This window comes from Sphingobium trunci, from assembly GCF_022664535.1.
GTDB lineage: Bacteria > Pseudomonadota > Alphaproteobacteria > Sphingomonadales > Sphingomonadaceae > Sphingobium.
Window position 1 is genome coordinate 56,157 of sequence record NZ_JAKUJY010000013.1, and the last position, 57,671, is coordinate 113,827.

Sequence of the window (57,671 nt, forward strand, 5' to 3'; positions counted from 1 at the left end):
ACGAGCTGGCCGGTCTTCAGGTCCTGGAGATTGTCGTTCGAGATGGTCGCGACGCCGAAGACGATGGCGGTCACGAACAGGGCATAGGCGATGAGGGCCTGTGATTGTTTTGGGTCGCCGCCCGACCCGTAGATCGCCGCCAGGATCAGCGAGGCGCCCAGCACGGCCAGGATGCCGACGCCGGAAATCGGACTGTTCGATGCGCCGATCAGGCCCGCCATATAACCGCAGACCGAGGCGATGACGATGCCCGCGACGAGGATATAGGCCAGCGTCAGGACGATGATAGGCACCGGATTGGCGGCGATCGGCCCGCCCTGCGCAAAGACCCAGAGCAGGATGGCGATGGGGATGAGCGAGGCCAGGATGGTGCCGCCGACGATGCCGATCGGCAGGTCGCGCTCGGTCAGTTCCAGCAGGCTGCCGTCGCCTGCCTTGCGGACCCTGGCGGCGGCTATGGCGGACCGAATGCCGCCGACGATCGGCCCCAATATCTTGAGCAGGGTCCAGATCGCCGCCACGCCGATGGTGCCCGCGCCGATGAAGCGGGCCTTCATGCGGAAGGTGGTGCCGACGATCTCCGACAGGTCCGCGCCGGAGGGGAGCGGGGCGGTGAGATAAGGGACAAGGCCGACCCAGCTGATGAGCAGGCCGACGAACATGGCGACGCCCACCGACAGGCCGACCAGATGGCCGACGCCGATCAGCGCCATGGAAAAGCTGGTCGAGACGCTGGAGGCGCCCGCGCCGAATTTGAAGAAGGTGGCGGCTTCCTCCGCGATCAGCCTCGTCTTGGCGAGGATCGAGAAGGCGGCCGCCGTCACCGAACTGGCGACGATGGCGGCAAGACCGCGCTTATTCTCTTCAAGCCCTTCGCGCGAGCCGGCGCCGACCTTCAGCACTTCGGCGGCGGCGACCCCCTCCGGATAGGGCAGGTCCGATCCGGTGACGAGCGCGCGGCGCAGCGGCACGGAATACATGACGCCCAATATGCCGCCGAGCGCGATGGTGAAGGCGGACAGCCAATAGGGAAAGCCCTGCCACCAGCCGATGATGACCAGCCCCGGCAGCACGAAGATGATCGCCGAGAGCGTGCCCGCCGCCGAAGCGATGGTCTGGACGATGTTGTTTTCCAGGATCGTGCCGGTGGCGAACAGCCGCAGCACCGCCATGGAAATGACGGCGGCGGGGATGGAGGTGGCGAAGGTCAGGCCGATCTTCAGCCCCAGATAGACGTTCGCCGCCGTGAACAGCAAGGTGATGAGCGCGCCCAATATGACGCCGCGAAGCGTCAGCTCCGCCATGGGGGCCGCCTTGGCCGAATCACTTGTCACTTATCTGTCCCCTTGCCTGCGGCTATTTTATCAATGTCCGGTAATAATGTTGCTTGGGCTTGGATCAATCGGAAAGTGCGTGAGGCGCCCTCAGGAGGGGGAGGCAGGCTTGAGGTCGGCGGCGACGGCCGCGTCCAGCCAGGCGTCGACCAGCCGGGTCCAGAGCGTGTAGCCGCGCGGGTTCATGTGCAGCCCGTCGGGCCGGAACAGCGACGCATCGGGCAGGCCGTCCGCCGCCAGCAACACCCGGCCGACATCCAGATAATCGAAACCCGTCACCCGCGATCGTGCCGCCACCGTCATGTTGACGGCCGCCATTTTCGGCCAGAGCGTCCAGCGGATCGGGCTGGGTTTCAGCGAGAGATAGGCGATATGCGCCTTGGGATAGTCGGTGCGGAGCTGCTTGAGCAGGGAGAGGATGTTGGTGGCCACTTCTCCTGGCGTGGCACCCCCCGCCAGATCATTCTCGCCGACATAGACCAGGATTGAGCGGGGTTTCGCCTTGGGCAGCAGGCGCTTGTAATAATGCAGCACATCGGGCGTGGTGGCGCCGCCAAAGCCGCGATTGACCGTTCCCATGTCCGGAAAGCTGCCGGGAATATCCCATAGCCGGATGCTGGAGCTGCCCAGGAACAGCGTGGCGTCAGCGATCGCCGGTCCGCTCTCGTTGGCCTTGGCAAAGGCCTCGATCTCGCGGGAGAAGGGGAAGGCCGGGTCGGCATTCACCTTGATCGCGGCTGGCGTCGGGGGCGCTGCCGCCTGCAGAGCGCCCGCGGGCGCGAGCAACAGGGCGGCCGCCAAGGGGCAGGCCCGACGGCGCCCCCGTCCAGCCCTAGTGCCGGTGGAGCGGGCGCAGCTGATATTTGCTGTCTGCATAGGTGCCGAACATGCCGGATATGGCGGGATGGTCGACAGGTTCCTCACTGTCGTCCGCGATCAGATTCTGCTGGCTGACATAGGCGACATAGCTGCTTTCGCCATTCTCGGCGAGCAGATGGTAAAAGGGTTGATGCTTGTCCGGCCGCAGCTCCTCCGGGATGGACTGATACCATTCCTCGGTGTTGGCGAAGACCGGATCGATATCGAAGACCACGCCGCGAAAGCCGAAGCGGCGATGCTGCACCACGTCGCCGATGCTGAAGCGCGCATGGACGATGGGCGGCGCGATGATATCCTGTCCGAAAATCTGAATCATGTCGTTCATACGCTGCAATTTAGGATGCTTGAGGCCGGAGACAAGAAAAATGCTTCGCGCCGCTTGGCAAGGGATAAATCATTCGCTAATGGCCGCCGCTCGACCGGGACGGCACGCGCCGGACCTTCTGCGGAGAGGTGGCAGAGTGGTCGAATGCACCGCACTCGAAATGCGGCGTGCCCGCGAGGGTACCGAGGGTTCGAATCCCTCCCTCTCCGCCACCACCCTGTCCTTTCACCTCCGTTCCGAATCATTAAAGCCGAGCTTTTCTGCGGCTTTCAGCGTGATTCGCAACCACGTTCATCCCTGCCGGTCCACCGGTGACCGATTGGAAATGTGGGAAAGAATGTGGGAGATTTGGTGGCATGGGAAAGCTCTCCGCTACCGCTGTGAAGGCAGCAACACGCCCCGGGAGGCTCGGTGATGGCGATGGCCTGTTCCTTGTGGTCCAGCCCGGCGGCGGCAAGAGTTGGGTCTACCCGGGTGCAGAAGAATGGCAATCGGCGCGACTTTGGTCTGGGCAGTGCGTCCAAAGTCTCGCTGGCGACAGCCCGGGAGCGGGCGCGAGAAATCCGCACTTGGGTCGAGCTTGGGCTCGATCCGATCTTCGAACGGCGCAAGGCCAAGGGAATTCCTACCTTCCGGCGGGCTGCGGCCTGGGTGATCGCAGCTCACAGCAAGACATGGCGCAACGAGAAGCATGAGAAGCAATGGCTCCAGACGCTCGATGCCTACATGTTCCCGCATATAGGCCATGTCCAGGTCCATGAGATCACTGGCCCGATGATCCGCAATCTGCTCTCCGACATCTGGCTTGCCAAGCCGGAGACGGCGCGGCGGGTCCGTCAGCGGATCGGCACCGTACTCGATTGGGCCTATGCCTCGGGTTACCGCGAAAGCGAGGCGCCGATGCGGGCGATCATCAAGGGGCTCCTCGCCAACCCAAGAATGAGGGGCATTTTGCGGCCATGCCCTATGCCAAGGTGCCGGCCTTCATGGTAAAGCTGGCCGAGCGGGAATCCTTCAGCCGCCCGGCTCTTCGCTTTGCCATCCTGACCGCCGTGCGATCGGGTGAGGTGCGCGGAGCAAATTACGCGTCTTAAAGAGACGCCGCTAATTTCATGCGAGGTTCGCGCAACGCCTACTATGATGGCTCATCCGCATGCCCACCCGCACAATTGCAAGCTATTGCTACGTTTGAGGAACTTCTGAGTCAGGCACTCAGTAACACAGATATCCGCATGGGATCGCTTGGGGTCACTGGAACGTTGAAGGCGGACCCGCCCCTGAGCCTCTCGGATGCTTCCCAACTCTATAGAAATTCTGTCATCCCTTTGGATTTACTGGACATTACCCCTCTATTTTCGGCAAGGTGGAAATACGGCGGCTAAACAGCCGCTACATACAGGGGTATTATTACAATGATCGACCGACAAACGGCGCAGGTGCGTCGCTGGTCCTTTGTGCTCGGTTCGAGCCTCGCTGCCATGGCCGCTGCATCGGCAACACCGGCTTGGGCGCAGTGCAGCCCAGATCCGACGGTAGCCGACAGCATCACCAACTGCACCGGCACGGATGGCGACGGTCTGCGCGTCACCACGGACGGCAGCACGGTGGAGGTCGCGCCCTCGGCCAGCGTTTCCGGCGCCGGCGCTGCGGCGATCACCGTGGACATCGCCCCGGTTTCCGGCAGCTACTACGCCCGCAAAGCCACGATCACCGTGGGCGGCAATGTGGACGGTGGCACGCAGAGCGGGATTTCGGTCCTGTCCGGATCGGTGCCGGTGAACAGCTACGACTATTACGGCACCAAGGCTCAGGTGACGGTGGAGGCAGGCGCCACGGTGACCGGCGCCACCGGTATCACCGCCGGTCCTTCGACTACGACCAGCTATGCGCCTACTCTCGTCAGCGTCACTAATGCCGGCACGATCTCGGGAACGAACGGCGTCGCTCTGCGTGCCACCGATCCGGCACGCGCCGCTTTCGATGTCATCGAGAACCAGCAAGGCGGCACGATCGGTGCCATCGTCGGCACGATCGGCACGTTGAACAACGCAGGCGTGATCGACGGAGGAGCATTTAGCGCCATCGACCAGACCACCACTTATAACAACAATCCCTATCCCACGGGTTGGACCAACAGCGGCACGATCCGCTCCACCTCCACGGCATCGACGATCGCCAATCTGTCCACGCCGTTCAATCCGCTGACCAACAGCGGTACCATCGCCAACGCCGGAACCGGCACCGCTATTCAGAGCACCGGCGCGCTGGAGATCGACAACCTTGCCGGAGGAACCATCTCCACCGCAGGCAGCACGGCGATTTCGGCAGGATCCCTGACGCTAACCAACAGCGGCAAGATCACCGGCGATATCGCGACCCAGCCTGCCTACGGCTATTATACCTACAGCGTGATCGATTCCACGAAGGGCACGATCGAGGGGGACGTCTCGCTCGGCAGTGGTAACGATCTCGTCTATGGTCGCTACGATGGCACCGAGACGCTGGTGACCGGGATCACCGGCACGCTGGACCCCGGCCTTGGCACCAATTCCCTCGTCCTGGCGGTCGATGCGGACCTGACCGTCTCCAGCGCGATCACGCTGCCTACCGGCTTCCAATATCTGCGCCTTGCTCCTGGCGAGGGCGCCTCGCTCACGCTGGCCGATGGCTTCATCGCTCCCGGCACGATCGAGATGGATGGCAACGGCACGATCGTGAACGAAGCGGCAATCACGACGCAGGGTCAGGCCTTCGTCGCGCCCTATTACGTGCCTGGCCATCCCAACCTCACCAACACCGGTTCCATCGATGCGACCGTGTCCTCGGGCTATTATCCTTACGCCATCGACATGGGATTTTACGGCACGCTGACCAACAGCGGCACGATCACGTCCAGCGGCAACGGCGTGAACACCGACGGCGACGTCATCAATTCCGGCACGATCACCGCCACCGGCACGGCGCTTTCGATGTTCGGCGAAGGGCTGACCAACAGCGGCACGATCCGCTCGACCGGCGGAATCGGCGTCGATCTGCACGGCAACACATACTACATCGCCACCAACAGCGGCACGATCGAAGGTGCGACTTACGGCGCCGTGATTGGCTATGTCCTGAACAACAGCGGCACCATCTCCACCAGCGACACCGGCACCGCAGTAGGTCTCGGCAATTACGGCGTGATCAACAATCTGGCGGGCGGGGTGATCGAAGGCGGCGCCTGGGCGATTACCGGAAAGGATCCTTACGGGTCGACCAGCACGTACAATGCCAAGGTCTTCAATGCGGGCACGATCAACGGAGACGTGACCTTCGTCTCTCCGCGCGACAGCAGCTATTACAGCAACAGCAACACTTACGTCGCGCTCACCGGCGGCGTCCTCGACGGCAATCTGACGCTGGGCAAGGGCGATACGCTGGTGACCGACCTGGTCAATACCGGCCCAGGCCAGTTCGCGGGCATCAACGGCACGGTCACCACCACCGGTGGCTTGCTGCGCTACCGCGCCTCGGGCGAGGCGAGCGCGGTAATCGGCGCCGTCGGCCCCTTCGCCACGACCGGATACGAACTGGTCGACGGTGCGAAGCTGACACTGACCGCAGACGCGCTGCAGACCCTGCCGCTGATCCTTGCCGGTACCGGTACGGTGGATCTGACCGCCAATATCCAGACCACCAATCAGACCGCCTTGAGCGTGGTTTGGGCGGCGAGGCCCGATAACTCGACGCTCGTTAATCCGGACTCACTGACGGTCGTCAACCACGGCACGATTTCGGGAACGATCAACGACTACTGGGGCGGCGGCTTCGGGGTCGTCAGCCTCACCACGAACGACACGCTGCAGAACGACGGCACGATCAACGCCGCCTTCACCGCGACCAACGGCGGAACCTCGTACAATGCCGCCGTCACTTACGGCAGCACGCTGGTCAACAACGGACGTATCACGCTGGATGGCAGCTATGGCGCATACAACGTCCGTACCGTGGTGAACACTGGCACGATCGAGCAGACCGGGCCAGGCGCTTCCTACGGCATTTATAACGCCTACAGCGTGACCAATAGCGGCACAATCCAGACCGCGAACAGCGCGATCTGGGGCAATTATGGGGCCACGGTCGTCAATTCCGGCACGATCGCCAGCACTGCAGGCACCGCGATCACATCGGCCACGCAAGTCACCAATCTGGCCGGCGGCACGATCTCGGGCGGCGCCGGGACAGCGATCTCCATGAGCGGCGGATCGGTAAGCAACGCGGGCCTCATCCTCGGCAATGTCAACCTCGGCTACTGGGGCGGCTACGGCAGCGCCTATTATGCCAATGGCGGAACGTTGATCGGCGACCTGACGCTGGGCAGCGGCAACGACCTGTTCCTCCAGAGCGGAACCGACGCCGGCGTAAGCGGCACGATCGACGCGGGCCTTGGGCGTGACACATATGGCATCGCACTGACCAACAGCGGCTCGGTTGCCGTCGGCGCCGCGCCCGGCTCCGGCTTCGAAGACGCCATGGTTGCGGCGCTGGGAGTCGATACGGTGGCCACGGTCACCGGCCTTGATGCCATGTTCACCGATCTGCACGCCGCCGGCGACGGCACCGTCGTCAACGCGATGGACCTTTCCGGTGCGCTGGTCCTGGGCAGCGATGCCTATACCGGACAGGCCTATATCCTGGGCCAAACGCTCGGCACGCTCGTCAACGACGGGTCCGTGGCGGGCGGCGTGCGCGGTTCCGTGGCCCATCTGGTCAACACCGGCACGATCGGCTCGGCAGAGCTGGCCGATACTCCCCTCATGGTCTGGAACTGGGGCAATATTGCCTTCGAGAACAGCGGCACCGTAACGGCCAGCCAAACCGAAGGTGCCTTCTCGTCGCTGACCGGCTACGCCATCGACGTCGCGAATTCCGGTACGATCGCAGGCGGCCTGCAAGCCTATGCCGCGGCCTCTCAGGAAGGCACGCCGGGCACTATCAGCGTGACTAACAGCGGCACCATCGCCAATGAAGGTGCCGGCGCGGCCCTGCAAATGCTGGGGGGATCGACCGATGCCAGCGTGCCCGCCGATCTGGCGCTCACCAACAGCGGCACCATCAGCGCGCACGGAGAGGGCGCGGTCGCGGTCGGCGTCGGCCTTGCCGTTCCCGGCTACGGCTTCACCTCCGCTCCGCCGCAAGGCGCGGTAACCGCCACGATCGTCAACGCGGAAGGCGCGACGATCACGGCTTCGGGCACGGACGCCATTGCGATTCAGTCGCGGGGCACCACGTTCAACCTCGAAAACCACGGCCGCATCGAGGCAAGCGGCGAGGGTGCTCTGGCCATTCTGGCCGCCGATGCCTTCCCCGCCGTGCTGCGCAACACGGGCACGATCGTGGGCGGCGTGATGTTGAGCGGCGGTGACGACCAGCTCCGCCTCTCGGACGGCACTTTCGTTGGCGCGGTCTATGGCGGCGAGGGTAGCGACAGCATCGAGATCGCCGGCGGCCAGGCTGCATTCTCGACGGTCTCCGACGTCGAAACCCTGCGCATGAGCGCCGGCCTCGCCACCGTAAGCGGCAGCGCCGCGTTCGACAGCATGGCGCTCACCGGCGGACGCGTAATCGGGCTTGCTGGCTCGACGATCACGGCCCCGACGATCACCGTGGGGCGGGGGGCAACCTTCGGTTCCGCGGGCACCGTCAACGGCGATATCGCCGTCGCCGGCACGCTCAGCCCCGGCGCCTCGCCCGGCACGATGACGGTCAACGGAAATGTCACGCTGGCCGGTACTTCGGTCTCGATCTTCGAGATCACGCCCACGGTGTCCGACAAGCTAATCGTCAATGGCAATCTCACGATAGCCTCGGGCGCCACGCTGCAGATCGACGCCAGCGGCATCGTGAACGCCGGCCAGTCACTCGACCTGATCGACGCGGACAGCATCACCGGGAGCTTCACCAACATCGTTCGCTCGGGCTCGCTTTTCGGCGTTCTCGTCCAGGACGGCGACACGGTTTCGCTGCTGGGCGAGTTCATGAACGACACGTCCTTCACGCCGCAGGTTCAGGGCGCGATCGACTATGTGAACGGCCTGATGACCAGCGGCAGGGCTTCGGCCGCGTTCATGGCAGCGGTTCCGGAACTGGCGGCCAGTTCCAGTACCGCCAACCAGACCGCTTTCGCGCAGCTGACACCGGAGGCCTATGCCTCCGCCGGCCAGATCGCCGTGGAGCACGGGCTGGAACTGGCCGATGTCGGCCGCAGCGATGCCTTTGCCCCCCGCCGCGAGACGCCCGGAGGCTTCACCTTTGCAAGCGCGCTCGGCAATACGCGCACGCTTGAAGGCGGCGCACAAGGCGCGGCGCGCGCGCGGATCAACGGTTACGGTTTCCTCGGCGGGATTGGCTGGGGCAGCAGCGACTGGTCGATCGGCGGCTTCGTCGGCTATCTCAACGGCCGGCAGACGCTGTCCTCGCTGGGCGCCCGCACCGGATTCGAAGGCGTGATCGCAGGCGTCCATGGGCGCTGGAGCAACGGCAGGCTCGGCATCAAGGCGACAGTGGCCTACGACGGTGGCAATGCCGATACCCGGCGCAACCTGCTCGGCGCTTCGGCGAAGGGTTCGTATGACCTGACGGGTTGGACCGGCGATCTCAGCCTTACCTACGCGATGCCCCTCAGTCGTGGCTGGACGGTGCAACCGGCTGTCGGTTTGACCGCAATCCGCACGATCCGCGACCAGGTGGCGGAAGGCGGTGACAGCCCCTACGTCCTCGAAGTGGCACGTGAACGCGACCACACGGTCTTCGTCGACGGTGGCCTTACGTTCAAGGGCGGCATGCAGGACGGCGCAGCGATGCGTCCCTACCTCACGGTCGGAATGCGCTATCAGGTGGAGGGCCGCGCTCCCTTCGCGCTTGCCGCTCTTGGCGGTGGGGACCTCGGCCTTGCGGCGACCGGCGCCTCGCGCGCTTCCGTCCTCGCCACGGCGACGATGGGGACGGATGTTGTCGTCTCCTCAAGCCTGACGTTGTTCGGCTCACTGAGCGGTGAAGCCGGTGATGCGGATAGACGCGCCAGCGCGCGCGTGGGCCTGCTTCTGGCATTCTGAAAATGACGCAGCCGGGTCCGATTTTCGTCAGACCCGGGTGCGTGGGGAATCGTGCCGCAAGGCGTGCAAAGCACGCCATTGCGGGCGATGCCAACGAGGAATCGAGGCGCCGGATGAAAGTCAGTAGCGTCAATGCCTTGTGGAACATTACGCATCTCGTCTACGACGGCGGCACAGCTGCACGATAACGCTTTGCCCGGCGATTGTGAACACTGGGCGACGGCGCGGTTTTCCCACTGGCGCGGGGGGTCAGGCTTTAAGGGACCTGCAAAGCCACAAGCCCTATGAGCCATGATGCCATGATAATGGCGGCCTGCGCCGGAATGACCCGTGCAGCAAACGCTTTTGTGCCTGCGGTGGCGGAAAACAGCATCTTCGCTATCGTGCTGGTGGTACAGGCGATCAGGACCGGTACGATAGCCTCGGCGGGTGTGATCGTTCGCTCGCTCACCAGCGTGGCGATAGAAATGACCGCGGCGTGAACATCGAGCACGCCACCGATGGCCGCCGCCGCGGCCATCCCCATTGTACCGAACCACGCCTGCATCGCGGCCACCAGGATCAGCATAACAGCCAACATCGCGGCAAACACCAGCGCGATCATGACATTGAAAGTGCGACTGAACTTGGGCGGCTCTGAGGATGTCTCGCGCCATGCCGCCGCAATGAACCAGCTGCCGGATAAAGCAGCAGCCAGCGCGGCGGCGGCTACCGGTGCGGCCGTCGCCAGAAAAGCGCTGTGATCGGTGACCTCGATAACGACCGCCATTTGCACATAATTGGCCACCGTTGAGAGCACCGCCGCCGCAACCCCCGCCGAGAGAGAGGCGGGATTGGCGCGCACCCACGCCCCCATCGCGCCAATCGTTGCCGAGCTGGAGATAAAGCCCGACACCAGCCCCAGCATCGGCACACCCAATCGCGCGCCAAGCAGCCGCGTGGCCAGTTGCCCCACCGCATTAATGCCCAAGATCATGATCACCACCAGCCAGATGGCGTGGGGATTGAGTGCGGCAAACGGCCCCATGGGGCGATCGGGAAGCATGGGCAAGATGATCAGCGTCGCGCCTGCAATCAGCAGTATATCGGCCACCTCCGTCGCTGTAACCATCTGCCCCACAAAACGGTGCAGCGGTTCGCGGGCGGCCAGAATGATCGTGATGAGCACCGCCGATGCGCCGGCAAGATCGGGCGCGCTGACCGACAGGGCACCCAGCAGCGTGGTGGCGATCAGCGTGATTTCCGTGGTGATGCCGGGGTCGCCCGAAGCGCGGCGTTGCCAATTGCTGAAGAGCGCAAGTGCGGTGATGCAGGCGAGGATAAGGCCGCTCATCCAGGCCCACGGCGTCAGCGCGCTGACGCTACCCAGCAGGCTGGCGATAGTGAAGGAGCGCAGCCCCGCAGAGGCCGGGCGCTCGGCCTTGCGCCGCTCCCGCTCCGCACCGATCAGCAGGCCGATGCCCAGCGCAATCAGCAGATGATGCATCAGCGCGATATCAGCCATGGGCAGCATCCTCACCAAGCGTGGTGGCTGGGTCGATCAACTCCTCCATGAACAGCGCGATCAGGCCAGTCTGGGATGTGGTGCCTGCCTTGGCGTAGATCCGCGTCAGTTGCGCCCGGATGGTTCCCTGTGCCGATCCCCGCAAGGCGGCGATCTCGGCCACATCCAGCCCCTTGATGGCGAACAGTGCCACATCGGCTTCGGCAGCGGTCAACCGCCATTCGGCAAACCGCGCGCGGATCAACGCCCCCATCGCCCCGCGCGCGGCGGTGATCAGGGCCTGATCTTGCCGCGCTCGTTCAATCAGGGATCGGACATGGATGGCTCCCACCATCACGCCAGCGGCCAGCGCCAGCGTGGCACCCAATTCGATCGACAGGTGCCAGCCCAGCCCCGCATCGGCAATGTCACCCGCCACATCGAGCGTGAAGAACATCGCCGCCAGCATTTGGCAGCCCAGCACCAGCGTCAAGATCAGAGCTTTGCGTTCCAGAGATCGGGTAGCAGGTAGCACGGTATCGGTTTACCGCCGACCGGGTAACATGGCCAGCACCAGACCACGCCCAGAACGCCGCGTTTCAAAGATGACCCCGCCCAGATGCAACACGATCAGCACGTAGAGCAGGTTGACGGCAGCCTCGTGCGTTTCGCCTAGCGGGTTTTCCTCGCCTTCGCGCTCTTCGCCCTCATGCGGAGCGGCCTGTTCCACGCCATGATGCTCATGTGTCACCGCCTTGGACGGCAGGCCCGCCATGGCGATGCCACTGGCAACAATGATGCTGAGCGTGCCCCAGATGGCATAAACCATCAGCGCGCCCAGCGGGTTGTGCGAGGGCTGATCGTGGGCCTGCCCGGACTTGATCGCGCGAATATGGGCCATTGCCCGAGGTAAGCTGGGGGGAAAGGCCGAAAAGCGTGCTTCGCGTGGTCCAACAATCCCCCACAGCAGGCGCAGCGCCAGCATTCCGGCCAGGGCATAGCCAACCCAGATATGCGGCCACGAGCCACTTTCGGTGAAAACGCCATTTGCGAGCATCGCCACAACGATGCTCCAGTGCGTCAGTTTGACCACCGGATCCCAGTTGCGCGGCGGTTTGGTAGGGGTAATCGTCATGTGGCTGCTCCTGAACGGGGGCGAATGACCACCGCCATGAACCACTCTCGCCCGGAAGCACCATTGCAGCTGCGCTTATTGAGGGCGCGTAAGCACTTGCTTATCCATCCGCGAATGACCAGTTTCGGCCTTACTTGACGTTCTCGGGCGTGACGGCGATCGGCAGCTAAGTCCCAGCCCTTGCCACAAAGAGATGGCGGTTCAGCGAGGTGCTGAGTGTCGACCTGAGGAAAACTCATCAATGCTTGAACACATGGTCCCGGTGCCAGGCCAGGAAATGCGGATGAGGTCGATCAGCGTGACGCAGTGGCGGCGTCGCGCGGCCTGTCTTGTGGATCATCGCTGTGATGCTGTCGCGGTCATTGGCCTGACGGGAGATCAGAATGTCGAGATCGTCCGACAGGCTGACGAGGCCGCGATCGAACAGCCAGTGGACCGTGCCTGACAGCGCTATGCCGTTCTGGACGCTGTCGGGGCCATTGGCTTCGACCGGCCGGATATGCGCTGCTTCCGCTTCGGCACGGCCGCCACCGTTGATCAGCTTGAGGCCAGTGATGGCGCAGCGGGCGTCATAGGCTCGCAAGATCAGGCGGCGGAAAATGCGGTCGCGGTCCACCCGTGAAACGAGCGTCGGCGTCCGCGTGCGTTCCTGTTCGAACAGGAAGGGGACCGCCTCTTCGCGCAGCGCATTTGGGACTTCCGTCATGCCGACGCGGGGCAGCAGGCTGTTCTGTTCCTCCAGGCCCAGGTCGCTTCCTTCTGCAGGCCGCTCGAAAGCGCAATCTTTCGCAGGCCCAACTGGACTGGAAGCGGAAGATCAATCGTCGCATCCTCGCCCAGACGATCGTGCAACGCCGAACCAAGCGTTAAGCAGTTGAGCTATTCTCGGCATTGAGTGATGAACGTCCGCTTCGTCATCTCTAAAACTTAAACCCGCCTGACCGCTTCCGGCCAACATGGATCAGGCACCGCCATCGTGGCTCGCCCGTTACCCGCCCATATGAAAGGAATAGTCCGGCTTTCCCGTTCCCAAATCGCTTCACTTTCGTGCATATTAATTCGCAGTTTCTGGGCGGGTCGCGGCTTGAACTGTCACCGGCGAACGGAGAAGAAGAGATGTACCGCACGATAAGCCTGATCTTGGCGTTGCTCCTCTCGACATTTTCGGAAATGCCAGCGTCCGCTCAGGAGTTCGCCTTTCCCAAGGGCTTTCGGGCCCAGGAAATCGCAACCAACGGCACAATCCTGCATGTCCGTATCGGCGGATCGGGGCCAGCCGTGCTACTGGTCCACGGCTATGGCGATACCGGCGACATGTGGGTGCCCCTCGCCACACGACTCATGAGCGATCATCTTGTGATTGTGCCCGACCTCCGGGGATTGGGTTTGTCGGCTGTCGCGACCAGCGGCTTTACGAAAAAGAACCAGGCGGAGGATATGGCCGGCGTTCTCGACCATCTCCACGTCGCGCGGACGGATGTCGTTGGCCACGACATAGGGAATATGGTGGCGTTCGCCTTTGCCGAAGCCCATCCCGGTCGCACCACCCGGCTCGTCATGATGGACGCTCCGGTGCCCGGCGTCGGCCCATGGGACGAGATACTCAAGAATCCTCTGCTCTGGCATTTTCGCTTCGGCGGCCCCGACATGGAGAGACTCGTGGCCGGTCGCGAGCGCATCTATCTTGATCGCTTCTGGAATGAGTTCGCCGCGAGCCGCACGGCCTTTCCCGAGAAGGCGCGGGTCCATTACGCCGCGCTCTATGCCGCACCCGGGCGCATGCACGCCGGCTTCTCGCAATTCGCGGCTTTCGATCAGGACGTGATCGACAATCATGCGTTTGTCGCACGCGGCCCGTTGACAATGCCGGTGCTGGCCATCGGCGGCGCCCGCTCACTGGCTGCCACGATGGCAGTGATCATGCGCTCGGCGGCCGGCAACGTAACCGAGTTGGTCGTGCCGAATTCCGGTCACTGGCTGATGGAGGAGCAGCCCGGCCCGACCGTCGATGCCGTCTCCAGGTTTCTGGGCGTCGGCTCGGCACCATGACCATCGCCATCCTGGTCGGGGCTTTCCGACAGCATGGGGTTACCTTGACGACTTTCAGTTGGGCATGGCGGATTTAAAAGGCGGCCTCCAGCGATCCTTCCATGGCGTCGGCATTATAGGGCTTGAGATCGCCGAACCGCCCTTCGCGTACCAGCCTGGCCCAGTCGGGATTGGCGAGCAGGGCCCGGCCGACACCGACCAGGTCGAAGTCGCCGCGCGCAAACATCTCCATCAGCCTGCTCAGATTTTCCACCGATACCGAAATGCGGCTGCCTGCCCCCAGATCGCCCAGCGGGCTTTCCAGGCCGACCGACCCCACCGTCATGACCGTCTTGCCGGTGATCTTCTTCGCCCAGCCGGCGAGATTGAGCGGACTGCCTTCGAATTCGGGCAGCCAGAAGCGCCGCGTCGATGCGTCGAAAATATCGACGCCCGCATCGGCAAGCGGCACCAGCAGACGTTCCAGTTCGGATGGAGTCTGGGCCAGTTTGGCCCGGTAGTCCCAGCCCTTCCACTGTGAAAAGCGGAACATGATGGGATAATCCGGTCCGACGCGCCGCCGCATCTCGCCGACCAGTTCCAGCGAGAAGCGCAGGCGGTTTTCAAGGCTGCCGCCATATCGGTCGGTGCGCCGGTTGCTGCGTTCCCAAAGGAACTGGTCGGGCAGATAACCATGGGCGCCATGGACGGCCGCGCCGTCGAAACCCGCCGCCTTCGCCTGCGCCGCCGCCTCGCCATAGGCCTGGATCACCGCCTCGATGTCGGCGATCTCCATCGCGACGGGCGGTACGCGGCTGGGCTTCGCCACCGCGTTGGGATCGGCCGAATCCGGTCCCAGACGTTCCATGCCGATGCCGGAGGGCGATTGGGAAGCGATGTCGGGATTGTGGGTGCTCTTCCGCCGGCGCGCGACGCCCGTGTGCCAGAGCTGGGGGAAGATGCGGCCGCCCTCCGCATGCACCCGCTCGGCCACCTGCCGCCAGCGCGCGAGCGCGGCCTCGCCGTAGAAATTGGGCACCTTCCGGCTGTAATGGGAAACGATATGATCGATGCTGGTGCCTTCGGTCACGATCAGGCCCGTGCCGCCCGCCGCGCGCCGTCCATAATAATCGTCGACCGGATCGGTCAGCACGCCGTCTTCGGCAAATTCCCGGGTCATGGGCGACATGACGATGCGATTGGCGAGTGTCAGACCCCGCACGGTCAGGGGCTGGAACAGAGGAGAAAGGTCGGGCGATGGCATGGTCATGACGATAATCCTCTCCGGCACCCGGCCGGTTAAGGCCATGATGTGCGGACGGTATAAGAGGGTGGGGTCGATGCCTGTCAATCTTTCCCGGCTGAAGGGATATCTCGATCCGGCGTGTCGTGGACGGCAAGGCGGTCTTCCCGGTGCCGCCGACCGGCCCACCGGTCGCGCCTCCGGAAAGGATGAAAAAATGGCGGTAAAAGGTTGTTGAACCGCCCTATGGCGCGATCATTGCGGCGGCTGGCGGCACATCCCCGGAAGGAGGAATTGGCATTGCGAGGCCTGGCGCGGGGCAGCCTATGCGAAGATGGACGGCGCCATTGGGCAAAAGTCATGAATGGAAGAATTGGGCCGAATGCCGTTCCGATCCAGCTCAGGCAAAGCGGCGCAAAGTCGGGGGAAATGGGTGCCATGAAGCCGGACGGGCACCGATTTTCCTGAACCTTGCATTAACAGGCAATTTAAAGGATAGTTAATAGCATTAGCGAGTCAGTTCATGGAGGATGCCGTGAAGCTGAAAGTTAATGATAAAATTCACGAGATCGACGCTGAACCGGACACGCCATTATTGTGGGTCCTGCGCGATATTGTCGGCCTGACCGGGACGAAATTCGGCTGCGGGGCCGCATTGTGCGGGGCGTGCACCGTGCATGTCGATCATGAACCGCGCCGGTCCTGCGTCTTGCCGGTGTCGGCGGTCGGCAATGCCAATGTCCTGACCATCGAAGGCGTGGGGGCAACCCCGATCGGCAAGGCCGTGCAGGACGCCTGGCTCCAGACCGAGGTGGTCCAGTGCGGCTATTGCCAGACCGGCCAGATCATGCAGGCCGTCGCATTGCTCACGGCGAACCCGGCGCCTGACGATGGCGCGATCGATCGTGCCATGTCCGGCAATATCTGCCGGTGCGGCACCTACCCCCGGATACGCGCGGCGATCCACGCCGCGGCGAAGCAGGGGGTGGCCTGACATGGCGGGGCTGACGATCGACAGGCGCGGCTTCATGGCGGTGTGCCTGGCAGGCTCGGGCGGGCTGGCGCTGGGCTTTCCGCTGTTCGCTCCGGGGGAGGCACTGGCGGCGGGGACCGCTTTCCGGCCCAATGCCATTCTGGCGATCGGCAATGACGGCGCGATCACCGCCACCGTGCCCTATGCCGAAATGGGCCAGGGCGCGATGACGTCGATCGCGATGCTTGTGGCCGAGGAACTGGAAGTGACGCCGGGCGCGGTCAGGACCATGCTCGCGCCAGGCGACAACAGGCTTTACGCCCATCCTGTCCTGGGCGAGCAGATAACCGGCGGTTCGGCCAGCCTGCGTGGCTCCTGGGGGCCGATCCGCAAGGCGGCCGCGGCTGCGCGGGTCATGCTGATCGAGGCGGCGGCGCGCCAATGGCGTGTGAATGCCGGGGATTGCGCGCTCGAAGACGGGCAGGTGGTGCACCTGCCGAGCAAGCGGCGCGCTTCCTTCGGTGCTCTGGCGCTCGCGGCGTCGACCATGCCGGTGCCCTCCGATCCGCCGGTCAGGACCAGCGGTTTCAGGGTGATCGGGACCAGCGCGCCGCGCGTCGATGCCGCGGCGAAGGTGGACGGGTCGGCTTTGTTCGGGCTCGACGTGCGGTTGCCCGGCATGGTCTATGCCGCCGTCCAGGCCTGTCCCGTCATCGGCGGCAAACTGGGTAGCGTGGACGCGAAGCCCGCCTTGGCGGTGAGCGGCGTGACCCAGCTGGTGACGCTCTCCAACGCCGTTGCGGTGGTCGGGCGCCATACCGGCGCTGCCCGCAAGGGCCTGGCGATGATCGAGCCGCATTGGGAAGGCGGCTCGTCCACCCTCTCCACCGCGGACCTCGTCAGCAAGGCCGATGCCGCGCTCGACCGCAAGGGGGCCACCGCCTACGCCAAGGGCGATGTCGCCAAGGCCTTCGCCGAGGCGGCGGGCAGGTTCGAAGCCGATTATCGCATGCCGATGCTGGCGCATGCGGCCATGGAACCGCTCAATTGCACCGTCGAGGTGCGCGACGGCGCCTGCGAGATCTGGGTTGGAAGCCAGGTGCCGGGCCGGGCGAGGATAGAGGTCGCCAAGGCTCTGGGGCTGGGCGAGGACCGGGTGAAGGTCAACAGCTATCTGATCGGCGGCGGCTTCGGGCGGCGGCTGCAATCCGAATGGATCGTGCAGGCGGCGATGATCGCCCGTCAGGTCAAGGGACCGGTCAAGGTGGTGTGGAGCCGCGAGGAGGACACGCGGCAGGACGCCTATCGCTATCACAACCATAGCCGCGTGAAGGTGGCGCTTGACGCACAGGGCCATCCGGTGGCGTTCGACCATCGCATCGTCGCGCCGCCCATCATGCTCTGGTTCCTGCCGTCATTGCTGTGGAAGGACGGCGTCGACATCGACGCCACCAATGCGGCGAGCGGACCTTATGAGTTTCCCAACCTGCTGGTCGATTATGTCCGGGACGATCCGCCCGACGGCCTGCTGGTCGGAAACTGGCGCGGCGTGGGAGAGACGCGCAACGGCTTTGTCGTCGAAACGGTGATGGATCAGCTGGCGGCGAAGGCCGGGGCGGATCCCGTCGATTATCGCCGGCGCCTGTTGCCGCCCCATTCGCGCATCAGGGCGCTGCTGGACCGGCTTGCCGCGGAATCGCGCTGGGGCTCGCCGCTGCCGCCGGGCACGACGCGCGGCATCGCCATCCAGTCCGGCTTCGGCAGCCATATGGGCCTGGTGGCGCAGGTGCGCATGGCTGACGGCAAGGTCCGGGTGGAGCGCATGACGGCGGTGATCGACTGCGGCATCGCGGTCAATCCCAATGTCGTGAAGCAGCAGATTGAGGGCGGCCTGCTGTTCGGCCTGACGGCGACGCTCTATTCGAACATCACGATCAGGGACGGCCGCGTCGTCGAATCCAATTTCCACGACAATCCTGTCGTCCGCATGGTCAACACGCCGAAGATCGACGTGATCATCATCGACAGCAAGGAGGAGCCCGGCGGGGTCGGCGAACCCGGCACGTCGATCGTCGCGCCCGCGATCGTCAACGCGGTGTTCGCGGCGACGGGCAAGCCGCTCCACCAACTCCCGCTCCCTCCATCCATGGTGGAACGTGTATGAGGATATCGTCTTCCATGGCGCTGTGCGCCGCCGCGCTCGTCTTCGCCGCCAGTGCGGCCTGGTCCACCGGGCCGGGCGGAACGGCCGCTCCGGTCACGCCGCTGCGCCCGGTCGCGAGCTTCGAGGGCATTCGCGACCCGGCAAAGCGATCGGCCGCCCTGTTCGCCGAAGCGGGGAAGGTCATCCAGAGCCCGCGCTGTCTCAACTGCCACCCCGCCGCGCGCATCCCCACCCAGGGGGATGAAATGCGCCAGCATGTGCCACTGATGGTCGCCACCGACGGCAATCATGGTCCCAGGGGCCTGCCCTGCGCGACATGCCATGGCGCCGACAATGCGCCGACCTTCGCCGCCGGGATCGCCAGCGTGCCGGGCAATGCGCATTGGCAGCTGGCCCCGGTCGAAATGGCCTGGCAGGGGCTGAACCTGCCCGGGATTTGCGCGCAGTTGAAGGATCCCCGGCGCAACGGATCACGCAGCCTGGACCAGATCGTCACGCATATGAAGACCGATCATCTGGTCGGCTGGGCCTGGAATCCCGGAGCGGGCCGGACCAGCGCGCCCGGCACGCAGGAGGGCTTCGGCGCACTGATCGAGGCATGGGTGAAGACCGGGGCGCACTGCCCCGCCGCGTGACGGATGATCCCGCGTTCCGGGAAAAGGCTCCCGCCCCCAAGGATGCCGGGCGGGGCCGGTTTCCTGCCCCTAACCTGCCTGCCCCAGCCTGTCCGGGACGGCGATGTCGGCCGCGGGCGCCTCCGGCTGCGCCACCTCGGCAACGCAGTTCATGATATGCCTTACCTTGAGCCGCGTGTCGTCGCTCCGGCAGAACAATGCCATGCCGATCGTCAGCCCTTCCTCGATGAAGAGGCATCGCTGTTCGCCCTGGTCGCGTTGCTGATCGCGGCCATAGCTCCAGCGCAGGCAGGGAAGTCCCAACTGCGCCGCGAAGCTTTCGATGACCTGCCGGTTCTCGTCGGGCGCCATCACGAATTTGACGCCCGCCCGCTCGAACGGGGCGAGCGATATGCGCCGCGAACGGGCATTGGCGTGATCGGGCGCGATCACCAGGTCGCGGCCCGCCAGATCGGCGAGCCGGATCGACGGCGCGCTCGCCAACGGATCGCCGCGCGGCAGGAGTGCGTAGGCGAAGCGGCGTTCGAAGCGGGCGATGCGGACATCGCGGAGCGTGTCATAGCCGTTGACGACGGTGAACACGCAATCGATCACGCCCGACCTCAGCCATCGGAAAAGCTCCTGAGGATGGCCGGTCAGAACGTCGATATGGAGATCGGGGCGATGCCGGATCATCTGCGCCAGCAGCCGGTTTCTGTCGGGATCGCCGATCGTGTAATGCGGCGCGCCCAACCGTATCATGCGCTCGCTGGAGGCCCGGCTTTTGGCCAGATGCGCCTGCATCGCGCGATCCGCGTCGAGCAACGCCTGCGCGAAGGGGAGCAGCCGCCGCCCGGCCTCCGTCAGTTCCATATGCCGGGACGACCGGTCGAGCAGCTTTTCGCCCACCAGATGTTCCAGCTTCTTCATCTGCGTCGACATCCAGGGTTGCGGCACATTGGCCATGGCCGCGCCGGCCGTGATCGATCCGGCCTCGACCACGAGCGCGAAATTGATCGCCAGAACCGGATCGATGATACGAGCAGCCATATGATTCTCGAATGATGATCCCCCGTATATCGCATTTGACCGGCAATGCACCCCTTCCCTAGATTTCCTCCATCCGCGCCCGCCGCCGAACGGAATGCGCGGGCGATCGAGGAGAGGAAAAATAATCCTATGGCAAGCAGGGAAGCGGATTGCTGATGCCGCGTGTTCTGGAAGGCATCCGCATACTCGATCTGGGCAGGACGATCGCCGCGCCCTTCTGCACGCAGATGCTGGCGGATTTCGGCGCCGAGGTCATCAAGGTGGAACGGGTCGGCGCCGGGGACGAGATGCGCACCTACGGGCCGCCCTTCATCGTCGGCAAGGACGGACGCGAACTGCCGATCGGCGGCTATTTCATCAGCGTCAATCGCAACAAGGAATCGATCACCGTCGATTTCAAGTCGCCCGAAGGGCAGGAGATCATCCGCGGCCTCGCCCGGATCAGCCATGTCTGCGTCGAAAATTACAAGGTCGGCGACATGGCGCGCCACGGCCTTGACTATGCGAGCCTGAAGGCGATCAATCCGGACCTCATCTATTGCTCGATCACCGGCTTCGGACAGACCGGCCCCTATGCCGACCGCCCCGCCGTCGACAGCGTTTCGCAGTCGATGAGCGGCCTCATGAGCATGACGGGGGAACCGGACGGTCCGCCGCAAAAGGTCGGCGTCGTGATCTGCGACATCCTCACCGGCCTTCACGCCACGATCGGCATATTGGTCGCGCTACGCCACCGGGAGGTCAATGGCGGCGGCGGCCAGCATATCGACATGTCGCTGCTGGATACGGGCATCGCGGCGCTCTCGCACCGCGCGATCGATTATCTCATGAGCGGACGCGTGCCCGCGCGGCTGGGATCGGGCAGCGCCGGATCGGCACCGGCGCAGGTCTACCGGTGCAGGGATGGCGATCTGAATCTGCAGGCCGGCCAGAACAACAAGTTCGTCGACCTGTGCGGCGTGATCGGCCGCGAGGACCTGCTGGCCGATCCGCGCTTCGAAACGCGCGCGAGCCGTTTCGTCTACAACGACGTCCTGACCGCGGAGCTGGAGAAGACCCTGGCGTCCTGGCGGCTCGCCGACATCTATGAGGCGCTGGTCGCCGTCGGCATCATCTGTTCGCCGGTCTACACGCTGGACCAGACGTTCGAGGACCCGCAGGTCATCCATCGCGGCGTGCGGCGCGAGGTCGACACCCGCCATGGCCGGATGCCGATGCTCGCCAATCCGATCCGCCTGTCCGAAACGCCGGTCGATCGCTACGAAGCGCCGCCCGACATCGGGGAGCACACCGATGCGGTGCTGGAGCGCCTGCTCGGCTATGATGCCGACCGGATCGCGCGATTGCGGCGGAGCGGCGTGATCTGATCGCGGGAGACAGGCGCGGCGGACCAGCCCCTTCCGCCGATGGTTTCGGCACGGCAACCGGCATGGGCGCCATTGCCTCGACGAAAAGAATAGGAGATGTGCACATGCCGTTCGGAACGGATTTGAAGGAGATGCTGAAGGTCGATCCGGCCGCGCCGGTGATCGAACATGACCGGAAATGGCTCAACTGGGGGCAACTCGCCGCCATGGTCGAGGCGGTCGATCGGGTGCTGGACGAGGCGGGCGTGCCGCCGGATGCGCGCGTCGGCGTGCTGATCCGCAACCGGCCCTGGCAACTCGCCGCGATGCTGGCGCTGTTTTCCTCCCGCCGCTGCCTGATGGTGCTCAATCCGATGTTGCCGCGCGCCAAGCTGCTGTCGGATCTGGCGAGCGCCCGCATGTCGGCGGTCGTTGCCGAAGCGGACGACTTTGCCGCCGAGGACATTGTCGACGCGGTGCGGCAGGGGGGCGCCGCCGCCATTCGGCTCGATCCCGCCGCGAACATGGTGCTGCCGGTCGAGGGGCTGGAGAAGGCACGCACGGATGCGGAAGCCCGTTCGACGGGCGAGGTCACGCTCGAGATGCTGACGAGCGGCACGACCGGCACGCCCAAGCGCATTCCGCTGGGCCGCCGCGCCTTCGACAAGGCGCTCGAAGGCGCAATGGTCTATGAGAAGGACCGGACGGTCGGAGAGCCGCCGCGCCTGCGCGAGGGCACCGTCCTGCAGGTCGCGCCGATCAGCCATATCGGCGGCATCTTCTCCATCCTGACCGCGCTGTTGAGCGGACGGCGGATCGTCCTGTTCGAGAAATTCTCGGTCCAGCAATGGCGGGACGCCGTGGTCAAGCATCGGCCGAGGGTGACGTCGCTCGTTCCCGCCGCCCTGCGCATGGTGCTGGAGGCAAACCTGCCCAAGGAGGATCTCTCCAGCCTCGTCGCGCTGCGGTCGGGCACCGCCCCGCTCGACGCGGCGACAGTGCGGGCGTTCCTCGACCGCTATGACCTGCCCGTCCTCCAGATCTACGGCGCGACCGAATATATCGGAGGCGTCGCGGGATGGACGCTCAAGGACTTCCGCCGCTATTTCCATGAGAAGCCCGACAGTTGCGGCCGCATCCATGCCGATGTGGAGGCGCGCATCGTCGATCCCGAAACCGGCGCCATCCTGCCGCCGGGCGAAGTCGGCATATTGGAACTCAAGGCCGCGCAACTGGGGGATGCCGACCGCTGGTTCCGGACCACGGATCGCGCCCTGATCGACGAGGATCACTTCATGACCATCGTCGGCCGCGCCGACAATGCGATCATCAGGGGCGGGTTCAAGGTGCATCCCGACGATGTGGTGAAGATGCTCGAACAGCATCCTTCGGTGCGCGAGGCGGCCGTGGTGGGCATTGCCGATCCGCGTCTGGGCCAGGTGCCCGCCGCCGCCGTCATCCTGCGGGCCGATGCCGCACCCGTGACGGAGGAGGGCCTGATCGCCTTCGCGCGCGAGCGGCTGTCGGCCTATCAGGTGCCGACGCGCCTCCTCTTCGTCCCGGACCTGCCGCGCACATCCTCGATGAAACCGGCGACCGACGGGTTGCGCGCGCTGTTCGAGGCTGCACCGGCCTGAGGGAGGAGGGGCCTCACAGGCGCCGCAGGGTCAGGCAGCGCCATGCTGCCGGTGATCCATGCGGCGCAGATGACGTCCCACCACCATCAGCACGATCACCACCAGCGGCGCCACCACGGCCGACACGGTGATGAGCGACGCGCCGAGCTTCGCCTTGTCGACGAACACGCTTTCGGTGAGCCAGGCGGTGAAGGGCGCGCCGATGAACGTCCCCATCATGGTAATGACGGCAATGAACCAGGCCGACATACGCCCCCGCAATTCCGGCGGCGTATGCAGTTGCAGCGCCGCGACCGCATAGCCCAGGAAAGGATAGCAGAGTATGTGATAGACCGAACTCAGCGCCAGGAAGAGCCAGATATTGCCCGACAGCAGCCCCAATATGGTCAGCGGCACCCCGATCAGCACCCCGATCCACTGGTAGCGCACATGGGCGTCCTTCATGCCGCGGGCGTAGAGCCGGTCGACCAGCATCGCGCCGCCGACCTGGCCCAGCGCGGCGGCCGCGATATGCTGCACGCCCCAGGCGAGGCCCACCTCCGCGATGTTCCAGCCATAGCTGCGCACCATGAAGGTCGGCATCCAGCCCAGATAGGCCGACGTGATGATGTTGAGCAGGCCGAAGCCGACCGGCAACCCGAAGAAGAGGAGCGGATTGGTGCGGCAGAAACGCAGGAAGGTGCGCGCCGACACGGCTTCGCGGCCCTGCGCCGAGCTGGCAGGACGGGTCACATTCTCGCGGACCAGAAGCGCCAGCGGCGCCATCAGCATCGTCGGGATGCCGATGATGAGGAAGACCATCTGCCAGGGCTGCATCGTTCCCAGCAGGGGCAGCCGCACCGGCGCGCTTTCGGCCACCAGATGCACGATGGTCCCGCCCAGCGCAGCCGCCAGCCCGCCGCCGACGACGGCGCCGAGCGAGAAGACCGCCAGTGCCGTCGACAGCCGGGCGCGGGGAAACTGCTCGATGATGAGTGAATGGGCCGAGGGCGTCAGCGCGCTTTCCCCTACGCCCACGCCCATCCGCCCCACCAGCATCACGGGATAGCTGCCCGCAAGCCCGCACATGCATGTCGCCGCGCCCCACAGGATGGTCGCGAGCGTCACGATCCAGCGGCGCGAATGGCGGTCGACGATGCCGCCCACCATCAATCCGCACAGGGCGAAGAAGACGCCGAAGCTGGGGCCCATCAACAGGCTGATCTGGAATTCGGTCAGCCCGAGCTGGCTTTGCAGCGGCCCCACCATCATCGTGATGACCTGCCGGTCGATGAAGGCGACGGTGTAGAAGATCAGGAACAGGATGGTCATGGCCCATCCGCGCACGAAGCCGCGCGTGGGACCGGACATTGCCGCAACGGGCGGGACATGGGCTGGCTGCATGATCTACTCGCCGCTGACGGGGTGAAACCTGGATGGACGGCCGGGCAGGACAACCGGCCTCATATCCGCGCTCATCCGCCGAAATCCATGTCGAGCCTTACGCCGAACGTCCGGGGGCGGCCATAAAGGGTGGTGTCGGCGGTGGGACCGGTGAGGATGTAGAGATTATAGGCTTCGTTGAAGAGGTTGCGCGCCCAGGCGCTGACCGTCATCCTGGAATTGGGCAGCCGATAGCCGATCTCTCCGTTCACCAGCGTATAGCCCGGCAGCGTGACGCGATTGTCCGCGTCGCGATATTCCTTCCCCGCATGATAGGCGTTGGCGTTGAAGGTCAGCGCTCCGCCATTGGCGAGTTGGGCGGTGTAGGCGATGCTGCCGTTGATCGTGAACAGCGGCGTGCGGGTGATGGTCTGCCCCGACGCATCGAAGGTGCAGGTGACGTTCCCGCCGACCGGCGTGCCCGGCAGCGTCGGGCACCCGGCCACCTGCGCGTTGGTGGGTGACGGGAAGAGGTTGGTGCGCGCCGTCTGGCCGACCGCATTCTGGTAATCCTTGAAATGGCCCCAGAGTTTCATCGCCCCCAGATGCAGGTTCAGCCCATCGACAGGCTCGAAATTCATCTCCCCTTCGAAGCCGTAGATTTCCGCTCCGCTCGCATTCTGGAGGATGGAGACATTGTTCGGCCTCACGCTGACCTGAATGTCGCTATAGTCGGTGTAGAAGCCGGAAAGATTGGCGCGGATCCGTCGCGCGATGGAGAATTTGGTGCCCAGTTCATATTGCCACACCTTCTCCGGATTGACGGCGTTGCTGACGCCCGTAGCCGGATTGTAGGATGGTGTGCTCGTGGCGAACAACCCGCTCTTGAAACCCTTCCCCACCCGGGCATAGACGTTCGCCGTCGGCGAGACATCATATTTCAGCGTGCCCGACGGACTGAAATCCGTAAAGGTCCGCTCGCCCGTCGTCGTCAGGCCCGACAGATTGTCGCGATAATGATGCTCCTTCTTCTCCCAGGTGTAGCGTCCCGCGAGGATAAGCGACAGGCCGCCGCCGAAATCATAGCTGCCCTGCGCATAGGCGGCGAGCGATCGGGTCACCTGGCTGGCGGTATAGTCGGTGGCCACGGTGGAACCGTTTATCACCTGCACCCTGTAGCTGCCGCTGTCGCGCCAGAAATAGGTTCCGCCCGCGATCCAGCTGAACGGCCCCGAATGGGAGGAGGTCGCGTACAGCTCCTGGATGAAGGAGCGGGAGAAATAGTCGTTCGGCAGGGACGATACGTTGAGGGCGCTCGCATCGACATCGGACCGCGTATAGAGCCAGCTGTCGTCATAGGCGCTGATCGAGGTGATGTCCGCCCAGTCGAGCGAGAGCTTGGCGGTGAGGGACAGGTTCTGGTCCGTCTGGAACAGGCCGCCGCCCGTCCCGGTCTGCTCGTAGGGGCCAGGCTGCACATAGGTCCCGGGCGACAGGCGGCGTGCCGCCGTATTGCCCCTATAGGGCTGCGAAGAGGTCGACAGCGTGTCTTCGTGCCGCATCGTCAGGCCGGACAGGATCAGTTCCAGATTGTCCGCCGGCACGAAGCGCAGCTTTCCATGGACCGACCAGCTTCGCGACCAGCCCAGCTTCGCTTCGCCGATCGGGTTGAGATTGGTGATATAGCCGTCGTCGTAGGAACGCAGCAGCGCCAGGCTCGCCTGCACCGTCTCGGTGCCTGCGGTGACATAGGCCTTGGCATTCACCTCGTTGAACCGGCCATAGCTGATCGAAGCCTTGAATCGCGGCGTTTCGGAAGGCGACAGGGTGATGATATTGATCGCGCCACCGGTCGAATTGCGCCCGTACAGAGCCGTCTGCGGGCCGCGCAGCACCTCGATCCGCTCGATGTCGTAAAGGTCGAACACCGTCGATGCCAGAAAGGGCTGATATACCCCGTCGATATAGACCGGCACCACCGATTCCTCGCTGGCGGTGACGCCGCGCGTGCCGATGCCGCGGATCGTGGGCTGGGGCGAGAAGCTGGACTGGGTGAAGTTGAGGCCCGGCGTCACCAGCGTCAGGTCCCGCGTGGAATTGATGCCCATGCTTTGCAGCGCATCGCCCCGGAAGGCCGAGATGGAGATGGGTATGTCCTGAAGCCGCTGTTCCCGGCGCTGGGCGGTGACGATGATATCCTGATTGCCCCCCGCGCCATTGCCCTGTCCGGCCCTGGGCATATCCGCCTGCGCAAAGGCCGCCACCGGCATCAACAGGACCATCGCCGTTCCAATGGACAAGCGAATCCGAGCAGCTGTTTCCATGGCTGTCCTCCCTCTCCTGATTGGCAATCCCTCCTTGGCAGCGGGGGACGGCCTTGGTCGGAGCTTAGGGAAGGCGCGCCAAGGGGGTCAAATCCGATATGAAGATCATCATCATTCGAAAATCATATGGATGAGCGCGCGATCATGCGCTGAAATCCATGGAGAAGTGGGTGCGCGATCCGATCGCGCACCATCGCCCTTTCCTCGTCTTGATCCTTGCAGGCCCCGCCCTCAATTGCCGGCGGGGAAGCTGATCGCCTTGATCTCGGTATATTCGTTGAAGCCTTCCTCGCCCCATTCGCGGCCCAGGCCCGACTTCTTGTAGCCGCCGAAGGGCGTGTCGGGGTGGAAGCCGCCGGGACCGCCATTGATGCTGATCTGGCCGGTGCGGACCTTCATCGCCATCTTGAGCGCCGTTCCAGCATCGCGCGAGATGATCGCGCCGCCCAGCCCATAGTCGGACTGGTTGGCGAGGCGCACGGCCTCCTCATCGGTGTCGAAGCCCACGACCGCTGCGATCGGGCCGAACACCTCATTCTGGCCGAGATAGCTTTCATTGGTCACATTGTCGAAGATGGTGGGTTCGAAGAAGAAGCCCTTGTCCAGCCCCTCCGGCCGCTTGCCGCCGAGCACCAGCGTCGCGCCTTCCTCCAGCGCGCGGGCGCAGAAACCGGCGGTGCGTTCACGCGCCGTCTCGCGGATCAACGGCCCCATGAACGTATCCTGCGCGAAGGGATCGCCGATCTTGAGCTTGCTCACCGCGTCGGACAGGGCGGCGACGAAATCGCCACGGATGCGGTTGTCGACCAGCATGCGCGTGGTCAGGGAACAGCCCTGGCCCGCCTGATGGACGAAGCCGAAGATGCCGGACATCACCGCCCGTTCCATGTCGGCGTCGTGCCGGATGATGAGCGGCGACTTGCCGCCCAGTTCCAGATGGCATTTCTTGAGCGTCGGCGCGGCCTGGATCATGATCTGCGATCCGATCTTGTCCGACCCGGTAAAGCTGACCATGTCGACGCGCGGATCGGACCCCAGGATCGCCCCGACATCCGCGCCGCCGGTGACGACGTTGAAGACGCCGGGCGGAAGGTCCAGCTCGGCGACCATGTCGGCGACCAGCATGGTCTGCAACGGCGTGAAGGGCGATGGCTTCACGATCACGCTGTTGCCTGCGGCCATGGCCGGAAGCGCCTTGAGCAGCGTCAGCAGGAAGCCCGCATTATAGGGCGTGATCGCCAGTACGACGCCGATGGGATCGCGCGTCACCAGCGCGCCACCCAGCGCATTCGTGCCGTCGGGGCGCGGCGTCACCAGGAAGGGCAGGGTCTTGGTCGGATCCTTGCGCGCAATCTCGATCGCCTTGACGCACTGGGTTTCGCCCAGGCCGAACAGGAAGCCCGCCTGCAGCGCGGTATAGCCCATTTCGAGCATCATCAGCGTCAGCGCCTCTTCCTTGCGCTCGCGCACCTTGTCGAGCAGGCGCTGCATCGCGTCGGCGCGGTCATTGCGGTCGGTCTGGGGCCATGGTCCCTCGTCGAACGCACGGCGGGCGGCGGCCAGCGCCGCCAGCGCCTCTTCCTTGCCGCCCAGGGGCGCCACGCCGAAATTCTCGCCGGTCGCGGGGTTGAGCACCGGCTCGGTGCCCAGCGACGACGCGACGAACCGGCCGTCGATGAACAGCTGGTCGTAATTGGCGCGTATCTTCGAAATTGCGTTCATTCCGATTCTCTCCTGAATATCCCATGGCGGGCGTGACCCGCTTATACCCAATATGGCGCTTTCGTACATATCGGCCCAGTGTCAGCTTGGCAGGCAAAACCGCGCCGGCACCAATGTCTTTGCGGATGAGACTTATTCGGAGAACAGCTTGAACTCGACGAGGCGGGTGGCCTTGCCGTCCGGCTGGCGCAGCAGGATGCGGACCTTGCCGGTGCGGACGGCGGGCCAGCGAAGGCGGGTGATGCCGTTGGCGACCGGCGCATCCGCAGGCGTGGCGATATCCTTCCACATGCCGCCCATCATGGCCTGCAGGCGATAGCGGCGCGGAACGGCAAAGGCCTTGCCGTCCGCGAAGAAGGCGAGTTCGGCGCGGGCAAGGTCAATGGGCCGCCCGAAATCGACCGCATACCATTGGTCGGCGGGCGAGGGCGCGGAGGACCAGCCATTGGGCAGTTCGGGAAAGAACCAGAGGCGGCCGTCTATCGCGTCATGGACATTTTCAGGATCGTCGTTGCTGGAGGCCGACCCCTTGGGAAACTGGCTGCGGACAAGTTGCACGGCACGGTCGACCGGGCGGGCGATGGCCGGGCTGGCGACGGGCTGGACCGTTGCGGTGAGGCGGCCCAGCCTATCCCGGCGCGCGACCTCCCTGCCGTCGACTTCGATGGAAAGGCCCTTCCCCCGCCCATAATGGCTGCCATCCGCGTCCCATGTCACGGCGATGCGATGGCCATGATAGGGCACGTCCTGCACCCGGAACCAGTCCAGAGCCTGCGGATCGCCCGCTTCGGGGAGCAGCGGGTTTACCTCCAGCAGAGTGTCGGCGCGCGGACGGATGCCCACCAGCCCGGTCAGGATCAGGTCATTATAGCCCGAGTGGAAATAATGATGGCTGCGGTCGAGGCCGACGATCGGCCGGCCGGTTTCGGGATGATAATCCTCCTCCAGATCCAGCCGGCCATCCTGGTAGTGAAGCGCGGTATATTGGCGCAGCAGCCGCATATAGTCGCTGCGGCTGACGGGCCCGCGCTGGGCATGATGGTCGAGCAGGTTCGCCATGCCAAGCAGTACCTGAGTCGTCTGATAGGGCCAGGCAGGGCCGTTCCACTGACATTCGGGCGCGGTGCCGAGATAGCGGTACTGCCGCATATAATATTCGTAGTTCGCCTCGACGGTGCGCATCCCCGCCTTTCCGGCAAGCGAGGCGGGGTCGAGCAGATGGCTCCACGCCCGCGCGTAGCGGGCATCGTCGGGAACCAGGTCGAACATCCAGGGCAGATAGCCGACCAGTTCCCGGTTGCGGATCGGGTCCCAGTAACGGACATGCGGATTCTTGCGGCTTTGGTGGCGATCGATGAAATGGGTGAGCGGTTCGCTCCACAGGTCGTCCAGCACATGGCGGCGGATCGCTTCGGCGCGGGCGGCATAATCCTGCGCCATGGCCCTGTCGCCCGCCATTTCCGCCATTTTCGAAAGGGCGCGGGCGTTGGCGAACATGTAGCTGTTGATCGAAGGGCGGAATGCGTCGCCGCCGCGAAAACCGTCCTTGCCGCCCGAGGCATCGATGGAGGAGACGGTATATTCGGTGGCGTCGAGCAACGGCTCGATGAAATAGAGGCCCTTGTCGAAATCGAACTTGTCGTCCCACAGGCGATAGATGTGGCGCATGACGGGCAGATGCCTGAGCAGGCCCTCCCGGTCGCCGTCGACCAGATAGCGGCCCCAGACGCTGTCGGCCATATGATCGGTGAAATGGCGGTCATTGCCGCCGTCCCGGTACATGAAGTCGATATAATCGTCGGCCAGGCGCCTGTCGTTGAGCCAGCGCCCCTCCGCCAGATGGAAGCCCGTGGCATCGTTCAGGCTGGCATAGGGATGCCGCTGCCAGTCGACATCGTCGAGGAACTCGGTGGAGATGAAGCCCGCTTCGCCCAGATCCCGCTGGTGCGCGCGAAACAGGGACCAGCGATAATAATAGACCGCATCGATTTTGGGATCGGCGGATTCGAAGAAGGGGATGCGTTCCTCATACCAGGGCGCGTCATTGCCGAAGCGTTGGACGGCGATGCGGTGCACATCCATTGCCGGAAGGGACGGAGGCGGAGCGGCGGCGGTGCCCGCGAATGCCGCACCCGTCAGCATAATCTTCAACAGGCCATGCATGGTTCAGTCCTTCGTACGAACATGGATGGCGGCCGCCCCGGCCCGGGGGATTGGAGCGGACGGCGATTCCACCCTCCGCCCGCTCCAAAGAGCTTACTGAACCTCCAGCACCACCACCGACTTGGGTGGAAGCGCAACGGTCAGCATGCCATTTGCGATCTGGGCGCCGGTGAAGGGGGCCGGCTTCACCGCCTGCGGATCGTCGAATGTGTTGTGCGCATTGATCGCCGCCGCGGTCAGCACGCGGCCGGAAACGCTGGCGGCGTTGAGGCCATCCAGCTTCACCGCGACCGTGTTGGGCTGGTTGGGGTCGAGGTTGGAGAGGCCGACATGGACCCTGCCGTCCTTCCCCCTGACCGCCGAACCGCTGACGGCGGGCATCACGAACCGGTCCTTGTGATACCAGGGCGTGTCGATGTCGATCGGCAGCACGGTGGCGTCCTGCCAAGGCTTGTACATTTCGAACACATGGTAGGTGGGGGTCAGCACCATCTTCCTGCCGTCGGTCAGGATCATCGCCTGCAGCACATTCACCATCTGCGCGATCGCGCTCATGCGGACGCGGTCGGCATGTCTGGCGAAGATGTCGAGGTGGATCGAAGCGATCAGCGCGTCGCGCAGCGTATTCTGCTGCCTCAGGAAGCCCGGATGCGTGCCCGGGTCCTGCGCATACCAGGCGCCCCATTCGTCGACCGCCAGGAAGACGCGCTTTTGTGGATCATATTTGTCCATGATCGCGCTGTGCCTGGTGATCAGCTCGTCCATATGGACGGCGCCCGCCAGCGCGTCCGCCCAGCCGCTTTCGTCGAAATTGACCGGATCGGCCTTGGGCGGCCAGCCGCCCTGCGGCACGGTGTAATAATGCAGCGACAGGCCATCCAGCTTGTCGGCCGCCAGCCGCATCAGCGTTTCGGTCCAGTCATAATCGTCGACATTGGCGCCCGAGGCGATCTTCAGGATTCTGGTGCCGCGCGGCGCCTTTACGAAGGTCGCGTAGCGGCGGGTCTCGTCCGCCGCGAATTCCGCCCGCATATTGCCGCCGCAACCCCACAGCTCGTTGCCGATGCCGAAATAGGACAGGGCCCAGGGTTCCTTATGCCCGTTTCTGGCGCGCTGTTCGGCGAGGCTCCCGGCCGGGGCGGTGATATATTCGACCCATTCTGCCATTTCCTGCGGACTGCCATTGCCGACATTGCCCGAAATATAGGCCTGGGCGCCGACCTGCCGCAGCAGTTCGAAATATTCATGGGTGCCGACCGAATTGGGTTCGGTCACGCCGCCCCAATGGGTGTTGACCTTGGCCGGGCGATCCTTTCTGGGACCGATGCCCTCGCGCCAATGATATTCGTCCGCGAAGCAGCCGCCGGGCCAGCGGATGACCGGCACCGACAGGTTGCGCAGCGCCCCGACCACATCGTTGCGGAAACCGTTGGTGTTGGGGATCGACCTGTCGTTGCCGACCCACAGGCCGCCATAGATGCCGTTGCCCAGATGCTCGGCGAACTGGGTGAAGATCGCCTTGTCATAGGTCGGGCCGGGCCTGTCGGCATGGATGGTCGCGCTCGTGGGCTTGCCGTCCGTCTGCGCGCTGGCGCCCGAAAGCGCGGTGGCGCAGAGCATGAGCGCGGCAGTCGTGCGGCGCAGGGCCTGGATCATTCTTCTCTCTCCCTGAACTATGATGGTGAAGGCGCCGGGCCTGCCCGCGTCCTAAAGGATGCGCACCGTCACTTCGGCCGGCGCGGCGCGCTTCAACGGGTTGCGCACGGGCAGGGTAAAGGGCGCGGCGACTATCTCGAACACATCGCCCTCCTGCGTCTGCACGCCATCCGTGAAGGACAGGGTGGCGGTGCCGAAGAAATGGACGTGCAGGTCGCCGGGGCGGCGGAACAGGTCATATTTGAAATGATGATGCTCCAGGTTGGCCAGACTGTGCGACATATTGGCCTCGCCCGACAGGAACGGCTTTTCCCAAAGGATTTCGCCGTTGCGCAGGATGCGGCTGCTGCCCTCGATATGGCCAGGCGCGGGGCCGACCAGCAGTTCCGGGCCGAGCGCCGCCTGGCGCAGCTTGGAATGGGCGAGCCAGAGATAATTGTGCCGCTCGGTCACATGGTCGCTGAACTCGTTGGCGAGCGCGAGGCCGAGGCGATAGGGCTGGCCATCCGGACCGATGAGGTAGATGCCCGCGATTTCCGGCTCCTCGCCGCCATCCTGCGCGAAGGCGGGCATGGTCAGCGGATCGGCCGGGCCGACAAGCTGCGAACCGTCGCCCTTGTAGAACCATTCGGGCTGCTGGCCGATGGCGCCGGGCGCGGGCTTGCCGCCTTGCAGCCCTTCCAGGAACATGCGCATGCTGTCCGTGTTGGCTTCGGCGGCGGCAGCTTCGCGGTGCATCTTGTCGCGGCCCTCAGCGGAACCGAGATGGGTGAGGCCGGTGCCGGTCAGCAGGATATGGGCGCTGTCCTCGTGATCGATCGGGGCGAGCAGGCGGCCCACCTCGAACTCGGCCGCGATATCGACGGCTTCACCCCTCGGGGCAGCGGCGACAGCCTCCGCCAGTGAAATCCCCTTGGCAATGGCGTCCAGCGCCAGCGTGCGGATGCTGTCCACCCCGACAAGAAAATGCGCCCCTTCGCTGGTCGCGGCGATGACGGAGCGGGCGCCGCTATCGGCACGGTGCTGCAACAGGCGCAAAGTCATGAAAAATCTCCTCCCGCGCGCCCGGCAGGCGCTGGTCAATATCCGTCAGAAAGTTCAATTGTCAGTCATTTCGCGGACGTGAAGCCGCGCCGTAGTGCCGTCTCCGGGACTTGACTGGAAAGGCAGGGCTTTGTCAGCGATGGGAACCTCCTTATTACTCCGACATATTACAGGCAAGCGGCGATGGCAATGATGTGTTTTATGTCGGTGGATCGACTGCTAAAGGGGTGGGGTCGGAGGAGCATGAATGGCTGAGGAAAAGTACGCCCTTGAGGGGACGGCCGAGGGCAAGTCGGAGACGGCCAGGGGCGCACGCGGCCCCGGACGGCGGTTGCATGGCGCCATTGCGCACAAGCTGGGTACGGCGATCTTGTCCGGCCAATATGCGCCGGGGGATGTCCTGTCCGGCGAAATCGCCTTTGCCGAGGAACTGGAGGTGTCGCGCAGCGCCTATCGCGAGGCGATCCAGGTGCTGACCGCCAAGGGCCTGGTGGAAAGCCGTCCCAAGGCCGGGACGCGCGTATTGCCGCGACAGCGCTGGAACCTGCTCGATCCCGAGGTGCTGGCCTGGGCCTTTGCCGGGGAGCCGGACATTCAGTTCGTGCGCGACCTGTTCGAACTGCGCGCCATCGTCGAACCGGCGGCGGCGCGGCTGGCGGCGCAGCGGCGGACCAGGGACGACCTCAGGTTGATGAAGGACGCGCTCGCCGCGATGCGCCGCCATACGCTGGCGACCGATATCGGACGGGCGGCGGACCGCGACTTTCACAATGCGATCTTGAACGCCACCGGCAATGACGCGCTGCAGACGCTGTCGGCCAGCATCGGCGCGGCGGTCAACTGGACGACCCAGTTCAAGCAGCGCTCGCGGGCTTTGCCGCGCAATCCGATCCCCGACCATGTGCGGGTGTTCGACGCCATTGCGGCGGGCGACGGGGCGGCCGCGGCCGAGGCGATGGGCATTCTCGTCGATCTGGCGCTGGAGGATACGGCAAGCACGATGACGCGGTGAAGGACCGGAGTCCTCCCTACGGGCGGATGGGGAGGGGGACCATGGAGGGCCCGGCAGAAGAATTTTGCGCCATCAAAAAAGGGCCGGAGCGGGTTATCCGCTCCGGCCCTTTTTCATCGTCTCTCCGCTGATGCTCAATCCAGGTGCTTGTCGGGCAGCGCATGGGTCGGCTTCGATCCCCACAGCGCGTAGAACAGGATGTAGAGTTCGCATATCGCCGTCAGCAGGAAGCTGGTCTGCAACCCGAAATGATCGGCCAGATAGCCCTGCACCACCACCAGCGCGCCGCCGGCGATCGCCATGATCAGCAGGCCCGATCCTTCCTCGGTCAGCGGGCCGAGGCCCTTGATGCCGAGGGTGAAGATGGTCGGGAACATGATCGAGTGGAACAGGCCCACCAGGATCAGCGACCACATGGCGACCGGGCCATGGGCGAACACGGTGGTGATCATCACGATGAAGGCGCCGACCGAGAAGGCCGCCAGCACCTTGCCCGCGTCGAAGCGCTGCATGATCGCCGATCCGGCGAAGCGGCCGACCATCATCCCGCCCCACAGGAAGGTCAGGTAACGGCCTGCCTGTTCATGGGTCAGGTTGGCGATGTCCGGCTGGCTGACGAAGTTCACGAACAGGTTGGCGACGCCGATTTCCGCGATCAGATAGATGAAGATCGCCGGGATGCCGAACACCAGATTGCGGTGCGCCCAGAGCGAATGCTGCTTGCGCTCTTCCTTGGCGACGCGCGAGGTGGAGGCGCCCATGTCCGGCAGCGGGAAGCGCGCGATGACGACCGCCAGCACCACCAGCACCACGGCGACCAGCGCATAGGGCAGGACCACCGAATGGGCGTCCGCCAGACGTTCGGCCTGCGTCAGTACCACATCGCCCTGCGCCGTGCCGCCCTTGGACCGGCCAAGGATCAGATAGGCGCCGAACATCGGCGCGAGCATGGTGCCCGCCGAGTTCATCGCCTGCACCAGATTGAGGCGCGAGGACGCCGTCTCCGGCTTGCCGACCACCGCGACATAGGGGTTCGCCGCCACCTGGAGCAGGGTGATGCCGCTGGCGATCACGAACAGCATGACCAGCGTCACGCCATAGGAGGGGATGGACGCGGCCAGCATCATGCCCAGCGCGCCTGCCGCCATGATCAGCAGGCCCGTCACCATCGACTTCTGATATCCGACCCGTTCGATCAGCTTGGCCGAAGGGATGGAGGCGAAGAAATAGGCGATGAACCACACCGATTCGATCAGCGTCGTCTGGGTGTAGCTGAGTTCGAACACGCTGCGCAGATGCGGCAGCAGCGTGTTGTTGATGACCGTGATGAAGCCCCACATGAAGAAGAGGCTGGCAAGCAGCGTCAGGGCAGGGCCGTAGCGCGTGCCGGGATTATAGGCCGCGGCGGGCGCGGCGGTCGAGGAAACGGGTCCTGCCATTCATCCTTCTCCGGAAGAGTCAAAACAGGACGCAGCCGGAAGAGGGTTGCGCCTGATTATTATGTACGAGTATATCCCCATCCATAGCGCGTCAATGGCGCTCGGGAGGAAGTGCATGCGAAAGGCCTTTATGAAAAAAACAGTTTTGGCAACGTTGTCATACGGCGTGCTCCTGGCGCTTGCAAGCACCTCCGCGCAGGCGGCGGAGGCCGATCGCGCACCGGCAGGCAAGCTGGCCGACGGCACCCTGATCGAGGCGATCACGCTCAAAAATGCCGGGGGCGTGTCGGCGACCATCCTGACCTATGGCGCGACGCTCCAGAAATTCTCCGGGCCGGACCGCAACGGCCGGATCGCCGACGTGCTGCTGGGCTATGACGATCTGGCGGGCTATATCGATCGTCCCAATTATTTCGGCGTGACCGTGGGCCGCTATGCCAACCGCATCGCGGGGGGCAAGTTCGTGCTGGATGGCAAGAGCTACCAGTTGCCGCTCAACGACAAGGTCAATTCGCTGCACGGCGGCGACAAGGGCTTCGACAAGCAGGCGTGGAAGCTGGTGTCCCTGAAGGGCGGTCCGGTCGCCACGGCCGTCCTGGCGCTCACCAGCCCCGACGGCGATTCCGGCTATCCGGGCCAGCTTGACGCCACCGTCACCTATACGCTGGACGAGCAGGGCAATCTGGGCATCGCCTTCGACGCCAGGACCAGCAAGCCCACCATCGTCAACATGACCAACCATGCGATCTTCGACCTGGGCGGCGAAGGATCGGCGGAGGGGGCGCAGGGGCACAGGCTGACGATTCCGGCCAGGGCCTATACGCCGGTCGACGCCAATCTGATCCCGACCGGCGAGTTGAAGCCCGTGGCAGGCACGGTATTCGACTTCCGTCAGCCGCGCCGGGTGGCAGACGGCATTCGCGACGGCCGCGATCCGCAGATCGTCGCCGGTCATGGCTACGACCATAATTTCGCGCTGGACAAGGGCGCGACCAAGGCGCCGGAACTGGCCGCACGGCTGGAGGATCCGGCTTCCGGCCGGGTGCTGGACGTGCTGACCACCGAGCCGGGCGTGCAATTCTACACCGGCAATTTCCTCGACGGAACGCTGGTCGGCAAGCAGGGGCATCTCTATCGCATGGGCGACGGCATCGCGCTGGAGCCGCAGAAATTCCCCAACGCGCCCAACCAGCCAGGCTTCCTGTCGGCGCGGGTCGACCCCGGCAAACCCTATCATCACCAGATGATCTACCGCCTGTCGGTCCAGCGCTGAGGGGGAGCGGAGCATGGCCGAATGGCGCAAGGTCGAGCGCGACACGCGCGACACGCTGGGCGAGGGCACCTTGTGGTCGGCGCGGGACAATGCGGTCTATTGGGTGGATATTCTCGCGCCCGCGCTCAACCGGCTGTCGCTGGGCGATGGCGGCCTTGAGCGCTGGGCCATGCCCGAACCGCTTGGCTGGGTGGCCGAGTGGGCCGGGGGCGGGTTCATCGGCGGTTTCCAGAGCGGTTTCAAGCTTTTCACGCTCGATCCGCTGGTGGTGACCGCCATCGGCGACCCCGAACCGCATCTGCCGGGCAGCCGGATGAATGACGGCAAGGCGGATGCTGGCGGCGCCATCTGGTGCGGCACCATGGACATGGCCGAGGAACAGGATGTGGGTGCGCTTTACCGGCTCGATCCCGATGGCAGCTGGGCGATGATCGACAGCGGCTATCGCGTGCCCAACGGCCCGGCCTTTTCTCCCTGCGGCCGGTGGCTCTACCATAGCGATACCGCGCGGCAACAGATGTACCGTTTCGCCCTGACGGCCGATGGCGGCGTGGCGGACCGCCAGCCCTTCATCCGCTTCATGGCTGAGGACGGCTATCCCGACGGCATGACCGTGGATGCGCAAGGGCATCTGTGGGTCGCCCATTGGGGCGGCGGGCGGATCAGCCGCTTCACGCCGGAGGGCAGGCTCGACCGGTCGATTGCCTTGCCAGCGAAGCAGATCACCAACATCTGCTTCGCTGGCGCAAATCTGGACCGGATGTTCGTCAGTTCAGCCGCCATCGGCCTGCCGGAAAGCGAGCATGACGGTGCCCTGTTCGAAGTCTTCCCCGGCGTGAAAGGTTTGCCGACCCACCGATATGCGGGTTAGGCGCGGGGCTGTGGTCGGCCAAAAAGGGGGGCATCTCACTCTCCCGCAATCGGGAGGGGGAGAGCAATGTTGCCCCTAGTCCGGCGCAGGTCCGGTGCTGTCGCGCTGCACCAGTTCGAACGGGAATTCCGGCGCATCGGCGGGTCCATGGGCGAGTGCGTCGACCACGGCGCGGCCCATCGCCTCCAGCGGCTGGCTGACGGTGGTCAGCGGCGGCCAGGCGGTGAGGCCCGCGGGCGTGTTGTCGAAACCGGCGACCGACAGATCCTCCGGCACGCGCAGCCCGATCCGGTGAGCGACGGTCAGCACGCCCAGCGCCATGTCGTCATTGGTGGCAAAGATGGCGGTGGGGCGCGGCGTTTGCGCCAGCAGCCTTTCCCCCGCCGCAATGCCCGACGTGAAATCGAACCTGCCCTCGACGAACAGCGCGTCCCTGGCCACGATGCCTGCCGCCGCCAATCCGTCCCGGAAGCCCTCGACGCGGCGCGCCGCGGCCCTGTGGCCCGATGGCGGGGTGATCACGCCGATATGGCGATGGCCAAGGCCGATGAGATGATCGGCCATCATCCGGCCCGCCGCACGCTCCGGCGTGGGGATGTTGAAGCTTTCCGCCACCACCGACCCCGCGATCCGGGCGCAGGGCAGCTTGAGTTCCGCCAGCCGTTGCAGCAGCCGGGGATCGTCGGACAGCGGCGGCACCAGGAATACGCCGTCGGGGCGCAGTGCCGCGACCAGGCGATCCAGTATCTCCGGGCTTTCCTCGCCCGAAAGCGACACCGGTTCGACCACCAGATGATAGCCCAGGTCGCGGCAGCGATTCGCCGCGCCCGCCTGGATGCCGCCGGTATAGCTGGCGGCCGGATTATTGTAGAGAAAGGCGATCATGAACGACCGTCCGCCCGCCAGCCGCCGCGCCGACTGGTTGGGCCGATAGTCGAGCTGGCGGATCGCCGCCATCACCCGCTCGCGCAGTTCGTCGCTGACATTGGGTGCCTTGTTGACCACGCGGGAAACGGTCTTGATCGATACGCGCGCCAATGCTGCGACGTCGTGAATGCTTGGCATAGGGCGCTCTTGCCATGGAAGATTCCTGGAAACAACGTTTTCCCCATCCCGATGGCGAGGACATAATTCCCTCTTGATCATGAGGGAATGACGCGCTAGAGGCGCGGGACAACGTTGTCATACTCTCCAAGCAAGACAACGGCTGTCATCCCGGGCGGCGGTGGGAAGAACTGCACGCTTCCGCCATCCGCCCGGGATGCGCTTTGTCCCCTCACGGCCGTTTCAGCCTCAACATGATCCGCAGGCCCGGTTCGTTGTCGGACAGCGTGACCGTGCCATGGTGCAGCCGCGCCACCGCCTCCACCAGCGAAAGCCCCAGCCCGGAACCCGGCTTGCCGCGCGCCGGATCGAGCCGGCCGAAGCGCTTGAGCGCCGCCGCATGATTTTCCGCCGGAATGCCGGGTCCATTGTCGGCGACGCTGATCAGCAGGCTGCCGTCCGGCTCCAGCCGCGCGCTCAATTCGATGCAGTCGCCGCCATCGGCATAGTGCAGGGCGTTCTCGATGAGGTTGGCGAGCGACTGGCTGACCAGTTCGCGATGCAGGGAAAAGAGCAGGGAGTCGGGCGCCGCGATGTGGAGGGCGAAGCCGCTGTCCTCGACCAGCGGGCCATAGACTTCGCCGACATCGCGCAACAGCGCGCCGACGTCGGTCTCGCGCCGCTGGTCGCCGCCGAAGCCCGCTTCGGTGCGGCTGATCAGCAGGGCAGTGGTCAGCATGGAGCGGAGCGTCTGCGCCTCCCCATGCACCTTTTCCAGCGCGTCGAGCGCGGTGTCGTCGCGGGTCTGGCTGCTCGCCTGCTCCACCACCGACAGCAGGCGCGTCACGGGGGATTTGAGGTCATGGGCAAGGCCGTCGGTCATCATCCGCAACTGCGTCACCAGCGCGTCGATCCGCTCCAGCATGGCGTTGATCGACTGGCCCAGCCGGTCGAAGGCGTCGCCGCTGCCGTCGGTCGGCACCCGCCGGTCGAGCGCGCCGACGGCCACTTCATTGGCGGTTTCGGCGATGTCGGACACCTGCCGCGCCAGAATGCGCCCCAGCATGATCGATATGCCCAGCGCCAGCACCAGGCTCATGATGAAGGCGATGCTCAACGCCTCCTCATAGATGCGGGCGAGTTGCAGGCTGTTGGAAACGACCATGCCGGTCAGCAGCAGCTCGCCGCCCTTCATCCTCTTGGCGACCACGCCGATCGGTTCCGGCTCGTCGCGCCCGACGCGGTAGAGCGACATGATCTGCCACCGCCCGTCGGCGGCCAGGCTGGCGGGCCAGGCGCCCAGATTGCCGGCGACCGGGCGGCCATCCCGGTCGGTGAGCAGCAGCACCGCGCGCTCGCCCTCCACGCCGCGGAAGCGACGGGCGATTTCCTCGCGCAATGCCTTGGCGCCGCCGCCGCGATAGAGGGCGAGCAGGTCGTCGCGCGTATCCTCCACCGCCTGCTGGTCGGCCGCGACGACGGTGCGCTGGCTGGCCTGCTGCACGAACAGCAACACGCCGCCGGTCACCAGAAACTGGCAGAGAAAGGCAAGGCCGACGAACCGCCCGATGGTCGAACGGGCGAAGCCGAACCAGCGGCTAGCTTTCCGGGCCAAGCCGATACCCCATGCCGCGCACCGTATGCAGCAGCGGCCGGTCGCCGCCCTCGTCCAGCTTGCGGCGCAGGCGGCTGACATGCACGTCGATGACATTGGTGCCGGGGTCGAAATGATAATCCCACACGCCTTCCAGCAACATGGTGCGGGTCACCACCTGGTCGGGGTGGCGCAGGAAGAATTCGAGCAGGCGGAATTCGCGCGGTTGCAGGTCGATGGTTCGCGATCCCCGCTTCACCCGGCGGGAAAGCAGGTCCATCTCCAGATCCTCGTGGCGCAGGCTGGTGACGACCGCGCTGCCGCTGCCGCTCCGGCGCAGCAGCAGTTGGACCCGCGCCAGCAGTTCGGCAAAGGCGAAGGGCTTGACGAGATAGTCGTCGGCGCCGTTGGTCAGGCCCTCCACCCGGTCCTCCGGCGTGCCCAGCGCGGACAGGATGATGACCGGTGTCTCGATCCCCGCCGCGCGCAGGGCCTTGAGCATCGCCATGCCGTCCATCGCGGGCATCATCCGGTCGAGGATGATCGCGCCATAGCTGCCGTCGCTCGCCAGAAACAGGCCGTCCCGGCCATTGTCCGCCTGGTCGACGGTAAAGCCCGCCTCGCCCATGCCCTTGGCGACATAGCCGGCGGTGGCTGCGTCATCCTCCACCACCAGAATCTTATGGCTCATTGTCCCCTTTCCGGCTGGTCCAGCATCACCACGCGCATCTGATCCGCATGTTTCAACCCCAGCGCAATTTTCTGCCGGGGATGGTGTAGCAGATAGCTACTGGCTTGATCCAGCGAGCTTATCGGCGTGCCGTTCAGGCTGACCACGCCGTCGCCGACGCTGACGCCCAGCCGTGCCGCCTCTCCATCCGATTCCATGCTGGTGACGATCACGCCCGATCCCGCCGGTGCGGCATCGGTCATGGTCAGGCCGGGCAGGGCACGGGCCTTGGCGGCGGCGACTTCCATATGATTGTCGATGGCGCGGCGCAGATGCAGGAAGAAGGCGCCGCTCATGAGCAGCGCGCACAGCGCCAGGGCAGCCAGAACCAGTCCGGTCGCTGTCCTGTCGCCATTGCGCTGTCCCATGCCTATCGTTCCGTTGCGTTGGGGGCGGGGAGGAGGGGGCTTCCTCCCCGGCTCCGGGTCAGGAGGGTTTGGTTTCCGCCTTTTTCATGGCGGGCTTGGCGGCGTGGGCCATTCCGTGATGATGCGACGCCCACTTCGCATGATGATGGGCCGCTGCCTTGTGATGCGCCATCGGCGCGGCATGAGAGGAACTCATGCACTCGTCGGTGACCGACTTGGAGCAGGGCGGGTAGCTTTTCGGCGTGCTGTCGGGCGCCTGCGCCATGGCGGCCGTGCCGAAGCCGAGCGCGATGAGAGGGATGAACAGGATTTTCATGGACCTTCTCCTTCAACTTGCCGACGGCATCCGGAACGGGGGATAGTCCTTTGCCGTCGGGCACAGGATGATGCGGGGTGCGGGCCAAGTCATGTTAAGCTTTGTTCATGCCCCGGACGGAATGGAACCGTCGTCCTGCGCGACGTCGACGCGGCCGCTGCGCTCCAGCTTGCCCCAGCCCACGACCCAGCCGCCGATGGCCGAAGCGATGGCGCGCACCACCACCCAATACATGATCTGGCGATAGATGAAGCGCTGCGCCACCAGCAGATGCGGGGGATAGCGCACGTCCCGGTTGTCGAGCGCGTAGGCGACCCAGCCGCAGGCGATGTCGATGCCGGTGAAGGCGAGCCAGTAAAGGCCCATCACCCACACGTCATGGCTGGTCTGCGCCCAGCCATGCTGGTGCACGCGGACGATGGTGCCGACGATCGAGCTGACCAGCGCCAGATCGATCAGCGGGGAGATGGCGGCGAACAATATCTGGAACAGCCAGGCCTGCGGCATGCCGACCAGGGCAAGGCCGGTGGGGCGCCGTTCGCGCAGGATGCGGCGGTGCTTCCACAGGCATTGCAGCGTGCCGAATGCCCAGCGATAGCGCTGCTTGGCGAGCGCCTTGAAGCTTTCGGGCGCTTCGGTCCAGGCAACCGCTTCGGGATCGTAGGTGACGCGCCAGCCTGCCCGCTGGATCGCGATCGTCAGGTCCTGATCCTCCGCCAGCGTGTTTTCGGGATAGCCGCCGACCGCATCCAGCGCCGCCCGGCGCCAGGCGCCGACCGCGCCCGGCACGACCGTGATGGCGTCGAACCCGGCGAGCGCCCGGCGCTCCAGATTCTGCGCCGTGATATATTCGACCGCCTGCCAGCGGGTCACGAGATTGACCCGGTTGCCGACCCGCGCATCGCCCGCGACCGCGCCCAGGGCAGGGTCCGCGAACCAGCGGGCGAGGCGGGCGATGGTCTGCGGTTCGAACTGGGTGTCGGCGTCCAGCGCGATGACGATCTCGCCCGTGGCTTCCCTGAGCGCCCGGTTGAGCGCCGCCGCCTTGCCGCCATTGACCAGGGTCAGCAGCGTGACGCGCGGATCGCCGGAAAAGGCGCGCTCGACGATGGCGCTGGTTTCGTCCTTCGACCCGTCGTCCGCGACGATCAGTTGCAGCGCGGGATAGTCGCTCGCCAGCACGCGGCGCACCGACGCCTCGATCACCCGCGCTTCATTATAGGCGGGGATGATGACCGAGACGGTCGGCTGATGCTCCGGCGGCACGATCCGCTCGCGCCGTTCCTGGAACCAGGCGAGCAGCGTCATCAGCACGGCGCGCGCAAGGCCCAGCGAAATGGCAAGGTAGAAGATCCAGCCGAGCAGGGCGCTGACCGCGGCCAGCACCACGAACACGCCGACATCGACGCGCACGGCGAGCAGGTCGCTGGCCTGGACCGGCGGCATGGCGGCCTTCATCGGCAGGCCCGCCAGCTGCGACACGGGGACGAAGCGATAGCCCTCGGCGCGAAGCTGCGCGATGATGCGGGGCAGCGCCTGGACGGTCTGCGACCGGTCGCCGCCGCCGTCGTGCAGCAGGATGATGTTTTCCGACCGGTCGTCGGCCACGTCATGCACCTGATCGATCACCTGATGGACGATGGCGTCGGTGCCGGGCCGCTGCCAGTCATTGGGATCGACGTGCAGCCCGACGACGGTGTAGCCCAGCTTCTGCGCCGCCAGCGCGGGGCCGAGTTCGTCCGCCGTGGTCGGTTCGGCGTCACCGAAATAGGGTGCGCGGAACAGCCGCATGCCGCGACCGGTATAGGCCTGCACCAGCCGCTGCGTCGCGTTCAGCTGCAACTGGGTGGGCTCATCCCCCCAGGTGGCCAGGTTGGGATGGTCATAGGTGTGGTTGCCGATCTCGTCCCCGTCCGCGACGATCCGCTGCAGCAGCCCGGGATGTTCCAGCGCATTTTCCCCGATGACGAAGAAGGTGGCGGGCGTGTGCATCTGTTCCAGGATGTTGAGGATCTTGGGCGTCCAGCTTGGATCGGGGCCGTCGTCGAAGGTCAGTGCCAGCATCTTGGGATTCTGCCCGCCGGTGCGCTGCACCTGATAGGGCGTGGGCAGCGTGCCGTAGGTCTCATGCTCGATGCTGTTCTGCGCGCCGAACGTGATGGTGCGGTTGCCCTGCGTCGGGGTGGCGGTGATCCGCAGGATTTCGCCCGATCCCTCGACATCGGTGTCGAGCGTGCTCGCCATGTGGCTGAGGTTGGGACGGCCGCCGGAACGCCAGGCGGTCAGGTCGGTCCAGAAGCCGGGATCCTCGCTGCCGAGCCGCCACAGCGCGACGCTCTGGATGCCCAGATGCTTCAGCACCAGCAGTTCGTTCCAGCTCGCGGCAGCGTCCAGCATCCAGACCTGATGGCGCTGCCCGGCCTCGTCATAGGCGAAGGCCGCGTTGCCGCTGGCGGAATCGAACTGCGGCGGCGCGTCGCTGTCATGCGCGTCCAGCCAGGCCTCGTCCAGCGACAGCGCGTCGGTCGCGCCATCGTGCCAGTCATAGGCATAGCTGCCCAGCGCGACGATGATATGGTTGGCGCCGATTTCGCGCAGGGCCGTCTTCGCCTGCCGCGCGAACCAGTCCTGCGCGGCGATCGGGCCGGGCTGGCTGCTCTGCCAATGCTGGTCATAGGCCATCAGGATCACGCGGTCGGTCACGGCCGCGAAGCGGGCGAGCGGCCAGGCCTCGTCTTCCGCCGGCACGGTGACGGCCAGCTTGGCACCCGCGGGAAGCTGGGCGCGCACGGTGCGCAGGAAGCGCAGATAGGCGGGCATGGCGCTGTCCGGCAGCGATTCGAGGTCCATGACCAGTCCCCCCTCATGACGGCGCGCGACATAGGCGGCGAGCTGCCCCGCCAGCGCCCGCGATGCGACGGGATCGCGCAGCACGCGTGCCGCGCCCGTGCCGTTCCAGCTATCCGTCCCCAGATTCTGCACCATCGGCAGGACCTTGGGCGGGCGGGGCATGGCAGCGATCATGCGATCGAACGCCGGGTCGGTGGTGAAGTGGATGGGGCCGCCGCGACCGGCCACATTGACCAGCGCGGGCACCACCCAGTCGAGCTGGCCGACATGGCGCCGCAGCGATGCGATGCTGTTTTCCTCGCCCGGCACATAGAAGCCGACGTTCAGCGGCTTGGCCTGGGCATGGGACTTGCCCCAATGCGGCAGCCATTTGGCGATGTCGCGGCGCAGGTTGGAGATGCCCGACACGCGCGCGGCGTGCGGCTGGGGCAGCGGCAGGGCGAGGTCACGTTCCGACGGCACGGCGACCAGCGTGGTCGCAAAGGCGATCGCCGCCAGCAGGATCGTGATCAGCGCGCCCGCGAGGATACGCCTGGCCCATAGCCCTCGGCGGCCGGTGGGATCGAAGAAAATCGGTCTGCTCATGATCGTCGCATTGCTGCCCCTGTTGGTCGCCACCGCCTCTACGCCTTGCGTCCTGCCGGACGGGTGAGCCGATCATGAAATATTGGTCATGATGGAATGAATCCGCGCCATGGCGCAACGGCGCGCCGTTCCGGCACAGCTCAAGCTTTTCTAGCGGGATGAGCAGCAAAGCTTGCAGGACAAATCTCTACCGATAAAATAGACAGCAACCCGATTCGGCTCAGGAGAAGCGATATGCTGTGGCGCTCGGCGATCGGCCAGACGTGGGAACGGTGGAGCGGCGCCGTGAAGCGCGAATTGCTGCGCGAGCCGGAACGCATCCTGATCGACTGCGGCCCGGACGCCTTGCCGCTGCGCGAGCAAAACCCTCCCCAGCCCGAAACGTCCCGCGAAATGTCTCTCGAACGGGCGTGAGTTTACGCTCTGGCCGGTGGCGCGGGACCTTGCCGATCCCACCGCCCTTTCCGATATTGCGGCAGCTTTGCCGATGGCGCTTCCCGCCATCCGAACCCCTGATGACCTGGGAGATTATATGACTGTTTCCGCCCGCGCCGTGACACGCGCTGTCGAGCCGCTTTTCCTCGATCGCTGGTCGCCGCGCGCCTTCGATTCCTCGTCCATCCCGCAGGAGGATCTGGAGACGATCTTCGACGCCGCGCGCTGGGCGCCCTCGGCCTTCAACTATCAGCCGTGGCGCTTCCTCTATGCCACCCGCGACAGCGCCGACTGGCAGCGCTTCCTGGGCGTGCTGCTGCCCTTCAACCAGAGCTGGGTGCAAAATGCCTCGGCGCTGGTCTACATCCTGTCCGACACGCAGATCGCCGCGCCGGGATCGGAAGAGACGAAGCCTTCCCACAGCCACAGCTTCGATGCGGGCGCGGCCTGGGCGCTGCTGGCCCTTCAGGCGACGCGGCTGGGCTATCACAGCCATGCGATGACCGGCGTCGAATTCGACAAGGCGCGGGCCGAACTGGCCGTTCCCGACCGCTTCCGGATCGAGGCTGCCGTGGCCATCGGCAGGATCGCCGACAAATCGATCCTGCCCGAAACGCTGCAGGCCCGCGAGGTGCCGAGTGGCCGCAAGGATCTCGCCGACTTCGTCACGGCCGGCAATTTCGTTTCCTGACCCTCGGGGCGGGGCCGATGCCCCGCCCGTTCAGGTCCGGGCCAGGGCCTCCGCCGTCTCGTCCATCAGGCCCGGTTCCTGGTCGCCGGTCAGGGCATAGGACATGTCGCCGCGCCGCCAATAGGCGACCGACTGCGCGCCTTCGCGCACGGCATCGGGGCGTTCGGGCGCCCCGGTCCTTTCCCGCACGGCGAAGATGGTCATGCGCTGCCCGTCATCGGTGCGCACCGCCACCATCAGGGCCGGGGCCTTGTCGGTCGGAAACAGCTGCACGTCGGTCACGCGCCAGTCGCCGGGCAGTTGCGGCATGGCGATCCGCGTATTGGCGGCAATCTCCCGCGCGTCGAAGCGGGGCGCCTCGATCTGCGAATTCATGTCGGCGCGCATCATCGCGATCCGGTGCGAGGCGACGGCATAGCTCACATAGGCGGGCGGGTGGTGAACCCCGACGACCCACAGCGTCAGCGCGGCGGCAAGGCTGCCCGTCATCAGGCCCGCGGGCATCAGCCGGCGCCAGCGGCTCTTCTGCGCCGGGATCAGCCGCCTCGCCGCCGCCAGCAGATGCGCGGGGACCGGCCGCCTGTCCTGGCTCAATATCCTGAGCGCACTGCGGGTGCTGAGGTCGCCCATGACCCGCGCCGCCAGTTCCGGCCGCCGGGAAAGATGCGTCTCGACCGCGAAGCGGCGTTCGGGGTCCAGTTCGCCGTCGATATAGGCGTCCATTTCCAGATCGGTGATCTTCAGATCGGTCTCGCGATCAGTCATCGCTTCCTCCTATCAGCCGGAGGCCGCCCGCCCCCCGCTGCCCCTGCTCTCTTTCCCTCAGCGTGGCACGCGCCCGCGACAGCCGCGACATGACGGTGCCGACCGGCACGTCCAGCGTCTCGGCCGCCTGCTGATAGCTCAACCCCTCGACGGCGGTCAGGTGCAGCACCGCGCGATGATGTTCGGGCATGGCCGCGAATTGCCGGGCGATCTCGGCCAGCCGGGCATGCTCCTCCTGCCCCGGCTCAAGCTGATCGGTCAGCGTCTCGGCGAAGCGGCTGTTGCGCCGCGCCTCGGACGCCTCCCGCCGCTTCGCCGAAAAGAAGACATTGTGGACGATGGCCAGCAGCCAGCGGCGGCGATTGCGATCGGGCTGATAGGTTTCCTGCCGCTCGATCGCGCGCAGCAACGCATCCTGCACGACGTCGTCCGCGTCCTGATCGTCCCGCGTCAGCGACCGCGCATAGCGCCGCATCGCGGCCAGATCGTCCCTGATATCCGGGCTGTCGTCCATCATGGCCGTCTCATGCCGCCTGCGCCCGCTGGGTGGCAAGCGGTATCCGAAGGGCGCCGGCATAGCTCAATGCCACATCCTCCAGCACATCGTTCCAACGATAGCGTGCCGCCCTGGCCGCCGCCGCCGTGCCCAGCGCGGCGCGCCGCTCCGCCTGCCGGATCAGCCCGGCGGCGGCGTCCGCATAGGCGGCGATATCCGTCGGCGGCACGAGCAGGCCGGTTCGCCCGGCATCCAGCAGCGTCGCTGCGCTCGGCACATCGGCCGACACGATCGCCAGGCCGGATGCCATCGCTTCCAGATTGACGTTGCCGAATGCCTCGGTGACGGAGGGGTTGATCAATATGTCGGCGCTGGCGACGGCGCGCCCCAGCGCCTCGCCGGACATGTGCCCCAGGAAGGTGGCGTTGGGCAGCCGCTGGGCCAGCCAGTTGCGGGCCGGACCGTCGCCGATGATCATCGGCCTGACGTCCAGACCCTGCGCGCGGACGGCATCGATGGTGTCGGCAAAGACGCCCAGTCCCTTTTCCAGCACCAGCCGCCCGAAGAACAGCGGCACGACATCCTCGGGCGAATAGCCCAGGCTGGCGCGCAGGTCCTCGTCGCGCAGGTCGGGACGGAAGCAGGCCGGATCGATGCCGCGCCCCCAGATCGCCGTCCGCTCCGTTCCGAATCGCTCCGCCATTTCCTGCGCGATCGGCAGGGTGGGGCAGAGGATGCGGTCGCAATCGCCGTAGAAGCGGTCGAGATAGCGTTCGACCGGCCCGCGCAGGAAGGACAGACGGTAATAATCGAGATAGGTTTCGAAGCGGGTGTGCAGGCTGGCGACCACGGGAATGCCGCGCGCGCGGGCATGTTTCTGCGCCTGCCGGCCCAGCAGGTCGGGTGCGGAGAGATGGACGATGTCCGGCGCGAACGCATCGAAATCCCGCTGCGCGGCACGGGTGAAGCCCAACGCCAGACGATATTCGGGCCGGCCCGGGATGCTGACCGACCGTACCGAACGGACGTCGCCGACGGAGGCGAAGGCCTTGCGCGGCGCGGTCGGCGAATAGATGCGCACCTGCGCGCGCACATTCTGCAGCAGATAGGCGACCAGCCGGTTGAGCGCCTGATTGGCGCCGTCGCGCACGCAGTCATAATTGCCGGAGAACAGCGCCACCCGCAGCGGGCGGCCCAGCGCCCGCGACAGGGCCATGCGGGATTCGGGCAGACGGGCGGCTTTGGTACGAAAGTCGGTATCCTTATTCATATGGCATGATACGCCGCTCGCCCGGCCGTTATTCCCTCGCACCGCAATATCCGTAGCCTTGCGTTCAATTATCCGCTTGTAAGAGTCACGCTGGAAATGCGCCGCGGGGCGCGTTTCGCCTTGAGGAGTCCGGCGCGTCCGATGAGCTTTCCTGCCCTCTTGAAACGCAGATCCATGCTGGTCCTGCTGCTGGCCTGCCTTCTGATCGGCGCGGGCGTCTATTGCCGCTATCTCGGTTATCCCCACGGGCGGATCTTCACGCTGGTCCGGGCCCCCGCCGCCGACCGGAACGGCACGGTCGCGGTGTTCTTCTCCGGTGACATGGGCTTCAACGCAGGCATGGGGCCGGTGATCGCGGGGCATATGGCCAGGGGCGGCCTGCCCGTGATCGGCGTCAACTCGCTGACCGCTTTCGCCCGCAGGCGCTCGCCGGAGGAAACCGCCGCTCTGGTCGAACAGGCGGTGCGCCGCGCGCTGGCGTTGCCCGGCGCGCGCAGGCTGATGCTGGTCGGCCAGTCCTTCGGCGCGAACATGCTGCTGGTGGGGCTGGATCGCCTCGCCCCTTCGCTCCGCTCGCGGGTCGCCATGGTTGCGCTGATCGTGCCCGCCGACACGATGCTGTTCCGCGCGACGCCGGGCGGAGTGTTCGATTTCGGCAATGACGGCCCGGCCGGGCCTGCCGCCCGCGCGCTCGACTGGGCGCCGGTGCTCTGCATCCATGGGCTGGAGGAAAGCGGCAGCCTCTGCCCCGGCTGGCGCCAGCACAATGTGCGCGTCGTGGGCCTGCCGGGCGGTCATTTCCTCAATGACGATTCGGCCGGCGTGGCCGCCACGCTGCTGCGCGCCGCGAACATTGCCAAAAGTTCAGACAATGCAGAGCACCCCGCAATGTGACAGGGCCTATTCCATGACCTTTCGATGACAAGGATCGGTCAAATGGCAATGGGGAGGCTTTGGGTCGCAGCGGCGCTTTTATGTTCGGCCATGCCGGCGCTCGCGGCGGCGGCCGTTCCCGTTCGCGCGCCCGAAGGAGTCTGGCTCGGCCCCCACAATAATGTCGCCGTGCGCACCGGCCCCTGTGGCGATCGCCTGTGCGGCTGGGTGGTCTGGGCCGATGGCGAGGCGCAGGCCGATGCCCGCGACGGCGGCGTAGACCGGCTGGTCGGCACGGAATTGCTGGAGGATTACCACCCCGACGGCAGGAACCAATGGCGCGGCACCGTGTTCGTGCCCGACATGGGGCGCCGCTTCAGTTCCCAGATCGATCAGCTTTCGTCCGGCCGGATGCGGGTCAAGGGCTGCATATTGGGCGGCCTGATCTGCAAGTCGCAGATATGGACCCGGATCGAACGGTTGCCGGGAAGCGCATCATGATCCGCCTGCGCCGCCGCCTGCGCTTCTGGCTGATCCCCGGCCTGCTGGCTGGGGCCGGGCTGCTGCTGGCAGGCGTCAATGCGCTCAATCCGGCGCGCGCCGCCGCCGACCCCGCGCAGGGCGACGGCGCGGTTAGCGAAATCAGCTATGATCTCGCGCCCATGGGCAGCATCGCGGTCTACCGCCCGTCCGCCTTGCCCAAGGGCGTGGTGATCGCCCTATCCGGCCGCGAGGGATGGGACGATGCCAGCGCCGGTTTCGCCCGCCGACTTGCCGCGCGCGGCGCGCTGGTGGCGGGGATCTCCACCCCCGACTTTCTGAAGGCGCTCAACGCGTCGAAGCGTTGCATGAATCCCAATTACGGCATCATCGGCCTCGCCCGCGACCTGCAGCATCGGCTCGACATGCCGATGTATCGCAAGCCGGTCCTGCTGGGGCGCGGCGAGGGTGCGGCGCTGGCCTATGCCGCGCTCGCGTCCGGGCCGAACGGCGCCTATGCCGCGGTGCTGTCGGACGATTTCACCCCGATCCTGCCCGGCGCGCGCGCCTGGTGCCGTTCCGGCAGCCTGAAGCTCGCATCGATCCGGCGCCCCTACCGGGGGTGGGCCTTCGCCCCCAGCCATCAGCTCCCCTCGCCCTGGGTCGCGCTGACCGACGGCAGGCACAAGCGGCTCGCGGCCTTCGTGACCCGGACCGGCAGCGGCAAGCTGCTGTCCCGGACGGCGGAGCAGGGTGACGCCGCATTGCTCTCGCAGGTCCAGCCCTGGCTTACCCCGATGATGGGCAGCGTCGCCCTTCCCGCTGACCTGCCCATCACCATCGTCGACGATCCCGCCGCGCCGCGCACCGACCTGATGGCGGTGATCTATTCGGGCGATGGCGGCTGGGTCGGGCTGGACAAGGATGTGGCGGCGCAGCTCGCCCATGCGGGTATTCCGGTCGTCGGCGTGGACAGCCTGTCCTATTTCTGGAGCCAGCGCACCCCGCGGGGAGCCGCCGTCGACCTCTCCGCCATCATCCGGGGCTATTCGCAGCACTGGCAGCGGCGCAAGGTGCTGCTGGTGGGATATAGTTTCGGCGCGGACGTCCTGCCCTATATCGTCGGCAACCTGCCACCGCCGTTGCGCGCGCGGGTGGAGAGGATGTCGATGCTGGGCCTCAGCCCGTCCGCCGATTTCCAGTTCCATCTGTCGAGCTGGTTCGACATGGATTCGACCCGCCAATATCCGACGGTCCCGGCGATCACGCGGCTGCGCGGCCTTTCCATGCTCTGCGTCAAGGGCACCCAGGAAAATGACAGCGCCTGCCCGTCCATCCCCGCCGGACTGGCGGAAGTGGCGGTGGTGCCGGGCGGCCATCATTTCGACCGCAACGCGCCGTTGCTGGTCAACCGGATGCTGCGGGGGCTGGTCATATGAGGGGGGACTGGTGACATGAAGCTACAGGACTGGGCCAGGGCGAACAGGGGTGCGCTGACCCTCGTGGTCATGCTCACCGTCGCGGCGCTGGGGCTGGCGGCGCTGCACGGCCTGCTGGCGCAGGTGCGGCTGCGCGACATCCGCCAGGCGGTCCATGCGATCGCGGGCTGGCGCCTCGCCGTCGCGCTGGCGCTGACGGCCGCAAGCTATGTCGCGCTCACCTTCTACGACTATGTGGCGCTGCGGATCGTCGGCCGTCCCTTGCCCTGGCGGACGGCGGCGCTGGCCTCTTTCTGCAGCTACACGCTCAGCCACAATCTCGGCCTCTCGCTGCTGACGGGCGGGTCGGCCCGCTATCGCATCTATACGGCGGCGGGACTGGAAGGGGGCGACATCGCCCGCATCATCGCCTCGGCGGGCCTGTCCTTCTGGGGCGGGGTGTTCGTGCTCGCGGGCGCGCTGATGCTAGTCCATCCCGCCGACATCGCGATCATGGACGTCAGCCTGGGCCTGCCCGTGCAGCGCGTCGTGGGCGGCATCATCCTGCTGGCGGCGGCGGGCCTGATCGCCGCCACCGGCCGGGAGGGGCGGGCGCCGCGCCTGTTCGGCTGGACGCTTGCCCTGCCCACGCGCGGTCAGGCGCTGGCGCAGATCGGCGTCGCCTCCATCGATCTCGCCGCCGCCAGTGCCGCGTTGTTCATCCTCGTGCCGGGGATCGCGCCTGCCCTCTATCCCACGCTGTTCCTGGCCTATGCGCTGGCGATCATCGTCACGCTGGTCAGCCATGTGCCGGGCGGCATCGGCATCTTCGAGGCGGTGATCGTCGCGACCCTGCCCGATGTCGACCGGCCCAGCCTGCTCGCCGCGCTGATCGCCTATCGCCTGATCTATTATATGATCCCGCTGCTGCTGGGCGTTGTCGCCATCGCACTGCATGAGGGCAATGGCTGGCGCCGCCCCGTCAGCCGCGTGCTCGACGGCGCGCAGTCGGCCGCGTCGGGCATGGCGCCGCTGATGCTGTCCCTACTGGTGGCGGTGGGCGGCATCATCCTGCTGGTTTCCGGCGCGCTGCCGGGCATCCCGCAACGCCTGCACATGGTCACCAGCCTGCTGCCCATGCCCTTCGTCGAGGCCTCCCATTTCGCGGCGAGCGTCGTCGGAACCCTGTTGATCCTGCTCGCTTCCGGTCTCTACCGCCGGCTGGACGCGGCCTTCTGGATGACCCGCTGCCTGCTGCTCGCGGGCGCCGTCTTCTCGCTGATCAAGGGCCTCGATTATGAGGAGGCGACGGCGCTGATCGTCATCGCCGCGCTGCTGCAATGGACGCGCGGCGCCTTCTATCGCCGCACCCGCTTCACCGCCGAGGCGCTGACCCCGGCCTGGGTGGCGACGCTGGCGGTGGCGGTGGGGCTGTCGCTCTGGATCGGCTTCTTCGCCTACAAGCATGTCGAATATCAGAATGACCTGTGGTGGCATTTCGGACCCAAGGCCAACGCCGCCCGCTTCCTGCGCGCCGGACTGGCAAGCGCGATCCTGGTCGTCGCCGCCGCCTTCTGGCGCATGTTCCGCCCTGCAACGCCCCTGCGCCGCACCGACCGGCCCTCCACCATGGCGAGCCCCGATGCGCTCGCGCTGGCGGAGCGGACCGACGCCTTGCTGGCGACGACCGGCGACAAGCTGTTCCTGACCTCGCCCACCGGCCGGGCCTTCCTGATGTATCAGGTTCAGGGGCATAGCTGGATCGTGATGGGCGACCCCGTCGGCGACCGGGAGGAATGGCCCGAGCTGCTCTGGCAGTTGCGCGAAATGGCCGATGCCGAACAGGGCAGGCTGCTGCTCTACCAGCTCAGCCTCGATGCCCTGCCGCTGGCCATCGACATGGGTCTTGCCATCCTCAAATATGGCGAGGAGGCGCGCGTCGACCTTCATCAATTCACGCTGGACGGCCCCGACGCCCGGCCGCTGCGCTATGCCGAGCGCCGCGCGGTGCGGGAAGGGGCGAGCTTCGAGATCGTCCCCGCCGCGCGGGTGCCGCTGCTGCTGGACGAGCTGGAACATATCTCCGACCAGTGGCTCGCCGCCAAGGGCCATGGCGAAAAGGCCTTCAGCGTCGGCCGCTTCGACTCCGCCTATATCGCCGCCTGCGACTGCGCCGTGGTGCGGCAGGAGGGGCGGATCGTCGCCTTCGCCAATATCTGGGCGACCGCCAATCACCGCGAGCTATCGGTCGACCTGATGCGGCATGCATCGGAAACGCCCTATGGCACGATGGATTATCTGTTCATCCACCTGATGCTGTGGGGCCGAAGCCAGGGCTATGACTGGTTCACCCTGGGCCTTGCACCCCTGTCGGGGCTGGAAGCGCGGCGGCTGTCCCCGCTCTGGGCCAAGGCGGGCGCCTTCTTCTTCCGCCATGGCGAGAGCTTCTACGGCTTTGAGGGGCTGCGCGCCTACAAGGAAAAATTCGGGCCGCGCTGGGACCCGCGCTTCATCGCCGGCCCGCGCGGCATTTCCCTGTCCCGCGCGATGATCGACCTGCAGAAGCTGGTGGGCGGCGGGCCGGGCAGCGCGGCGACCCGAACGCGCCGGCGCCACTCGGTCGCAACTCCCGCGCCGGACAAGGCCGGTGAAGACGGGGCGCGGACCAGACTTCTCGACATGGCGGAATGACGAAGAGGGGGAAAGCGGACATTCTCATATCCTCTCCCCTTGTCGGAGAGGGATAGCCGGGTAATCGCCACAACCCGCCTTGATCCGGAAAAGTTGAAGCCCGGTCCCGCTTGCACGGGCCGGGCCTCATTCCCTCTCCAAACTGGTCGGGCCGGATCAGCCGTCGTAATCGCCGCCGATATTCTGGTTACGCGGCGGGGCGGCGGCGGTCAGGCGCAGCGCCTCCGCCGACTGGGCGATCGAACCGATCTCGTCCGGCGTATCGTCGTCATCGATCTGCACCTTCTGCAGCGAGGCGACGAGCGAATCATGCAGATCCACCGGCAGGATGGTTTCTTCCGCGATCTCGCGCAGGGCGACGACCGGATTCTTGTCGCGGTCGCGGTCCAGAGTCAGCTCGGCGCCGCCCGAAATCTCACGGGCGCGCTGCGCGGCAAGCAGAACGAGGTCAAAACGGTTGGTAACCTTGTCGACGCAATCTTCGACGGTAACGCGGGCCAAGCGGGCGCTCCTGAACAACCAATGAAAAGTCGTGAAATGCGCGCCTAACAGCGTGAACGTGGAGAGTCAATGAAAAGCCCATAAAGTCATGGCGAGCCGCCCCGAATGCGGGCATGAACGGAACATGGCGACGATCCGGCAGGCAGAGGCGCATCAGGGCGAGGGCGGGATCGGCCTGTCGCTGCACGGCAACCGACTGCGCGTGATCGAGACGGGTCCGGGGCTGCGCCAGACGCTGGTCGAGCTGATCGACGGCGCGCAGGCCAGCCTGAAGCTTTATTATTATATCTTCGCGGGCGACGGCAGCGGACGGCTGATCCTCGACCGGCTGGTCGCGGCGCGGGCGCGCGGCGTGGCGGTCACGCTGATGATCGACGCCTTCGGATCGGCCGACACGCCGGTCCATTTCTTCGACCCCCTGGTGGCGGCGGGGGGCCATTTCGGCCGTTTCGGGGCGCGGCGTTCCACCCGCTATCTGATCCGCAACCACCAGAAGCTGGCCATCGCAGACGACCGGCGGCTGCTGATGGGCGGCTTCAATGTCGAGGATGATTATTTCGGGGTTCCGCCGGAGGATTGCTGGCATGATCTCGGCCTGCTGGTCGAAGGGCCGCAGGTGCAGGCGATGACCAGCTGGTACGGCCAGCTCTGGCGCTGGGTCTCGACGCGCGGGCAGCGCTTTCGCACGCTGCGCCGGATGGTGCGCAACTGGCGGCAGCCCCACCATGATGCGGACGGGCCGATGCGCTGGGTGATCGGCGGCCCGACCCGCCGCCTCAGCCCCTGGGCGCAGATGGTGAAGCATGATCTGGAACGGGCCGGGCGGCTGGACATGGTGGCGGCCTATTTCTCGCCCGGGCGGGGGATGCTGAAGCGGATCGCGACCGCGGCGCGGCGGCAGGGCGCGCGGCTGATCCTGCCGTCCCGGTCCGACAATGGCGCCACCGTCGCGGCGGCGCGGCTGCTCTATGGCCCCTTGCTCAAGCGCGGGGTCGAGATTTTCGAATATCAGTCCTGCAAGCTGCACATGAAGCTGATCGTGGTGGACGATGCGGTCTATATCGGCTCGGCCAATTTCGACATGCGCAGCCTGTTCCTCAACCTGGAGATCATGTTGCGGGTCGAGGATGCCGGATTTGCGAGCGCGATGCGCGGCTTCATCGACCGGCGGGCAAAGGAAAGCCGGCAGGTCACGCTGGAAACGCATCGCGCCCAGCGCAGCCTGCCGACCCTCGTCAAACAGTGGATCAGCTATTTCCTGGTCGGCTTTCTGGATTACACCGTCACCCGGCGCCTCAACTTCCGCAACCCCGACGCAGACTAGGGCGCCGACTGAGAAGGGGGCCGGACAGGAAAATCACATCTTGATGGCGTTGCGGAACATCACGAAGGCGATGATGACCAGATAGACGCCGAAGACCTTCTTGAGCGGCGCGGCGGGCATGGCGTGCGCCACGGCGACGCCCAGCGGCGCGGTCAGGATCGACATGGAGGCGATGGCGAGCGTCGCGGGCACATTGACATAGCCCAGCGAACCCCAGGGCAGGCCCGTTTCCTTGAGGCCGATCAGGGCGAAGCCGATCGCGCTGGGGATGGCGATCAGCGTACCGATGCCCGAAGCCGTGGCGATGGCGCGGTGGATCGACCGGCCGCACAGCGTCATCACCATGATCGCGATGGTGCCGCCGCCAATGCCCAGCAGCGCGGAGAAGGTGCCAAGCCCCCCGGCAATGCCGACCCGGGCGATGCCCGATGGCATGGTGTCGCTGATCACCTTGCCGCCGACCCGGGGCAGCAGGAAGTTCAGCGACATCAGGAACACGCCGATCGCGAAGATCATGGTCAGGATATGGCCGTCGACATGGCCCGCCAGCAGCACGCCTGCGCCGTCGCCCAGGATGATCCACGGCGCCCATGTCTTGAGCACCTCGAATTCCACCGCCCCGCGCTTGGCATGGGCCAGGAGCGAACGGATCGACGTCACGATGATCGTCGCCGCCGACGTGCCGATCGCGACATGGGCGATGGCATCATGGGTGCCGCCCAGCAGCGGCAGCACCACGAACAGCGCGGGCACGACCACGAAGCCGCCGCCAATGCCGAAGATTCCCGCCGCAAAGCCCGCGAACAGCCCGGCGCCCAGCATGGCGGCCAGGGGAATGAGCCAGCTCATCATGTCGCCCTGCATCAACCCTGTCCCCCTGCCGGTGCCCGAAGGGCCATGCTGGAGGAAATGCCTTGCGGGGGCAAGGCGGCGGAAGCTGTATGATCGACCATGACGGAAACCATGCCTCTCTTCGGCGAAACGAGCGAAAAGGGGCGATCAACGGCCCCCTATCCCGCGAGACGAACGAGTGCGCAGAACCCGCAAGCCCCGCGCAACATTGTGGCGA

At 65.7% G+C, this 57,671-nt stretch carries 45 protein-coding genes and 1 tRNA gene (1 of these 46 only partly in view); 19 read left to right on the plus strand and 27 right to left on the minus strand.

Annotated features, from left to right (window positions below; all coding sequences use genetic code 11):
* The 3 genes from MJ601_RS12875 to hspQ form a co-directional block, all read right to left on the minus strand.
* Positions 1-1,304 carry the 5' portion of an OPT family oligopeptide transporter gene (locus tag MJ601_RS12875; RefSeq protein ID WP_245405782.1) on the minus strand. It extends 634 nt beyond the left edge of the window, so 1,304 of the gene's 1,938 nt are visible here — the first part of the coding sequence; it begins with the start codon at positions 1,302-1,304; its stop codon lies beyond the left edge, outside the window.
* Between the two features lie 120 nt (positions 1,305-1,424).
* Positions 1,425-2,210, minus strand: a complete 786-nt coding sequence (locus tag MJ601_RS12880) for a GDSL-type esterase/lipase family protein (RefSeq protein WP_242127014.1) — start codon at positions 2,208-2,210, stop codon at positions 1,425-1,427.
* The gene (hspQ, locus tag MJ601_RS12885) at positions 2,167-2,538 is read right to left on the minus strand and encodes a heat shock protein HspQ (protein WP_242127016.1); all 372 of its coding nucleotides are present in this window, start codon (positions 2,536-2,538) and stop codon (positions 2,167-2,169) included. The genes MJ601_RS12880 and hspQ overlap by 44 nt, the downstream gene beginning before the upstream one ends.
* A gap of 122 nt (positions 2,539-2,660) precedes the next feature.
* Between hspQ and MJ601_RS12890 the strand changes: the two genes are divergently transcribed.
* The 3 genes from MJ601_RS12890 (at position 2,661) to MJ601_RS12900 (ending at position 9,632) form a co-directional block, all read left to right on the plus strand.
* Positions 2,661-2,750: transfer RNA gene (locus tag MJ601_RS12890), tRNA-Ser, on the plus strand.
* A gap of 202 nt (positions 2,751-2,952) precedes the next feature.
* A complete protein-coding gene (locus tag MJ601_RS12895) occupies positions 2,953-3,531 on the plus strand; it encodes a tyrosine-type recombinase/integrase (RefSeq protein WP_242127018.1) in 579 nt (192 codons plus the stop codon).
* A gap of 419 nt (positions 3,532-3,950) precedes the next feature.
* Positions 3,951-9,632 (plus strand): hypothetical protein, encoded by a 5,682-nt coding sequence (locus tag MJ601_RS12900; protein ID WP_242127020.1) that lies wholly within the window; start codon positions 3,951-3,953, stop codon positions 9,630-9,632.
* Between the two features lie 256 nt (positions 9,633-9,888).
* On the opposite strand, the gene MJ601_RS12905 is transcribed toward MJ601_RS12900, so the two are convergent.
* The 4 genes from MJ601_RS12905 to MJ601_RS12920 form a co-directional block, all read right to left on the minus strand.
* On the minus strand, positions 9,889-11,136 hold the full coding sequence (locus MJ601_RS12905; protein ID WP_242127022.1) for an MgtC/SapB family protein: 1,248 nt from the start codon (positions 11,134-11,136) through the stop codon (positions 9,889-9,891).
* On the minus strand, positions 11,129-11,608 hold the full coding sequence (locus MJ601_RS12910) for a helix-turn-helix transcriptional regulator (protein ID WP_242127024.1): 480 nt from the start codon (positions 11,606-11,608) through the stop codon (positions 11,129-11,131). The genes MJ601_RS12905 and MJ601_RS12910 overlap by 8 nt, the downstream gene beginning before the upstream one ends.
* A gap of 51 nt (positions 11,609-11,659) precedes the next feature.
* Positions 11,660-12,250, minus strand: a complete 591-nt coding sequence (locus tag MJ601_RS12915; RefSeq protein WP_242127026.1) for a cytochrome b/b6 domain-containing protein — start codon at positions 12,248-12,250, stop codon at positions 11,660-11,662.
* A 238-nt stretch (positions 12,251-12,488) separates the two neighbouring features.
* Entirely contained in the window at positions 12,489-12,956 is a 468-nt protein-coding gene (locus MJ601_RS12920) for an HNH endonuclease (RefSeq protein WP_242127028.1), read from the minus strand.
* Positions 12,957-13,366: 410 nt separating this feature from the next.
* On the opposite strand from MJ601_RS12920, the gene MJ601_RS12925 reads away from it, so the two are divergent.
* Positions 13,367-14,299 carry an alpha/beta fold hydrolase gene (locus tag MJ601_RS12925; RefSeq protein WP_242127030.1) on the plus strand — a complete coding sequence of 311 codons (933 nt, stop codon included), beginning with the start codon at positions 13,367-13,369 and terminating at the stop codon, positions 14,297-14,299.
* A 73-nt stretch (positions 14,300-14,372) separates the two neighbouring features.
* On the opposite strand, the gene MJ601_RS12930 is transcribed toward MJ601_RS12925, so the two are convergent.
* Positions 14,373-15,548 carry an NADH:flavin oxidoreductase gene (locus MJ601_RS12930; RefSeq protein ID WP_242127032.1) on the minus strand — a complete coding sequence of 392 codons (1,176 nt, stop codon included), beginning with the start codon at positions 15,546-15,548 and terminating at the stop codon, positions 14,373-14,375.
* A 496-nt stretch (positions 15,549-16,044) separates the two neighbouring features.
* Here MJ601_RS12930 and MJ601_RS12935 point away from each other — a divergent pair, with 496 nt between their 5' ends.
* From MJ601_RS12935 to MJ601_RS12945, 3 genes are read left to right on the plus strand one after another with little or no spacing between them, the layout of a single operon-like run.
* Entirely contained in the window at positions 16,045-16,515 is a 471-nt protein-coding gene (locus MJ601_RS12935) for a (2Fe-2S)-binding protein (protein ID WP_242127034.1), read from the plus strand.
* A 1-nt stretch (position 16,516) separates the two neighbouring features.
* Complete coding sequence (locus MJ601_RS12940; RefSeq protein WP_242127036.1) at positions 16,517-18,658, plus strand: xanthine dehydrogenase family protein molybdopterin-binding subunit; 2,142 nt, start codon at positions 16,517-16,519, stop codon at positions 18,656-18,658.
* Positions 18,659-18,672: 14 nt separating this feature from the next.
* Complete coding sequence (locus MJ601_RS12945) at positions 18,673-19,293, plus strand: Isoquinoline 1-oxidoreductase subunit (RefSeq protein ID WP_242127038.1); 621 nt, start codon at positions 18,673-18,675, stop codon at positions 19,291-19,293.
* Positions 19,294-19,362: 69 nt separating this feature from the next.
* Here MJ601_RS12945 and MJ601_RS12950 read toward each other — a convergent pair whose 3' ends face one another.
* Positions 19,363-20,322, minus strand: a complete 960-nt coding sequence (locus tag MJ601_RS12950; protein WP_242127040.1) for a LysR family transcriptional regulator — start codon at positions 20,320-20,322, stop codon at positions 19,363-19,365.
* Between the two features lie 155 nt (positions 20,323-20,477).
* Between MJ601_RS12950 and MJ601_RS12955 the strand changes: the two genes are divergently transcribed.
* Both MJ601_RS12955 and MJ601_RS12960 read left to right on the plus strand, forming a co-directional pair.
* A complete protein-coding gene (locus MJ601_RS12955; RefSeq protein ID WP_242127043.1) occupies positions 20,478-21,689 on the plus strand; it encodes a CaiB/BaiF CoA transferase family protein in 1,212 nt (403 codons plus the stop codon).
* A gap of 104 nt (positions 21,690-21,793) precedes the next feature.
* A complete protein-coding gene (locus MJ601_RS12960) occupies positions 21,794-23,305 on the plus strand; it encodes a class I adenylate-forming enzyme family protein (RefSeq protein WP_242127045.1) in 1,512 nt (503 codons plus the stop codon).
* A gap of 30 nt (positions 23,306-23,335) precedes the next feature.
* On the opposite strand, the gene MJ601_RS12965 is transcribed toward MJ601_RS12960, so the two are convergent.
* The 6 genes from MJ601_RS12965 to araD1 form a co-directional block, all read right to left on the minus strand.
* A complete protein-coding gene (locus tag MJ601_RS12965) occupies positions 23,336-24,688 on the minus strand; it encodes an MFS transporter (RefSeq protein WP_242127047.1) in 1,353 nt (450 codons plus the stop codon).
* A gap of 71 nt (positions 24,689-24,759) precedes the next feature.
* A complete protein-coding gene (locus MJ601_RS12970) occupies positions 24,760-26,991 on the minus strand; it encodes a TonB-dependent receptor (protein WP_242127048.1) in 2,232 nt (743 codons plus the stop codon).
* Positions 26,992-27,222: 231 nt separating this feature from the next.
* Positions 27,223-28,713: an aldehyde dehydrogenase family protein gene (locus MJ601_RS12975; protein WP_242127050.1), complete on the minus strand. Its 1,491-nt coding sequence runs from the start codon at positions 28,711-28,713 to the stop codon at positions 27,223-27,225.
* Positions 28,714-28,845: 132 nt separating this feature from the next.
* Positions 28,846-30,876, minus strand: a complete 2,031-nt coding sequence (locus MJ601_RS12980) for an MGH1-like glycoside hydrolase domain-containing protein (RefSeq protein ID WP_242127052.1) — start codon at positions 30,874-30,876, stop codon at positions 28,846-28,848.
* Positions 30,877-30,969: 93 nt separating this feature from the next.
* Positions 30,970-32,532: an alpha-N-arabinofuranosidase gene (locus tag MJ601_RS12985; RefSeq protein ID WP_242127054.1), complete on the minus strand. Its 1,563-nt coding sequence runs from the start codon at positions 32,530-32,532 to the stop codon at positions 30,970-30,972.
* A 51-nt stretch (positions 32,533-32,583) separates the two neighbouring features.
* The gene (gene araD1, locus MJ601_RS12990; protein ID WP_242127056.1) at positions 32,584-33,576 is read right to left on the minus strand and encodes an AraD1 family protein; all 993 of its coding nucleotides are present in this window, start codon (positions 33,574-33,576) and stop codon (positions 32,584-32,586) included.
* Between the two features lie 247 nt (positions 33,577-33,823).
* On the opposite strand from araD1, the gene MJ601_RS12995 reads away from it, so the two are divergent.
* Complete coding sequence (locus MJ601_RS12995) at positions 33,824-34,588, plus strand: FadR/GntR family transcriptional regulator (protein ID WP_242127058.1); 765 nt, start codon at positions 33,824-33,826, stop codon at positions 34,586-34,588.
* 134 nt (positions 34,589-34,722) lie between these two features.
* On the opposite strand, the gene MJ601_RS13000 is transcribed toward MJ601_RS12995, so the two are convergent.
* Positions 34,723-36,027, minus strand: a complete 1,305-nt coding sequence (locus MJ601_RS13000; protein WP_242127060.1) for a sugar MFS transporter — start codon at positions 36,025-36,027, stop codon at positions 34,723-34,725.
* A 130-nt stretch (positions 36,028-36,157) separates the two neighbouring features.
* Here MJ601_RS13000 and MJ601_RS13005 point away from each other — a divergent pair, with 130 nt between their 5' ends.
* Complete coding sequence (locus MJ601_RS13005) at positions 36,158-37,300, plus strand: aldose epimerase family protein (RefSeq protein ID WP_242127062.1); 1,143 nt, start codon at positions 36,158-36,160, stop codon at positions 37,298-37,300.
* Positions 37,301-37,313: 13 nt separating this feature from the next.
* Positions 37,314-38,171 (plus strand): SMP-30/gluconolactonase/LRE family protein, encoded by an 858-nt coding sequence (locus MJ601_RS13010; RefSeq protein ID WP_242127064.1) that lies wholly within the window; start codon positions 37,314-37,316, stop codon positions 38,169-38,171.
* 75 nt (positions 38,172-38,246) lie between these two features.
* On the opposite strand, the gene MJ601_RS13015 is transcribed toward MJ601_RS13010, so the two are convergent.
* The 6 genes from MJ601_RS13015 to MJ601_RS13040 all read right to left on the minus strand — a co-directional run bounded on the left by MJ601_RS13015 (position 38,247) and on the right by MJ601_RS13040 (position 45,658).
* Positions 38,247-39,236 (minus strand): LacI family DNA-binding transcriptional regulator, encoded by a 990-nt coding sequence (locus MJ601_RS13015; protein WP_242127066.1) that lies wholly within the window; start codon positions 39,234-39,236, stop codon positions 38,247-38,249.
* Between the two features lie 211 nt (positions 39,237-39,447).
* On the minus strand, positions 39,448-40,743 hold the full coding sequence (locus MJ601_RS13020) for a sensor histidine kinase (RefSeq protein WP_348635580.1): 1,296 nt from the start codon (positions 40,741-40,743) through the stop codon (positions 39,448-39,450).
* A 70-nt stretch (positions 40,744-40,813) separates the two neighbouring features.
* On the minus strand, positions 40,814-41,500 hold the full coding sequence (locus MJ601_RS13025) for a winged helix-turn-helix domain-containing protein (RefSeq protein WP_242127070.1): 687 nt from the start codon (positions 41,498-41,500) through the stop codon (positions 40,814-40,816).
* Positions 41,497-41,907 carry a PDZ domain-containing protein gene (locus tag MJ601_RS13030; protein ID WP_242127073.1) on the minus strand — a complete coding sequence of 137 codons (411 nt, stop codon included), beginning with the start codon at positions 41,905-41,907 and terminating at the stop codon, positions 41,497-41,499. The genes MJ601_RS13025 and MJ601_RS13030 overlap by 4 nt, the downstream gene beginning before the upstream one ends.
* A 58-nt stretch (positions 41,908-41,965) precedes the next feature.
* Complete coding sequence (locus MJ601_RS13035; protein WP_242127075.1) at positions 41,966-42,223, minus strand: hypothetical protein; 258 nt, start codon at positions 42,221-42,223, stop codon at positions 41,966-41,968.
* A 105-nt stretch (positions 42,224-42,328) separates the two neighbouring features.
* A complete protein-coding gene (locus MJ601_RS13040) occupies positions 42,329-45,658 on the minus strand; it encodes a trifunctional glycoside hydrolase family 18/polysaccharide deacetylase/glycosyltransferase family 2 protein (protein ID WP_242127077.1) in 3,330 nt (1,109 codons plus the stop codon).
* Positions 45,659-45,892: 234 nt separating this feature from the next.
* Between MJ601_RS13040 and MJ601_RS13045 the strand changes: the two genes are divergently transcribed.
* Together MJ601_RS13045 and MJ601_RS13050 are read left to right on the plus strand one after the other, a co-directional pair.
* The gene (locus MJ601_RS13045) at positions 45,893-46,072 is read left to right on the plus strand and encodes a hypothetical protein (protein ID WP_242127079.1); all 180 of its coding nucleotides are present in this window, start codon (positions 45,893-45,895) and stop codon (positions 46,070-46,072) included.
* 118 nt (positions 46,073-46,190) lie between these two features.
* Positions 46,191-46,784, plus strand: coding sequence for a nitroreductase family protein (locus tag MJ601_RS13050; RefSeq protein ID WP_242127081.1), 594 nt, complete (start codon positions 46,191-46,193; stop codon positions 46,782-46,784).
* Between the two features lie 30 nt (positions 46,785-46,814).
* On the opposite strand, the gene MJ601_RS13055 is transcribed toward MJ601_RS13050, so the two are convergent.
* Genes MJ601_RS13055 through MJ601_RS13065 form a run of 3 tightly spaced genes read right to left on the minus strand, consistent with a single transcriptional unit; the run spans position 46,815 to position 49,261 of the window.
* Positions 46,815-47,549, minus strand: a complete 735-nt coding sequence (locus tag MJ601_RS13055) for an anti-sigma factor (protein WP_242127083.1) — start codon at positions 47,547-47,549, stop codon at positions 46,815-46,817.
* On the minus strand, positions 47,542-48,066 hold the full coding sequence (locus MJ601_RS13060; protein WP_242127086.1) for a sigma-70 family RNA polymerase sigma factor: 525 nt from the start codon (positions 48,064-48,066) through the stop codon (positions 47,542-47,544). The genes MJ601_RS13055 and MJ601_RS13060 overlap by 8 nt, the downstream gene beginning before the upstream one ends.
* 7 nt (positions 48,067-48,073) lie before the next feature.
* A complete protein-coding gene (locus tag MJ601_RS13065; RefSeq protein WP_491572918.1) occupies positions 48,074-49,261 on the minus strand; it encodes a glycosyltransferase family 4 protein in 1,188 nt (395 codons plus the stop codon).
* A gap of 213 nt (positions 49,262-49,474) precedes the next feature.
* Between MJ601_RS13065 and MJ601_RS13070 the strand changes: the two genes are divergently transcribed.
* Genes MJ601_RS13070 through mprF form a run of 4 tightly spaced genes read left to right on the plus strand, consistent with a single transcriptional unit; the run spans position 49,475 to position 54,777 of the window.
* Positions 49,475-50,209 (plus strand): virulence factor, encoded by a 735-nt coding sequence (locus MJ601_RS13070; protein WP_242127090.1) that lies wholly within the window; start codon positions 49,475-49,477, stop codon positions 50,207-50,209.
* A 42-nt stretch (positions 50,210-50,251) separates the two neighbouring features.
* On the plus strand, positions 50,252-50,689 hold the full coding sequence (locus MJ601_RS13075) for a DUF2147 domain-containing protein (RefSeq protein ID WP_242127091.1): 438 nt from the start codon (positions 50,252-50,254) through the stop codon (positions 50,687-50,689).
* Positions 50,686-52,107 (plus strand): virulence factor family protein, encoded by a 1,422-nt coding sequence (locus MJ601_RS13080; protein WP_242127093.1) that lies wholly within the window; start codon positions 50,686-50,688, stop codon positions 52,105-52,107. The genes MJ601_RS13075 and MJ601_RS13080 overlap by 4 nt, the downstream gene beginning before the upstream one ends.
* A 15-nt stretch (positions 52,108-52,122) precedes the next feature.
* Entirely contained in the window at positions 52,123-54,777 is a 2,655-nt protein-coding gene (mprF, locus tag MJ601_RS13085; RefSeq protein ID WP_242127095.1) for a bifunctional lysylphosphatidylglycerol flippase/synthetase MprF, read from the plus strand.
* A gap of 156 nt (positions 54,778-54,933) precedes the next feature.
* Here the strand turns inward: mprF and rpoZ are convergent, their stop codons facing one another.
* Positions 54,934-55,278, minus strand: a complete 345-nt coding sequence (rpoZ, locus tag MJ601_RS13090) for a DNA-directed RNA polymerase subunit omega (RefSeq protein ID WP_176592107.1) — start codon at positions 55,276-55,278, stop codon at positions 54,934-54,936.
* A 124-nt stretch (positions 55,279-55,402) separates the two neighbouring features.
* On the opposite strand from rpoZ, the gene MJ601_RS13095 reads away from it, so the two are divergent.
* A complete protein-coding gene (locus MJ601_RS13095) occupies positions 55,403-56,602 on the plus strand; it encodes a phospholipase D-like domain-containing protein (protein WP_491572917.1) in 1,200 nt (399 codons plus the stop codon).
* 33 nt (positions 56,603-56,635) lie between these two features.
* Here the strand turns inward: MJ601_RS13095 and MJ601_RS13100 are convergent, their stop codons facing one another.
* Positions 56,636-57,466, minus strand: coding sequence for a sulfite exporter TauE/SafE family protein (locus MJ601_RS13100; RefSeq protein WP_242127099.1), 831 nt, complete (start codon positions 57,464-57,466; stop codon positions 56,636-56,638).
* Between the last annotated feature and the right edge of the window lie 205 nt (positions 57,467-57,671).

Coding starts and splice junctions, on each gene's coding strand:
- MJ601_RS13040 (WP_242127077.1), bottom strand. CDS start 45,658: ATGAGCAGACCGATTTTCTTCGATCCCACCGGCCGCCGAGGGCTATGG.
- MJ601_RS13050 (WP_242127081.1), top strand. CDS start 46,191: ATGACTGTTTCCGCCCGCGCCGTGACACGCGCTGTCGAGCCGCTTTTC.
- MJ601_RS12905 (WP_242127022.1), bottom strand. CDS start 11,136: ATGGCTGATATCGCGCTGATGCATCATCTGCTGATTGCGCTGGGCATC.
- MJ601_RS12895 (WP_242127018.1), top strand. CDS start 2,953: ATGGCGATGGCCTGTTCCTTGTGGTCCAGCCCGGCGGCGGCAAGAGTT.
- MJ601_RS12965 (WP_242127047.1), bottom strand. CDS start 24,688: ATGCAGCCAGCCCATGTCCCGCCCGTTGCGGCAATGTCCGGTCCCACG.
- MJ601_RS12915 (WP_242127026.1), bottom strand. CDS start 12,250: ATGACGATTACCCCTACCAAACCGCCGCGCAACTGGGATCCGGTGGTC.
- araD1 (WP_242127056.1), bottom strand. CDS start 33,576: ATGACTTTGCGCCTGTTGCAGCACCGTGCCGATAGCGGCGCCCGCTCC.
- MJ601_RS12880 (WP_242127014.1), bottom strand. CDS start 2,210: ATGCAGACAGCAAATATCAGCTGCGCCCGCTCCACCGGCACTAGGGCT.
- MJ601_RS12995 (WP_242127058.1), top strand. CDS start 33,824: ATGGCTGAGGAAAAGTACGCCCTTGAGGGGACGGCCGAGGGCAAGTCG.
- hspQ (WP_242127016.1), bottom strand. CDS start 2,538: ATGAACGACATGATTCAGATTTTCGGACAGGATATCATCGCGCCGCCC.
- MJ601_RS12985 (WP_242127054.1), bottom strand. CDS start 32,532: ATGATCCAGGCCCTGCGCCGCACGACTGCCGCGCTCATGCTCTGCGCC.
- MJ601_RS13005 (WP_242127062.1), top strand. CDS start 36,158: ATGAAAAAAACAGTTTTGGCAACGTTGTCATACGGCGTGCTCCTGGCG.
- MJ601_RS12975 (WP_242127050.1), bottom strand. CDS start 28,713: ATGAACGCAATTTCGAAGATACGCGCCAATTACGACCAGCTGTTCATC.
- MJ601_RS13055 (WP_242127083.1), bottom strand. CDS start 47,549: ATGACTGATCGCGAGACCGATCTGAAGATCACCGATCTGGAAATGGAC.
- MJ601_RS12950 (WP_242127040.1), bottom strand. CDS start 20,322: ATGGCTGCTCGTATCATCGATCCGGTTCTGGCGATCAATTTCGCGCTC.
- MJ601_RS12955 (WP_242127043.1), top strand. CDS start 20,478: ATGCCGCGTGTTCTGGAAGGCATCCGCATACTCGATCTGGGCAGGACG.
- MJ601_RS13075 (WP_242127091.1), top strand. CDS start 50,252: ATGGCAATGGGGAGGCTTTGGGTCGCAGCGGCGCTTTTATGTTCGGCC.
- MJ601_RS12960 (WP_242127045.1), top strand. CDS start 21,794: ATGCCGTTCGGAACGGATTTGAAGGAGATGCTGAAGGTCGATCCGGCC.
- MJ601_RS12940 (WP_242127036.1), top strand. CDS start 16,517: ATGGCGGGGCTGACGATCGACAGGCGCGGCTTCATGGCGGTGTGCCTG.
- MJ601_RS12935 (WP_242127034.1), top strand. CDS start 16,045: ATGGAGGATGCCGTGAAGCTGAAAGTTAATGATAAAATTCACGAGATC.
- MJ601_RS13025 (WP_242127070.1), bottom strand. CDS start 41,500: ATGAGCCATAAGATTCTGGTGGTGGAGGATGACGCAGCCACCGCCGGC.
- MJ601_RS13030 (WP_242127073.1), bottom strand. CDS start 41,907: ATGGGACAGCGCAATGGCGACAGGACAGCGACCGGACTGGTTCTGGCT.
- MJ601_RS13000 (WP_242127060.1), bottom strand. CDS start 36,027: ATGGCAGGACCCGTTTCCTCGACCGCCGCGCCCGCCGCGGCCTATAAT.
- MJ601_RS13010 (WP_242127064.1), top strand. CDS start 37,314: ATGGCCGAATGGCGCAAGGTCGAGCGCGACACGCGCGACACGCTGGGC.
- mprF (WP_242127095.1), top strand. CDS start 52,123: ATGAAGCTACAGGACTGGGCCAGGGCGAACAGGGGTGCGCTGACCCTC.
- MJ601_RS12945 (WP_242127038.1), top strand. CDS start 18,673: ATGGCGCTGTGCGCCGCCGCGCTCGTCTTCGCCGCCAGTGCGGCCTGG.
- MJ601_RS13060 (WP_242127086.1), bottom strand. CDS start 48,066: ATGATGGACGACAGCCCGGATATCAGGGACGATCTGGCCGCGATGCGG.
- MJ601_RS13100 (WP_242127099.1), bottom strand. CDS start 57,466: ATGCAGGGCGACATGATGAGCTGGCTCATTCCCCTGGCCGCCATGCTG.
- MJ601_RS12980 (WP_242127052.1), bottom strand. CDS start 30,876: ATGCATGGCCTGTTGAAGATTATGCTGACGGGTGCGGCATTCGCGGGC.
- MJ601_RS13095 (WP_491572917.1), top strand. CDS start 55,403: ATGGCGACGATCCGGCAGGCAGAGGCGCATCAGGGCGAGGGCGGGATC.
- MJ601_RS12970 (WP_242127048.1), bottom strand. CDS start 26,991: ATGGAAACAGCTGCTCGGATTCGCTTGTCCATTGGAACGGCGATGGTC.
- MJ601_RS13065 (WP_491572918.1), bottom strand. CDS start 49,261: ATGGCCCTGTCGCGGGCGCTGGGCCGCCCGCTGCGGGTGGCGCTGTTC.
- MJ601_RS12920 (WP_242127028.1), bottom strand. CDS start 12,956: ATGACGGAAGTCCCAAATGCGCTGCGCGAAGAGGCGGTCCCCTTCCTG.
- MJ601_RS12900 (WP_242127020.1), top strand. CDS start 3,951: ATGATCGACCGACAAACGGCGCAGGTGCGTCGCTGGTCCTTTGTGCTC.
- MJ601_RS12925 (WP_242127030.1), top strand. CDS start 13,367: ATGTACCGCACGATAAGCCTGATCTTGGCGTTGCTCCTCTCGACATTT.
- MJ601_RS13015 (WP_242127066.1), bottom strand. CDS start 39,236: ATGCCAAGCATTCACGACGTCGCAGCATTGGCGCGCGTATCGATCAAG.
- MJ601_RS13080 (WP_242127093.1), top strand. CDS start 50,686: ATGATCCGCCTGCGCCGCCGCCTGCGCTTCTGGCTGATCCCCGGCCTG.
- MJ601_RS12930 (WP_242127032.1), bottom strand. CDS start 15,548: ATGACCATGCCATCGCCCGACCTTTCTCCTCTGTTCCAGCCCCTGACC.
- MJ601_RS13035 (WP_242127075.1), bottom strand. CDS start 42,223: ATGAAAATCCTGTTCATCCCTCTCATCGCGCTCGGCTTCGGCACGGCC.
- MJ601_RS13045 (WP_242127079.1), top strand. CDS start 45,893: ATGCTGTGGCGCTCGGCGATCGGCCAGACGTGGGAACGGTGGAGCGGC.